The organism is Alteribacillus iranensis (genome assembly GCF_900113025.1).
Lineage (GTDB): Bacteria > Bacillota > Bacilli > Bacillales > Marinococcaceae > Alteribacillus_A > Alteribacillus_A iranensis.
This window is the reverse complement of the sequence record NZ_FONT01000004.1, coordinates 46849-104519: the sequence shown is the minus strand read 5'-3', so window position 1 is coordinate 104519 and position 57671 is coordinate 46849. Positions and strand designations below refer to the sequence as shown.

Below are 57671 nucleotides of genomic sequence, written 5' to 3'. Positions count from 1 at the left end.
TTGTGAAGAGTAATGGCGGAATGATGAGAGCTTCTACAGCAAAAGAACGCCCCGAAGAGATGATAGAATCAGGACCTGCGGGTGGGGTCGCAGCAGGTAGCTTTATGTATAACATGCTTGGGTTAGAAAATATGATTATTACTGATGTTGGCGGTACTAGTTTTGAAGCAAGTCTGGTTGAAAAGGGACAAGGATTGATCACAGATGAATATGAGCTCGAATGGGAAATGCCAATCATAACACCTATGCTTGATATTCGAAGTATTGGTGCTGGTGGTGGATCCATTGCTTGGATTGATGATGGTGGTTCCTTACGGGTAGGTCCTAAAAGTGCAGGAGCTGATCCTGGTCCTGTTTGTTATGGAAAAGGCGGTACGCAGCCAACAGTGACTGATGCAAATCTAGTACTTGGCCGTTTAAACTCTACATTGAGCGGAAAGTTTGAACTCGATAAAGAAGCAGCGATCCAGGCCATAAAAACAGTCGCAGAACCACTTGGCTTATCTGTCATTGATTGTGCGGAAGGTATTGTTGAGATAGCATGCGAAAACATGGCAGATGCTATTCGAATGGTTTCCACTGACCGAGGACGTGACCCGCGTGACCAGACGTACGTGTCATTTGGGGGAGCGGGTGGATTGCACGCTTTTGGTGTAGCCCAATCAGCAGGAATTAACCGCATCCTTATCCCTTCCTTTGTAGGAGTAGATTGTGCGACTGGAGCTACTACGATGGATGTACGTCATGATGTGGAAAGTGCTTTTTATCAACCAGTTAACGGAATTAACACAAACAAATTAACAGAGGCCTTTACGAAATTAGAGGAAGAGTGTGCGGAATTACTTGAAAATGATGGAATCTCCTCAGAAGACATGACGTTTGAGCGTGTTGCGTTAATGCGTTACATTGGACAATCCTATGAAGTTGCTACGCCAGTCCCTGATGGACCTATAAACGAGGATACACTTCCAGAGATAACGGAAGCCTTCAATAGAGAACACAAACGTGAATACGGAGTTTCAAATGAATCGTTCCCTACAGCGGTTGTTACTTTGCGTGTAACCGGACACGGGAAGACGGAGAAACCAAAAGATAATGACTTTCAAACAGCAATGGGACCGAATAGTCAAGAGGGTATATCTAGTGTAAAGGAAAGAAGAGACGTTTACTTTAGGGGAGAAAAGCATACGGTGGAAGTTCACGATGTGTCCCGATTTAGGGAAGAACAAGAAATTACAGGTCCGGCAATTATTGAACATCCAAACAGTGAGATTGTTGTTCCACCTGATGCATTTGCAAACATTGATCAGTATGGTTTTATAAATATTACTATTAATAAAACGATCAATGAACCAAATAAGGAGGTTTTGTCATGACCACCAATCATATCCCGAGTACACAACTTGATCCTATTACATTTGAGGTACTGAGACGTTCCTTTGAATATACGTGTGAAAGAATGAGTCTCGTGTTAAAAAAGGCATCATTCTCACCGATCATTTATGACATGGTTGATTTTTCCAACGCAATTTTTGACAATAATGTTGAGTTGATAGGTCAGACTGCGAACTGTCCTGTTCATATAGCGGCCATGCACTTTAGCGCACGAGCCTCCTTAGAAAAGTTTCCAGTAAATGAGTTGGGACCAGATGATGTTATTATGCTCAATGACCCGTATAACGGTGGGACCCACACGAACGATGTAACGATGACCATGCCTATATTTTATGACGGAGAATTGCTAGGTTTTGCAGTGAGTCGAGCCCATTGGACAGATGTGGGTGGTGGATTTGATACTCACGTGATTGGAGAAGGTCTCAGTCTATCTCCGTTAATGGTTTACAAGGGTGGAGAACCTAATACTGACTTAATCAATATTATAAAGAATAATTCACGTACCCCCCATTATGTGGAAGGGGATATTCAAGCACAAATGGGCGCCCTGCAAGCTGCTAAAAATGAATTAACGCGACTTGCTGATAAATATGGAATCGATGTGGTTAGACAAGGAATGCGTGAAACTCTGGATTACACACAAAAGATGACTAAAAATGCAATTAGTCAACTTCCCGACGGCGAATATGAAGCGAGCGATTACATTGAGAGCGATGGGTTCACTGATGACCCAGTAAGAATAAAAATAAAACTTACTGTTAACGGGGATAGGATTGGAGTAGATTTTACAGGGAGCAGTCCGGCTACGATTGGTCCAATTAATTCTCCCTATGCTAATACAGCATCAGCTGTTTACTATTCACTGAAATTTTTCCTTAATCCTGAGGCACCTGCAAACGCAGGAATGTACCGTCAGATTGATATAAATATTCCTGAAGGAACTTGGATGAATCCCACTTGGCCTTCTCCAGTTCTTGGATGTACTACGGCGTCATCTTCCAAGGTGACTTCGGCGATTTGGCTAGCTTTAGCAGAAGCTATTCCTGATGACATTGTAGCCCCAACATGTTCTGACGCAAATTGGTATACAGCAAGTGTTACTGATCCGGAAACAAATGAAACACACGTATTTTCAGATTTACCTGCTGGCGGATGGGGTGGAACACCCGCAAGCGATGGCATGCATGTAACCATGGATCCTCTTGGCAACTGTCAAAATTTACCTGCAGAAGTTGCGGAAGTTTTATTCCCGGTGCGACACAACGGCTTTGAAATGCGTACAGATTCTGCAGGAGCAGGACGCTTCCGCGGAGGAGTCGGGGTACGCACTGAAATTGAATTTCTTGGACGTGGCGAATTAATTTGGATGGAATCTTCACGAACACTAGAAGGTTCTCCAGGGGTGAATGGAGGCTTGCATTCCGCACAACAGCGTCAGTTACTCAAAAAGACAGATGGATCACTTAAGACCATTGGTGGTGTAGCAGAAGATGGCACTTGGTATCCGCAAATGTTAGGAGGCATTCGCTTTCAACCGGGTGAGTCCTTTGTTTTTGAGAGTACGGGAGGAGGAGGTTGGGGTAACCCCTTCGAACGTGACCCAGAACTTGTCGCCAAAGATGTTCGGGAAGATATTGTCTCCAAAGAAAAAGCAGCTCATCTCTATGGGGTTATTTTAACTGAGGATCTGGAAGTAGACATAGAGGCAACGAAAGAAAAACGTAAGGTCACTAGCAATGAATCTTAATCTTCTCAAATAGACTGAATGTTCAATAGAGTTATGGATGAAAGAATGAATGCAGCGGCATGCAGCTATGAATCTAATGAAAGGTTCGTAGCTGCATAGCTACATGTAATTCTTTTTTAAGAGATTGGAGGGAGAGCAAGTTGACTAAAGTTAAAACAGCGGACTTTTATAAGAACAAGAGCTTCTGGTTAGAGAACTGTCAGGACAATCTGACCCCACGTCCATCATTAGAGGAGTCGAAGGTTGTAGATATTGCCATCATGGGTGCAGGTTTTACAGGGTTATGGACGGCTTATTACTTAATTCGTCAAAATCCCTCTTTAAATATCGTCATTTTGGAAAAAGAGATTACTGGATATGGTGCTTCCGGGAGAAATGGTGGTTGGTGTTATCCTGTGTTCTCTGTCACCCCTTCGACTTTATTAGAAAGATATGGGAAGTCGATGGCACGTGAGTTACAGCTTGCTATGTTTGATTCTGTGACAGAAATAGGGAATGTTATTGAAAAAGAAAACATACAATGTGATTGGACAATAGGGGGAGGATTAAAAGTATCTCTTGGTCAACAAGGCATACCTTCGCTGGAAAATGAGCTCCTTACCTATAAGAAAATGGGAATTGACGCCCATTATCAATTATTGAATAAGTCTCAATTAGAAAAACGTGTTCGCATCCAAGGGGCAGAACGTGGTATTTATACGAAGCATTCGGCTGTATTAAACCCGGCTAAATTAGCGAGACAACTAGCCAATGTGCTGGAAGGGTACGGAGTCAAAATTTATGAACAGACAGAAGTACAGAAAATAAAGGAAGGCACTTCTAGAAAAGGATCGAGATTAATCACACAGAGTGGTTCAGTAACAGCCAATATCGCAAGTGTAATAGCTGGTGAGGCTTATGTTAGTCAATTAAAGGAATTTCAGAGAAAAGTCATTCCCATGTACTCATTAATTACTCTAACAGAGCCGTTGACAAAGCAACAATGGAGTGAAATTGGTTGGGAGAGCCGTGAGTCGATAGGATCCACTCGTTATTCTATAAACTATCTGCAACGGACAAGAGACGGCAGGATTCTTTTTGGTGGTCGCGGCCAACCTTATCGTTTTGGTTCTAAAATCAAAGATTCGTTTGATGTCCATGGACCAACTCATAAGACGTTACAACAAATGTTAAAAAAGTGGTTCCCATCCTTAAATAATATCGGTTTTACCCATTCTTGGGGTGGCCCTGTAGGGATAACTAGGGATTGGACACCGAATTTTCAATTTAATAAACACTCTCGAATAGCAAATGCTTGGGGTTATGTGGGACAAGGAGTTTCCACCACAAATTTAGCCGGTCGCATTCTACGTGACCTTATATATGAAAAAGAGAGTTCGTTGACAAAACTTCCAATGGTACAACATCAATCGAGGAATTGGGAAATGGAACCTTTGCGGTGGATAGGAGCTAGATTTGTACAGAACGGGTTAGAACGAGTGGATCGTAAATCTGAAAAAACGGGTTTCTCTCCAACAGGAAATACACTAGCAGAACGGATAGGTCTTCATTAAATATTTTTGATATTTTGTAAGAGCAATAGCTTAAACTATAAATTTAAGCTACTGCTCTTTTTTGTATAAAGAAAAACCATACGATCTTAATAGGTACATTAAGAGGTAGGTAATCAAATAAGTGACTTTTCTTCGAATGGAAATGTTGAAAACTCTATTGTGCCTTCTTTTGTTACTAATGTTGTTCTAACGCAACTCCATCCTTTCCACCTACCGCTTCTATATAACTCTCCACACACAAAACAATGTTTCCTCAATGACTCCATCAAAACCTCTCTCATCAAAAATATTCTCTTGGTAACAATATATGGATATTCACTACTAAAACCACAGCTATGATCAATAGCAGAATTTTAATTTTGATTTAATTCACTCTCATATGTTGTGGAGGTAAAAGAAGAACTTTGCCCAGCTTGCCCGATTCCTTGAAATATTTTTGTGCTTCTGCAGCTTGAGAAAGCGGGAAAGTGCGATCAACCATAGGAAGTATTTTCTTCTGCGAGATGGCAGTTAGCAAATCTTCAAATTCTTTGATGGTAGCTCTAGCACCGGGTGTAGAACCTATCAATGTTAGATACTTCAAATACAATGTTCGGAAATCTAGTTCGGCAGTAGATCCGCCAATCCCCCCACTCGGTATTAAAGCGACCTTCTCTTTTTAGAGCAGCCATTGATGTGGAAAATAGGGGCTGGCCGACAACATCAAGAACTGCATTTACAGGTCCGCCAGCTGCATCAAAAATATCTTCCAACAGGGTGTTAGATCGATAGCTAACAACATCGGTAGCTCCCAATTCAAGTAATGAATTTTTTTGAGACCAGTCTCCAACAACAGCAATCACTTTTGATCCATAGATTTTGGATGCAATTTGTACATTAAATGATTCAACCCCTCCTGTAGCTCCGGTAACTAGCACTGTTTCTCCTTCTTTTAAATTTGTGCGATTAACCTTATGCCACGAGGTTAATCCACTAACTGGAAATATCGAGCTTTCTAGATAATCTTCTAGAGGGAGAGGAAAACACAGTTCAGCAGGCCACGTCACGTATTGAGCATATCCGCCATCATACTCAGAGCCGATATAAGTGATATCTTCCTCGCCATTTTTCAATTCAGACCTAAATGGAAATAAAATAACCTTTTCATTGAGTCGGCTCGTGTTAATCTCTGAACCAACTTCTACTATATCTCCTGCAATATCAGAGCCCGGTATTCTGGGGAAAGAAATACCTTCTCTTCTCCAACCGGCCAACGTATTTGTATTTGTGTCTGTTCCATACGCTCCCTCACGCATATTAAGTTCGGAATTATTTGAGCGCAGGCAAACCATAATTAAAACTTCATAAGGCCCGGGAGTAGGGATTGGTAACTGGTCGACCACCAATTTGTCTACTCCGCCATATCCAGTAACTCTGACTGCCTCCATACTCATCCTTATCCTACTATCAAAATCAATTTCATTTACTAACTTTTTTAAGAAATTGTTTTACAAAAACATGAGAGAATTTATTACTGTAACAATCTAGTAAAATGTGTCACATCATTTATCCTCTCAAAGTGAATAACCTGTTCCACTATGTTATTTCTTTGTTTCTTATTGATATAGGGGTGTGTCAAAGCATGAAACTTATCGACGATGTCTACTAAGGTAAATGGTTGCTCAGGATCCCCTCTTGTTACATGAACCTCTTTTTCAAACACTTTATCATTTGCCATCCTGATAGAAAGCCTAGCAGGCCTTTTATCTGGAAATAACTTCTCTAGTTCAGGATTGGACACGATTCGAACCTTTTTTGCTATGTTACGTACTTGCTTATCACCTAAATTGTTATCTGAAATGTGATAAGGCTTGAGTTCGCCATAACAAAGGGCAACAGCAACGGTGAAAGGAATACTATACTGTGCCGCTTCAGTTGTTTCAGGTGCAACATGGTCGAGTGTTACAGCCTTGTTAAATGTCTCAATTAAAACTTCCTCTATGTCTTCGATGGCAGGGTGATATTCCTTTTTTATCTCAATTGCCGCAGTAATTGATGAGTGTGACCATTTACAAGATGGATACTGTTTAAAGTAGATATCCTCTAGTTTATATTCCCTGCCGAGAGAATAGAGGACATGATTCGCATCAATATTGTATAGATGATCATCTTGTAAAATACCATCTGGTCCGCTGAAGCCGTCTTTAGCTAATAACGTGCTAAACAGCCCAGTAGTTGATCCCCACCCAACTGATTCTTTCGTCATGGCGCCTGCTTTAATGGACTTTTCGCACTGAGCTGTTGGTCTAAATGCATCACTTATTGCCAATGCATTTTTTAATTGATTTTTTTTCAACATCAACAGTTTTGAAGTACCTGCGGCTGCTCCAAAAATAGCCCACCCACCTGATCCATAAAAAAACTGTTCATGATTGGAATTCATCACAATTCCACTTCTTATACCTATTTCATACCCAGCTACCATCGCCGTGAGAAAGTCTTTACCCCTAATTATCCTATCTGTTGAGTCGACAACTGCAAGCAAAGAAGGTAGAACTACCGATGAGGGGTGACCAACTGCATTTCTGTGTCCATCATCAATATCCAAACTGCTAGCTAGAGTGCCGTTTGCAAACGCTGCTACAAGGGGAGAAAAAGTTTTTCCGTTCCCTATAACTGTACATTCACCATCCTCACCTAAAAACACACTCGACTGAAGGACAATCTCAGCTGATTTACTTTGGTATCCTGCGAAAGAAGAGCCTATAAAGTCTAGCAAGCAATGTTTGGTCATGTTAATAACAGTCGGCGACAAATTGTCATACTCCAAGTCTTCTATAAATTTATTAATTTCATCGATAATCATTTCCACCTCCGAGACGTTGTCGTTTTACTGATGATTTAAAATTTTTCATCATACTCCCCTTTATGTTCAAATAGCTTGGTTGAAGACTTCACATTCTCACTATAAAGAGAAATTACTATCGCAACAAAAATTAAAATGCTGCCTCCAAAGAATTGCCAACTCAAAGTCTCTCCTAAAAAAATCCAACCTAACACACCGCCCACCAGTACATTGAAGAAAGTGAACATCGATCCTGCTCCTGCGTTAACATGTTGCATTCCTTGATTCCATAAAAGAAATGCAACAGCTGTTGCAGCAAGCCCCAAGTATAGAATGGCTAACCAAACAGTAACATCTAAGAGGTAAATGATATCTTTATCGTTGAATTGCCAAATCATGGCAGGGGTCGTAAATACGATTCCAAATCCTGTTCCGTAGGTAGTTAATACTAGTGGGGAATAGCTCCCTTTTTTCACATAGACAATATAGAAAGCCCATGCAAGAGCCCCAAAAATGAGAGCGAGTACACCGAATAGCTGACCATGATAACCGCCCGAATCAACAGCTACTACAAGCGTTACTCCCACCATTGCCAAGCATAGCGCACATACGTTATTCTTTGTTAATCTCTCTTTCAAGACAAAAGATGCAAGTATAACAGTGAAAATAGGAGGGGTAGACGCAATAAGAGCCCCCAATTGCGAAGAAGACAGGGCCGTACCCACGAATGCTCCGCCATTTGATAGGAAATACCCTACAAATCCCAGAAAAGCCATGAATGGAATATCTTTTTTCGTTATTCTTTGTTGTTTTATAACGAAAGAAATAATAAACAGTAGAATGAAAGCAACTAAATAACGCAGCCACAGTACAAGGAATGGTGGAAGATAATCCATTACAAATTTTCCTACTACATACATCCCTCCCCAACAACTAGCAGCTAACGCTAAACATGCATAACCAATTATCATCTTATTAGACATATATTGACCTCTTATATTTATTATTAATTCTTAAGCCACATGTTGGAAGATGAAAATACCTGCTGCTATACTTCAACAATAGTACGTGTTGAGCAAAAATGCCTTAACAATGCCACACCTAAACACAACGCTTACATAATTATTTAGCTTGCTTTCTATTTTTCTTTTCACTACTTTCGTACGAAACAAAAGCTTGTCCATCACGAGCGGTGGAGAATTCTTTTCGTGTCTCCTTTAAAAGGGAGTAACTAATAAACAACATGATAATGGTAAATGGGGTAGCTACAACGATGGAAATCGTTCTAACTGCGTCTAATCCTCCAGCTAATAAGAAAACAGTTGCTGCTCCTGCAGTAATAATACCCCACGTAATTTTAACTCTATGTGACGGATCTAGTTCGCCATTACTACTTAACATGCCAAGTACAAAAGTGGCAGAATCCGCTGAAGTAATGAAAAAAGAAAAAATAAGCAATATAGCAAGAATGCTAAGTATAGATCCTAATGGAATATTACTAAAAAAAGAAAACAGAGCCCCTTCAAGGTTGGTGTTGATGCTATCTGCAAGACTCGCATTTCCTAAGTCGTGTATTAAATGTATTGTACTTCCTCCTAAAATGGCGAACCAAACAAATGAGATGAAAGATGGGATTAGTAACACTCCTAAAACAAACTCTCTAATTGTCCTGCCTCTGGATATCCGGGCAATAAATGCTCCTACAAATGGTGCCCATGTTGTCCACCATGCCCAGTAGAATACGGTCCAAGCACCAATCCATGCATTGTTATCACTATTGAAAGGCTCTAATCTTAAGCTCATTGGAACGAGGTCCCCTAGATAGTTTCCAGTTGAACTAATGAGCATCTCCAAAATTTGTTTTGTAGGTCCAATTATTAAGACAATTGCCATGATGGTGATCATCAGTAACATATTGAAGTTGGACAAGTATCTAATTCCACGGTCTATACCAGACCACGAGGAAATAATAAACAAAATCGTCGCCAGGCCTATGATAGATAACTGAAACAATAATGTGTTTGGTATCCCCCACTGTGCGTTAATTCCATTGGCAATTTGAAGTGCACTTAAACCAAAAGTACTCGCAACGCCTACTGCTGTAATGAAAACAGAAAGAATATCTATAGTTTTACCTATAGGCCCTTTTATTTTGTCACCTAATAAAGGATAGAGAGTAGAACTCATTGCAGCTGGCAGATTTTTTCTGAAATTGAAATAGGCTAGACCTAATGCAACTACTCCGTAAATGGCCCAAGGATGGAGTCCCCAATGAAAAAAAGTATACTTCATAGATAAACTGGCTGCATCAGAGGTAGAACCCTCACCAAGAGGAGGAGTAATGTAATGCGAGGTAGGTTCAGCAACACTCCAAAAAACGAGGCCGACCCCCATTGCCGCACTAAATAACATTGTTATCCAAGATAACGTGCCGTAAGTAGGTTTGTCTGTGTCTTTACCTAGTCTGATCGAACCGTATTTTGAAAACATTAAATATAAACAAATTAATACAAACAATGAACCAACTAAAAGATAAAACCAATTAAAATTGGTTACAGAAAAATCTAGAAAAGCTGTTGCTATCGAACCAAGCCTCTCATGAAACGTCACGCCCACTAAAACAAACAAAATACTTAATATCAACGAGAAGTAAAGAACAAAATTATTGCTCTTACCCAAAAAAATCCCCTCCAGTTAGTTCATAATATTTTATTAATTTAAAATTTAAAATTGATTATATAGTAATCATGATTAAATTTAAAGCCCCTTTTAAAACAAATAAGAAAAATCTTTTGAAAATTTCCTCTTGCACAATTAATATAATCATGATTATAATATAACCAAAGTCAATAAATGAATGCGATTAACTATTCGGGGAGGTGGTGAGTAACTGTAAATGAGTCTAGAACATGTAAAAAACTACTAGAGAATTAAAGAGACTTTGTATAGCCGATCTAAAGTTTATCTAAATAAAAAAATAGTGAGGGATGTTTAACAATGAGTACAGATAATAAAGAAGTAAATGTAACATGGTTATCTCAGGAAGAATGCATCGAGAGCGGTGCAAAAAATATGGATATGATTCTGGAGTACGTAGAGAAAGTGAATCTATGGCTGGCTGAAGGGAAAGTTGTTGAACCTGAACTACTACACTTACTTTGGGAAGAAGGAAATTACTCCGGAAAAAGAATAGGGGTGCATGCTGCGCTCATTCGTTCGGAGGAAATGAAAGTGGCTGCTGTTAAAGGAATACCAAGTAACCCTTTAAACCCAATTGAACGAAAAACGCCTCGATCAAATGGAATGATTATTCTATACAATGAAGACACTGGTTACCCTTTTGCTGTCATGGATGACACGATTGTAAGCGCTTTACGAACGGGAGCATCAAGTGCATTGGGGGCAAAATACTGTGCACGCCCTGACTCGGAGGTACTCGGATTAGTTGGTTGCGGTGTTATTCAAAATGCTCATATTGAAGCGACGAGCCGAGTAATGAAAAATATCAAGACAGTTCGACTATATGATGTTAGTAGAGAGAGAGCTGAAAATTTCGCAGAGAGATGGAAAGGACTAGGGTATAAATTCGAAATTTGTGATGATGTAGAGAAGGCAGTAGCACAGTCTGATATCGTTTATACGGCTACCAATGTAAATTTAGGGAACGAGTACATTCCAAAAGAATGGATAAAGAAAGGGTCCTTTCATTCGGGCGTTTCCATGTGGGATCACCAAGACGAAGCCATCCTCGAAGGCTTTAATAAGTATTGTATGGATTATAAACTTCGTTTGAATGATGAGAAGTACCCTCTGTCCGAGTTAACGAGGTCAGGTCAATTGAACTCGGAAGACATTATTGAATTAGGAAGCGTTATAGAAGGAAAATCGATTTGTCGTGAACATGAAGATGATAGTGTATTTTTTGTCACTCTAGGCATATGTGCTACAGATACAGCCAATAGCTATAAAATTTATCAAAATGCGACAGAAAGAGGACTAGGTACAAACGTCAAGCTATGGTCAGAGCCTGCTATGTTTTAATGTCATAAAGGAGGTGGTTTAGATGGCTGTTTTAACTTTTCGCAACGAGCCACAGATCAATTGGAGAGAGAAAGAAAATAAAGATCGAATACGGCATGCTTTAAATAACGTAAAGGAACAATTTTCGAGAGAATACCCTTTGTATGTTGGAACGCAAGAAATTTTCACTGACAAGAAACTACCTTCCTATAATCCTAGTGATCATGAAGAGATTATTGGGTTTGTCAGCCAAGCTAATACGGAGAGAGTAGAGGAGGCCATACTGGCTGCCAGGAAATCCTTCCTTACTTGGCAGTTGAAGTCTTTTGAAGAACGCGCATCCTATCTATTTAAAGCTGCAGAAGTGATGCGGTCCCAGAAGTTTGAGCTGATGGCTTGGCAAATATACGAAGCGGGAAAAAACTGGACAGAAGCAGAAGGGGAACTTAATGAAGCAATTGATTTTTTAGAAATGTACGGGCGGAAAGCAATCGAAATAGGTGAAGGGAAAGATCTAATAAGATTACCCGGGATAGATAACCGTTTAGAATATACACCACTTGGTGTAGGGGCAATCATTCCTCCCTGGAATTTTCCGTTAGCAATTGTCGTTGGCATGACAGTTTCAGCGATCGTCACAGGGAATACCGTATTATTAAAACCAGCATCTTTAACCCCAGTAATAGCAGTTAAATTTATGGAAATTATGAAAGCAGTTGATTTACCTGAAGGTGTCATTAATTTCGTTCCAGGACCATCGAGAGAAATTGGAGATTATATGGTTGCCCATAAAGATGTTAACTTTGTATCCTTCACTGGTTCTAAAGATGCGGGGTTGCACATCGATGAAGTCGCTCACACTCGTATACCCGGACAGAAGTGGATTAAACGAGTAGTCGCAGAGATGGGGGGGAAAAATGGTGTTGTGGTAGATAAATCTGCTGACCTCTCTTCCGCTGCAGAAGGGATTGTTTCCTCTGCTTTTGGTTATCAAGGACAAAAGTGTTCAGCAGGCTCAAGAGCAATTGTCCATGAAAGTATATACGAGCAACTAATTGATGAAGTTGTTGAAAGAGCAAGGTCACTCCGAATTGGCCCTGGATATGAAAATAATGAAGTAGGTCCAGTTATTGATGAAAAAGCCTTTGAGAAAATTACCGAATATATTCAAATAGGGAAGGAAGAAGCTACTCTAGTTTTTGGTGGGAAAAGTGACAAAGAGGCTGGTTATTTTATCGAACCTACTATTTTTAAAGACGTGAACAGTAACTCACGGATCATGAAAGAAGAGATATTTGGACCAGTTTTAGCAATTTGTAAAGTGACTGATATAAAAGAAGGAATTGAAATATATAACAATACTGAATTTGGTTTAACTGGAGCGATTTATACAAATAAACGAGATCAAATAGAATACGCCCGAAAGCACATGGACTGCGGTAATTTGTTCATTAACGGTAAATGCACAGGCGCTATGGTAGGTGTACAACCTTTTGGCGGATACTACATGTCGGGTACAGGGTCTAAAACGGGATGCCTAGAATACCTATTAAATTTTGTGAAAGCTAAAACTGTTTCGGAAAATTTGTAACTTTCAGTGAAGAGAAGTTCTTGAAGAGTACATTCTGGAGAATAATTAAAAGGATTTAACAAATGGATGAGGAGGGTTATTGATGAAAACAATAGAAGGGGGATGGCCGGCTGAGGCCAAATTCGAATCTACTTTTCCTGGCAAAGAGTATTATGACAAGCAGGTCTTTCAAAGAGAACTAGAAAAAATATGGTTTAAAACATGGCTTTGTGCAGGTCGAGAAGAGGAAATTCCAAATCATGGTGATTATTTGACAGTTCAGATTGCCCACGAAAATTTTGTGGTTATGCGAGAGAAAAACGGTAATGTAAATGCCTTTTATAATGTCTGTCGCCATCGAGGTTCTCGTTTATGCAAATCGGAAACAGGACATTTCAGCAGAGGACAAATCATATGCCCTTATCACAGTTGGATGTATAGTGGCGATACGGGGGAGTTGGTGAAAGCTCCGAACGTACCTGAAGATGATGAGGAATTTAGCTTAAGTGATCATCCATTGGTACAAGTGCGTGCAGAAACGTGGGACGGTTTTATCTGGATTAACGTGGACCCTAATGCACCATCCTTAAAGGAGAGCTTTCGATTACCAGAGTCTTGGTCCATCTATAAGAAGTACCAATTGGAAAACCTTAAAATAGGGAAAAAGAAAAGTTACTTGGTCCATGCGAATTGGAAATTGATTATGGAAAATGCGGAAGAGTGCTACCATTGTCCGAATATTCATCCAGAGTTAAGCCGTACAACTCCTCCAAACCAACCAAGAAATTGGGTCAGCGAAGACGTGCCAGAAACGAAAGTTATTAAGCATGTAGGGGCAATGGAGCTAAAGGCTGGATTTGATCGTGTAAATATTGATGGAAAAGCTTATAGGCCTACATTTACTGAATTAACAGAGGAAGATAAGCGGAAGATTGCCTACCTACACATTTTTCCTCATTCCTATATTTGTATGGCCTCCGATTATGTTTTTATTGCTGCTATGTGGCCTATTAGCCCTGAAAAAACAATGGTAAAAGGTTACTGGCTATTTGATCCGGAAGTATTGGCAAGTGAAGATGCCTATATCCAGGATGCTGTTGACTTTTGGGATATAACAAGCAAAGAAGATTGGGAAGCAAGCGAGCTTGTTCAACAAGGGAACCAATCACAAGTTTATAAAAGTGGTGGTGTTCTTACCCCATTAGACTGGCGGGTTGCAAATTTCAAGAAATATGTAGAAGGGGAAACCAAAAGCTAAATATTTCATAGGGTGTAGCGTTCCATAGAACGCTGCATCCGCAAGGCTACAGTTGAAACCTTTATAAGGTGGTGGTATGTATGATAGATAAAACGAACTACACAGAATTGACTAACAATGGATACCACTTTGTTGGTTATAGCACGTCAATTCCGGATGGAGAGATGCAAGAACTGACTGTTGGCAAGGAAGTAGTTTTAATTGCCCGTATTGACGGCAACCTATATGCAGTTGATGGGATCTGCAGTCATGCATATGCAGAATTGGTAGACGGAGAGCTTGACGAGCATTGTTTATATTGCCCACTCCATTTTGCTTGCTTTGACGTTAGAAACGGGGAAGTGTTGGAAGGGCCAGCCACAGAACCATTACCAGTATTTGACGTTACAGAAGAAAATGGGGAAATCTGGGTAAAAGTATGAATTTTTCCACCCATTCCATAAAAAATAGTTTTTAAAATACCATTCCTTACAAACAGCAGGAGGGAGTGCTAGCTAATTGAGAGAATCAAAACCGATTATTATAATAGGTGCTGGTCTGTCAGGGCTGCATGCAGCTGAGACTCTTCGACATGAGGGTTTCGATGGCAGAATCATTTTAATAGATCGAGAGAAGGAATACCCTTACGATAGACCCCCTCTATCAAAAGAACTTATGATGGGGACGATGTCATCTTCGGAGATATATTTGAGAACCATTAGTGAGTATGAGCGTTTAAAAATTGAATTAAGACTTGGCTTAAACATTGACGAAATTAACACAGAAAATAAGACATTAATAGCGGACGATGGTACTATCATCCACTGGGGAAAAATACTATTAGCGACGGGAACGAAACTAAGAGAGTTAAATATTCCAGGAAATAACTTGGAAGGCATTCATTATTTAAAAACATTAGCTGACGCTAAGAGCGTACGGCAGTCTTTGGATGATGTCAACCAAATAGTTATCATTGGGGCAGGGTTCATTGGTGCTGAACTGGCTTCCTCATTTAATAAATTGGGAAAGGAAGTTACGATTGTTGAAAAGTCGGAAACTCCGTTAGCGCATATATTTGGTGACGAGGTGGGCAAATACTTTTTTAATTTGCATACATCTCACGGAGTAAACGTGATTACCGGTGATTCTGTAGAGCGTTTTGAAGGAACGGATAGAGTGGAGAGGGTTGTAACTCGAGACGGTAAAAACATCTCCTGTCAAGCTGTTATTGTTGGGATCGGTGTGAAGCCAAACACGGAACTTTTACAGGAGAAAATTTCCTGTGAAAACGGGTATATCGTCAACGAATTTGGTGAAACATCATTACCTGATGTTTATGCTGCAGGCGACTGTGCCTCTTGGCCTTACCAAGGTAAGCATATCCGTGTTGAACATTGGGACCATGCAATGAATCACGGTAAGAATGTAGCAATAAATATGGTGCAAAATCAAACGGCTCCGTATCATAAAGTTCCTTACTTCTGGTCGGACCAATATGGTTATCGGTTCCAATACTTTGGTTACACCACTCTTCCTAAACCAACGGTGTGGAGAGGTGATGTTCAAAACCATCGTTTCTCCTGTTTTTACATCAATAACGAAGGAATAATTGAAGCTGCATTAATTGTAAACCAGCCAAAAGAAGCATTACCTGTACGCCGATTAATCGCAGAACAGAAGTCTGTTGATATGGAGCAATTAGCAAACCCACAGTCTTCCTTAAAAAAAGTGCATACGTGAGTACTTGACAGGCCTCGTTCTAATTTGTAATCATGATTGTATGCATCAACATATGAAGAGAGGTTACAAATACATGAGCGAGGCAGCTTTAACAAATAAGGAAAAACAAAAACTGAGAATGTGGCAGTATTTTGTGGACGCTACTATTGATATTATTGAGGAAAAAGGGATCGATAGTATAACGATACGAGAAATTGCAGATAAAGCAGGGTACAATAGCGCAACAATTTATAATTATTTTAAAGAATTGTCACACTTAATTTTCTTTGCTTCTTTAAAATATTTAAACAAGTATCTCGAGGAATTACCATCTTACATGGAAAAGGGCAAAAATCCGTTAGATAAATATATTATGAGTTGGGAGTGTTTTTGTAAACACTCTTTTAAAAACCCTCAAGTATATTATGCCATCTTTTTAGCCGATTTAGGAGACGATCCTGAAGAGTTCCTTGAAAATTATTATAGTATATACCAGTTGAATATTTTTAAAGATATGACTGAGGATATTAAGACATTCTTGACGGAATACTATCTCTCGAAAAGAAGTAGAATGGAACTGGATAACTCTGTAAACGAAAGGTTTCTTAAGAAGGAGGATCTTCAGGATATCAATGAAAAAACCATCTTAATTTGGCAGGGAATGGTAATTACGTTACTGAATAATCGACGCGAATATACTCCAAAAGAAGCTGCAGATAAAACAGTGAAGCATATTAAGGAAATTGTAAACTCTTATCGCCTAAAGTAGGATCATAAATAAACGGACTCTAGGGATAAACATAGAGAAATTTTATGTTTTCTTTTTCCTCGAACGTAAACCTCTTCCACTCAAGCCTTAGTTTGGACTAACCATAAAACAATGCACAATATAAAACACCTCCAAACGGGACAATTATTGAAGTACATTCTCGGAGGTGTTTTTGCATGGGCAAAAACGTTTGTTCAAAAGAAATGAAAATGGGCGGTTGTTCCAGACAAGCTGAGTGGAAAACTGACAAACTGGGAGGTCATGGAGAACGGGTTTCTCTCCAACAGGAAATACACTAGCGGAACGGATAGGTCTTCATTAATAAATCGTATTAAAATGCAAAAGCCGTAGCTGAGTAATAAGGGTCAGCTACGGCTTTCTGTAAGTTTGACGGTATTCGAATTTAAGTAGTTGCCTTGTTTTTTGAGTGAGATTCTCGTATTCCAGGTTGGCCGTTATCCACGGTGAAGCTAGCAAGCTTTTGAATCGGTGCTCCTTTTTCTGTGACGAAAGGAACGACAAGATAGTCTGTTTTCCATTGGTCCTCGGTTATCGTACACCGTACATATCCGCGATGGGCATTGTAAAGTTTAACGTGATCATTACTCAACCAAATCGATGTGTATCCATCTGTGTCTGAACCATCCATTCCCGAGGAGATGGAGCTGGTGACAAATTCGGCTCCAATATTGGGGGAATGAGGATCATTAAAATCTTCTTTTAGGTTAGCGGCAACATGTCGGTGGACGTCCCCGGACAAAATAATTGGATTTTGCACATTATGTTTCTTTATCGTTGAGAAGATGCGGTCACGGTTTGCGACAAAGCCATCCCACTGATCCATGCTGAACTCTTTTCCAGGTCCTGTATCTCGGTCAATTTGTGTCATAACCACTTGCTGGGCAAGTACATTCCAAGTAGTTTGGGAGTTTTTAAGGTTATCGTACAGCCACTGTTCCTGCTCTGCTCCCAGCATCGTTCGTTTAGGGTCTAAACGTATGTCGGTATCGGGCCCGGAAACAAAGACCTCTTCATAATCATCTCGATATTGTCTGGTGTCTAGTACATGGAAGTCTGCTAGATTTCCATAAGTCAGATTACGGTATAATTTCATATTGGGTCCTTCTGGAATAGAGGTGCTGCGAAGTGGAAGGTTCTCATAGTGCGCTTGATATGCGGCAGCACGCTGTTCCAGAAATTGTTTTTCGGTAGCTCCGTATTGAGAGTTTTCGTCAGCATAATTATTTTCTACTTCATGGTCATCCCAGGTGACTACCCACGGAAAAGCTGCATGGGAAGACTGCAGGTCAGGATCTGTTTTAAATAAAGCATACCGAAGTCTGTACTGACCCAGCGTAACGACTTTTGCGTTACGGGCACTGGAAAGTTCCACGGGACGTACAAGATTATTGGAATTAATGGCATATTCGTAAATATAGTCTCCTAAGAAGAGTACGAGATCTAACTCCTCCTCCGACATATGCTGATATGCTGTGTAATATCCGTGATACCATGCCTGACAGGATGCCAAAGCAATGGATAGAGAAGAAATTGGAGTACCTGTTGCTGGTGCGGTTTTCGTTCTTCCTATTAGACTAAATTCAGGGCCTGCTTTAAAGCGGTAATAGTAATGACGCCATGGCTCTAGTCCGCTCACTTCCACATGCACAGAATGACCTAGTTCAGGTAAAGCAAGGGCTGTTCCTCTCTGTACGACATGATGGAAATTTTGGTCTTTTGCCACTTCCCATTGAACTGGCACTTTCCGGTTCGGCATCCCACCACGTCCGTCTTCAGCTAGTGGTTCAGGTGCCAGCCTCGTCCATAAAACGACCCCATCAGGGAGAGGGTCACCAGAAGCTACACCTAATGTGAATGGATAATCACCGAATGGTGGCGTATCATTAGGGTTTGCTAAAATTTTCTCAGCAGGCATTAACCCCATAGCAATAAGAGAGGCGAGTGACATGCCGGATGCTTTAATAAAGTTTCGTCTGCTCCGAGATCGTTCGTTATCATTCATAAGAGGATCCCCTTTCGTAAGTATTTGTTAGTGCATTGTTATGTGAATTACGCGGCTTGGTCTGGGAGATGCGGGTCCACGTAATCAGGGTAATCTGTAATAATTCCGTCTACTCCAACATTCAACAAGAAATCAGCAGATAGTTCATCTCTGACCGTCCATGGGTATGTTTCCATGCCCTGATTATGAATGCGTTGTACCAAATCAGAATCAATCATAGATAGATTAGGATTAACGTAGTCTGCGTAGGATGAGAATGCAGCTAGCTGAACATTAGAAATTCCATTGGGGCTGTATCCCACTAAAACTCCGACAGGGATTGAAGGAAGAAGGGAATGGAAGGTCATCACCGAATCATGATCAAAGGATTGAACAATAATTTTGTTATTGTTTGGTTTATGCATATTACGATCGACCAGCTCGTCCGCTATCTTTTGTTCAATGCCCGGGTAAAGGGAAGGGGATTTAATTTCGATCAGAATACCAATTTTCCCTCTATATTCGTCTAGAACTTCTCCAAGTGTCGGTATTTTTTCACCGGCGAACGCTTCATTAAAATAACTGCCTGCATCAAGTTGCAGTAATTCTTCATATGTCATGTCTTTGACGGCACCAGTGCCATTCGTTGTTCGATCCACTGACGTGTCGTGAATAACAACTAATTCCCCATCTTTGCTCATTTGTACATCCAACTCGAGCATTTCTGCTTTCATATCTACCGATTTTTCAAAAGCTGCCATGGTGTTTTCCGGTGCATAACCAGAAGCCCCGCGGTGCGCAACCGTCGTCATTTGTTTCTGTTCTTTTTTTGTGACCTCTTCATTTGCCAAAGCTGTCCCATCCGGTAATAACGATGTAAAAGCGAATACCCCCACTGCTAAAGTTTGTAAAATACGCTTCAATGAACATCTCTCCTTTCGTTTTATCACTTACGACTATAAAGGAGAGAGGTAAAGGGAAAATAAACAAACATTAAACATCTTGTGTTCGCTATGTAAAGAAGATTAAAAATTAGGACAAAGGGACAAGAGACGGCAAGAGGAAAGAAGGGGATTTTTCTGAATAGAACGGATTAAATAAAAAATAGGCACAAAGGAAGTAGGAATATTTGGTTAGGAGTATGAAAAACATGAAAATAATAAATCTTTTAATTTATCGTATTAGGTGTTTCAAACGAGTATAATAATTACGGATATGACATAACCGAGAAGGCTAAACACGTTGAGAAGAAAAGTAAACATACTTATAAGAAAACAAAGGATGGATGATATATGAAACTAGCTACAATAAACGTCAACCAACAACCGAAAGCAGCAATTATTTTTAAAGAAGGCGCGGTCACGATCGAATCTATTAACAATAAAGAGGAGAAGGCCTGGAAGGAAGATGTATTTTCGATCATCACTCATCAGCAAATAGAAGAAATACAAACCTGGTATGAAGACAATAAAGATACGTATAGAGGGGAAATTGTTGACATATCAAAGGAGGATTATGAACCTCTGTACCGCCACCCAAGTAAAATTTGGGGAATTGGTTTAAATTATGTGGATCATGCCAGTGATTTAAGCGAAAAAGCCCCAAGCACAGAACCTGCTAGCTTTATGAAACCTGATACGACAATTATAGGCCCTCATGATACGATTGAAATCCCTGTGCAATCGGATCGGACCACAGCGGAAGCAGAACTAGGACTTGTGATAGGAAAAGAGTGTAAAAATGTATCCGAGGAAGAAGCGATCCATTACATAGCAGGCTACACTACCATTATTGATATGACAGCAGAAGATATATTACAAAAAAATCCGAGGTATTTAACCCGGTCCAAAAGCTTTGACACTTTCTTTAGTTTTGGCCCGCATCTTGTCACCCCGGATGAAGTAGAGGACGTGCATGATCTTCAGGTGGCCACGGTGATCAATGGGAATATTCACCGGAAAAATGTCGTATCTAATATGACATTTACCCCCTGGCATCTCGTTTCTTTTCACTCGCAAGTGATGACACTCCAACCAGGAGATATTATCTCGACTGGAACCCCAGGAGCTGTTCCTATCCAGGAGGGCGATATTGTGGAATGTCATATTGACGGCTTTGAGAAGTTGACGAATCCCGTGAAGGACTTAAAGAAATAAGAGTTGTGATACAAAGGGGAAGGAACCTCCATACATTTAGATGGAAAAAGAGATTCCCCATAACTAAAATGTGCCCTATAGAGTAGACATTTAAAAGAGACACTCTATAGGGTACTTTTATGTATTATTAAGAAAAATTGTATGTAGATAGGGAAATGAAAATATCACTTATCCTGAGAAAATTAATAGATTATTCATCCCAGAGGACAAGTAACATAGTAATGGAAAGGAAGTAAGTTAAGCGTATCGCATGTTATCCGTGATCAAAGTATAAAAGACTTTTCGATGTGGAGTGAACTTGATGTCTTGGCGAAAGATTAAAGAAATCCACCTATTATCAGACATAGCTGGAACTTCGCGATAAGTTAAATTACTTTCCTTTAAAAAAGAAGAAATCATCCTACTGGAAACAATCGTGACCCCCATCCCCAATACGACTGTCTGGATGATGGCTTCTAATGAATTGATTTCCATAGCTATTTTTAAACGTAAATGATGCTTTTTACACCAACGATCGATCATCTTTCTTGTCGAGCCGCTGGAATGGATGATAAAAGGATATAAGCTGATATCTTCTTTGGCTAAAAACTCCTTCTTGGCCAAGGGGTGATCTTCTTTCATTACGAGAACGAGAGGATCTCTCATAAGACGTGTCAAGTTAAGTTCGCTGTCTTCCAAGTCCTGTTCAGAAACGAGTGCCATATCCAGCTTCTTTTGTTTTATGTCCTGGACGATGGAAGGAGTGGACTTCACGGTGAGAGACAAATGGACCTGAGGGTATTGCTCGCTAAACGATTTGAGTATAGGAGGCAGTACATAATTTCCAGGGATGTGACTAGAACCAATCAACAATTCTCCCCTTTTATGCTTCTGAAAGTCTTTCATGACCCGCTCGGCTTCCTCCTGCAAACTTACAATTTCATGGGCATAATTGTACATCACCTTTCCAGCTGACGTTAAAATGATGTCATCCTCGTTTTTTTCATATAACGGCACACCGATCGATTCCTCCAGCTTTTTTAAATGGAAGGAGACGGTTGGCTGCTTCAGATTCATTCGTTCAGCCGTTTTTGTCATGCTCTTTGTCTCCGTAAAAAAACGAAAAATAAGTAATTGCTGCATGTTCATATCCTGATTCCCTTCCTCTATAGATAAAATCTATCATTACTTCAATTATACATTAATAAAATTGAAGGAATATTAACCATTTGTTAATGGGGGCTTAAAGTTTTCCTGCTAAGCTTGAATTAGAAATGAAAGAGAGTAAAGAAAGGAGCGGGAAATGAATATAAGCCTTTCCGGTATAAAGAAAAACTTTGGATCCCTGCAGGCATTACGTGATATTCACCTTCAAGTGAAAAGTGGAGAGTTTGTGACATTACTAGGCCCTTCTGGATGCGGAAAAACGACGTTGCTTCGCATTCTGGCAGGATTGGAAGAGGCGGATGAAGGCAACATTCGGTTTGATGATTCGATCATTTTTTCAGCTGAGGAAAAAAGAAATGTTTCGCCGCAAAAGAGGCAAATTGGAATGGTATTTCAAGATTTTGCATTGTGGCCCCATATGACTGTATTTGAAAATGTGGCATACGGCTTAAGAGCCCGGGGCATAAGGAAAGGATTAGGAGAGAGAGTAACACAAGCGTTGGGTGATGTCCAATTGGAAAAGCACGCTTCCCGCTATCCTCATCAACTCTCAGGGGGACAACAACAACGTGTCGCATTTGCAAGAGCAGTGGCTGCTAATCCTAAGCTCATTCTGCTTGATGAACCACTTAGCGCATTGGATGCGGCGTTGAGGGTTGAGATGAGGATTCTTCTTCAAAAGCTGGTGAAAAAGCATGGCTTAACCGCTGTATATGTGACCCATGATCAGCATGAGGCGATGTCATTGTCCGATCGGATCGTTGTGCTGAAAAGCGGAGAAATCTTACAAACGGGTGCCCCAGAAGAGATTTACCGAAAGCCGGTCGATGAAAATGTGGCTTCTTTTATCGGGCATGGAAGTTTGATTCCGGTTGCTTTCCGAAAAAAAGAAATGATTGTAGAAAACCAATACGTTGGACCTTGGGACGGGGTTGAGGAGAAAGAAGTAGACGCTGATACCAGTTTTCAAGCAATAATCCGCCCCGAACAAGTAGCAGTATATAATAACAGCGGTCCACATCGTCTTTTAGGTGTCGTACAAGCAGTTAGTTTTCTCGGCGAGAGATATGAACTTAACATTCAACTGAAAAACAGTGACTATACCTTAATGGCATACAGCGGTACAAAACATACCATTGGGGAGGATGTGTATTGTAGTTTGGATACTGGCAACATACACATACTTTCAGAAAAAGAGAGGAGTACTTATCATGAAACGGCTTAGATTTGCTGCATTATTTACTGCTTCAGCCTTGTTCATCGGAGGTTGTTCTACATCCGGTGAGGCAGATCAGCCCAAAGAGAGCACGGAAGGTAATACTCAGGAAACGACAACGGAAGCTTCCTCCGGGGGAGGGACAGAATCTGGTGAATTAGTGATTTATTCATCGGGTCCAGGGGGAATGGCGGAAGAACTTGCTGAACAATTTGAGGAGCAATCCGGAGTGGAGGTAGAATTATTTCAATCTACTACTGGAGATGTGCTGGGACGTCTTGAAGCAGAGCAGTCCAACCCCGTTGCTGATGTGGTCGTTCTTGCTTCCCTTCAGCCGGCAGTCGACTATATGGAAAATGGGCTCATTCGTCCGTATGAATCAGAATACGCCGATCAGCTTCATGATGGCTGGTATGATGAGGACTATCATTTCTACGGATTTTCCGCAGCAGCTTTAGGTCTAAGCTATAATACCGATCTCATTGAAGAACCTCCTCGGGAATGGGAAGATTTAACACATGAAGCGTATCAAGACCAAATCGCGATCCCAAGTCCATCGGAGTCCGGGACAGCACGCGATTTCGTAGCTGCTTATATCGCCCAGGAAGGGGAAGAAGAAGGATGGGCCTTTTTCGAAGAACTCCGCGACAACGGGTTATCGATGGAAGGGTCCAACAATCCTGCTTTAACGTCTGTTATTAATGGAGCGAACGGTGTGGTGATGGCTGGAGTGGACTACATGGTCTACAACAACATTGAAGGTGGAGAGCCGTTAGATATTGTTTTCCCTGAATCAGGAACGACGATTACACCTCGCCCTGCATTTATCCTGGAATCAGCGGAAAATGTAGAAGAAGCGGAAAAATATATTGATTTTATTCTATCCGATGAAGGGCAGGGCATTGTCGCTGATCATTACCTGCTGCCAGCAAGAGAAGACATCCCTCCACATGAAGACCGGGCGGCGTATGATGAAATTGCAGAATTGGATTTTGAGTGGGAGTATCTCTTTGAAAATGGAGAAGATATTCTTTCTGAGTTCACAGAAATGATGCGGTAACAATGAAATATTTTTCTTTGCAAACGTTGAATAAGTATGGGGCTTTTTTGGCCCTGGGTCTCCTGGTGCTGCTTCCGATCACACTTGTCTTGTTACGAGCGTTTATGCCGGAGGGCTCCTTTGAAGGGCTGGCTCCTCTGGCTGTTCTGGGGGAACCGTATTACCGGGAAGTATTATGGAATTCATTACTATTGGGAGGAGGAGTTGTCATTGGAGCATCCTTATTGGCGGCTCCTCTTGCTTTTTTGATGGCTCGGACCGATCTGAAAAGACATCGTTGGCTTGATGTTCTTATTATGGTGCCTTTCATGACACCGCCGTATATCGGGTCAATGGGCTGGATTTTGGCTATGCAGCCGAACGGTTATATTGAACAATTGCTGCCGTTTATGTCATCGGTCACCCCTCTATTTTTTACATATTATGGAATGGTGCTCGTCATGAGCCTTCATCTGTTTCCGTTTATCTACATTATTATGCGCAATACATTGTCGAACATTGGAGGCCGTCTGGAAGAGGCCGGAAGCGTCCACGGCGGTAAATTTTTCTATCGCATGTGACGTATCATTGTGCCTTTATTCGCATCCGGCTTCAGTATGGGAGCGCTGCTTGTCTTCGTCAAAACGATCGGTGAATTTGGAACGCCTGTCACACTAGGAAACCGGATTGGGTACTATGTATTAACTTCAGAAATCCACCGGCATGCAACCATTTGGCCCATTGATTATGGGACAGCGGCCATTTTGTCTACCATGCTGATTAGTGCAAGCATGCTGGTTTGGTTCTTACAGCAGTGGATGGCTGCTCGGCGTAACGACACGGTGGTCACTGGTAAAGGACAGTCAGTCAGTATTTACCGGTTAGGAAAGGCCAAAGTGTTGGCATGGGTGTATGTTCTCCTTGTCTTCGGGCTCGCGATCGGAGTCCCGTACTTATCTGTTGTGTCCACCGCTTTTCTCGATGTGCAAGGAGATGGACTTGCCTTACATAATTTTACTTTCGCTCACATGATCGAATTATTTACAGACAGCGGAGGAAGAGAGGCACTATTAAATAGTTTGGGGCTTGCGGGGATCGCGGCAACGGTCAGTGTCTGTATCGGTGTGTGGATCTCCATTACGGTAACCAGACAAAAAGCAATTTTAACAAAAGCGATTGATTTCTTAAGTCTTGCTCCGAATACATTGCCTGCGATCGTTTTTATTATCGGACTAATTTTATTATGGAATGCGAACTGGATGCCGATCCCGATTTACAATACATGGGGAATGCTCGTTTTAGCGTACGTCATTTTATATTTGCCCTTTACCGTACAGAATATTAAAGCCATTTACGGCCAGATGAGTCATTCTTTATTGCATGCGGCTCAAGTTAGTGGTGCCGGACGTTTTTATCAGTTCCGAACGATTTTGCTTCCGCTTATCCTTCCAGGAGTTTTAGCGGGATGGATGATGACTTTTATTATATCGATGAGAGAGCTCGTTGGCTCGTTAATTCTCCGGCCCCCGAATATGCATACGACGGCGACCTTTATCTATTCAGAATTTGAACAAGGGTCCACGTCGCTCGGAATGGCGATGGCATTAGTAGCTGTTGTATTAACAACCATGATGCTCGTATTTGTTGAACACATGCAAAACCGTTGGAAAGCAAAACACTCTTCATGACCAATTGATCATTTCATAAGGTAACGTTTTTCAAGAAAAGGAGGTGGACGAGCGATTTTTCTCGCTGAAATGTAGCGGGAGATCTCTGCTTATTGAGGAATGAAGATAAAATTTCTTGGCGGAGCGGGAGAAAGTAACCGCTCCTGCTTTTTATTAGAGACGGATCAGGCACGTATTTTAATTGACTGCGGAATCAACAAAGAGGCAGATACGGAATTCTACCAATATCCACTCGACCTTAAGGAGATCGCAGCCGACATCGATGCTGTTTTTCTTACACACTGCCATATCGATCATTGCGGTGCCATCCCTTACCTTATAGAGCACGGATTTCAAGGATTGATTTATACATCGTCTCCCACGAAATGTCTGGTGCCGTCCTTCTGGCTCGAGTGGGAGAATACGTTAAAAAAGGAATTATCTCATTCTATTACAGAATATGATAAGAAAGTAGAATGGGTTGAACTTCCGATGAATAGCCACTCTACTTGGCATGATTTACCCCATTTGAACCTATCCTTTCAATACGGAAGAGCAGGACATACATTAGGGTCCCTATGGTTTATGTTTTCTGCGGTGAATCGGACCGTCTTTTTCTCAGGAGATTACCAAGTGGCTTCCCCGCAGTTAACATTTGATTACCCGCAGGCCGAATGCGTGGATGTCGCAGTAATGGACGGAGCTTATGGAAGGCGATTAAGAGACCCTTTCTTGTTTGTGAAACTAGGAATGGATGCATTAACAACCGGTAGGAAACTAGGAATTATCACACAACCTCACGGAAAAGGGCTCTCTATGTTGGTGGAATTAGAAAAAAAATCCGTGTTTGCCGGCAGGGACATTTATTTATCTCCAGCATATAAAGAAGCGATGAGTCAGTACCTGAATGAGGGAGAGTGGTGGAAGAAAGAAGTGCAAAATGTAGGAGAATTATTATGGAAACGGCATGTCAGCCAGTGGGAAGACACACCAATCATCGCTGCAACAGAGAAAGAATTCGTTGAAATGAAAAGAATGTATGATGCTCAGTTAACAAGAAGGATCTTATTTCTTCCATTTTATCCGGTGCACCCATTTTATGAAGAAACGCTCTCTGTGGTCGAGCACCTGCAACCTTCTCTCACCTGCGTCGTTCATGCAAACAGAAAAATTAGCCGCTCCCTTGTCAGGCAGATGGAAAGAGATAATCAAAGAGCAATCGCACCAGTTGCTGGGGACCAGGTAGAAGTTGTCTCAAAACAAGTTAATAATAATTACAAGTAACCATACATACAAAAGGCAACACTCATAAGATAGAACCACGTTTTAGAACCACCACTAGAGGTCCTTGACAGGAATTCGGATTACTCCTACTTAGCTGGGCTTGAAGCAGAACTAGGTCTAGTGATAGGTAAAGAGCGTGAAAATGTATCCGCGGAAGATTTTTAAAAAATTGTTAAAAGGAAAACGGCCTTTTCTCTTCCTATCGAGAAAAGGCCGTTTCATTTATCATTTTCCTCCATTTATTCGTGTCGCAATATAATCTGATTGCCGGAAGGGTCTTCGGTTACATATTCCCCATTTTCCTCTTTCACAGATGCTCCTACATCTTCTAACTGTACCAGTCTTTTATCTCTTGTTTCTTCATCCGGAAACACCACTGAAAATGATTGGAGTCCCACGCTTTCTGGTGATGAAGCATGAGCACCAATTCCTTGCCACGTATTCAAAGCTACATGGTGATGGTACTTCCCGTCTGACACGAAAATGGTCTGTTCGTTGTGGCGGTTTACCAATTCAAAACCTAGCCCTTTTGTGTAAAACCTCTCCGCGGCTTCTATACGGGCGACATGCAAGTGGATATGTCCCATGATAGTGCCGGCAGGAAGACCTTTCCACGGCTTCGGCTCTCCCTTAGGCAGGAGATCTGTCGTTTTTATGGGATCGCTGGTCATAGCTACTTCTCCATTTTTCCAATCCCATTGAGAAGGGTCGCGGTCTGCGTAGATTTCGATTCCATTCCCATCTGGGTCCCATATATAAAGAGCCTCACTTACCAAGTGATCCTCCGCAAGAAAAGAAACTTCCTTGTTGACAAAATGCTGGACAACTTCAGTCAAATCAGACCTTTTCGGTACGAGCAAGGCGAAATGATATAAGCCCGTTCTGTTTTTTTCTTTTGGCACAACATGGTCTGGCTGTTCTAGAGTGACTAATACGGAAGAGCCATCTGCCGTTAAGGCAGCTGTTTTATCTGTTTGATGGTGGACTTTTAAGCCAACCACTTCCGTGTAAAAAGCCACAGCGCGATTCAAGTCTTCTATCTTTAACGTCACATCACTTACATAGGTAATTGGATGCTGGTGGAAATTCATATCTTCATCTCCCTAACTTCATCATTGGTCGCTTCCAACTATAGTAACGTCCGCGATCTTTGTAAGTCAATTTAAGAGAAATTTTATAATATGGCACGGCCTTGGGTTTTCCAAAAATTCAATGATATGATGGTGATACACGTAAGTAATGATTATGTAAGGGGGGATAAAAAATGAGGGAGATACCGTACATTGTATCAACAGAATGGCTGGACAATCATCTGGATGATCCGCATGTAAGAGTATTGGATGCGACCACTTATTTAAAACACCCTGAAAAAGACGGATACTATGAGTTATGGTCAGGAAAAGAGGCCTATGACAAGGAGCACATTCCTGGCGCCGTTTTCGCTGACTTATACGAAGAGTTATCTGATCCCCAATCGGAATTTGCTTTTACACTGCCTTCTCGTGAAGAATTTGTAAAGAAAATGAGCGATTTTGGAGTTGGGGAAGGGACGTACGTTGTCATATATGATCGGGAAGCCGTTGTGGGTGCACCGGTGGTCGCCTCCCATTGGGCTACTCGATTGGCGTGGCAACTGCGATATGAAGGATTTAATAATGTGGCTGTTCTTGATGGCGGCTTCCCCAAGTGGGTAGAGGAAGGGCGCCCTGTTACGGCAGAACCAGGCTCTTATCCAAAAGGAAATTTCATCGGGGAGAGAGAATCAACATTGTTCTCCACAAAAGAAGACGTATTGAAAGCGATTGATGATGAAAATACTGTAATTATTGATAGCTTAACGGAAGAGCATTTTCACGGAGAAGTCAACACGTATGGGAGGCTGGGGCATATCCCCAATAGTGTGAACGTGTTTTTTGGATCACATTCTGATCCAATCACGAGAGAGTTATATAACGAGGAGCAATTGCGAAAAAACTTTGAAGAAAGTGGAGCCCTGGATCCAAACAAAAAAGTCATTGTCTATTGTGGGAGCGCGATTGCTGCAACTTGGAATGCCACTTTGTTAAACAAGCTCGGACAGCACCATGTGTCTGTCTATGATGGTTCGTTGACAGAATGGGCAAGCGATCCATCCTTGCCAATGGAGACGAAATAATTTACGTAACCTCTCTGCGTGTCGCCGACAAAACAAAGAAGACCGTCCCACTGCAAGGGGCAGTCTTCTGTAAGGTGCGGATAACGGGAGCAGTCTATGATGAAGTGAATTTCCCGCCGTTAATATGAATCGCTTGTCCTGTCATATAAGATGATTCATCGGAAGCGAGGAAGACATACGCTCCTGCATGTTCGACAGGTTGACCAGGACGGCCGAGCGGTGTGTCCGTACCAAATTGTTCGACTCCTTCCGCCGGGAAGGAAGCTGGGATGAGCGGTGTCCACACGGGACCAGGAGCTACCATATTAATACGGATTCCTTTTTCAGCAAGCGGTTCTGTTAAGCTGCGTGTAAATGCGACGATAGCACCCTTGGTCGCTGAATAATCAATTAAGCTCGGATTCCCTTGGTATGCATTGATAGACGCTGTGTTAATAATAGAACTGCCTTCCTTTAAGTGAGGAATGGCTGCTTTTGTGACGTGAAAATAAGAATAGAAGTTCGTTTGAAAGGTTTCCTCCAGTTGCTCCGCTGAAATCTCAGATATATCGTCCACAACGTATTGGATAGCTGCATTGTTCACGACAATATCTAATTTGCCAAATTTATCCATTGTCTTTTTTACAATTTCTTTGCAAAATGCTTCTTTTTTCAAATCGCCGGAGAGAAGTAAGCATGATACCCCTTCGGACTCCACGATTTCTTTCGTTTTCTTCGCATCTTCATCTTCTTCTAAATAAGCAATCGCCACATGAGCTCCTTCTTTTGCATACATCATCGCTACCGCGCGACCGATACCGCTGTCTCCACCAGTAATAAGGGCAACTCGTCCTTTTAATTTATCGTTTCCTTTGTAATCCTCTGGCTGAACCGGCAGCGGGTTCATTTCTGTCTCTCTGCCTGGCTGTCTATCCTGTGTCTGTGGAGGCTGTCCATCGGTTTGTCTATTTCTAATATCCATTTCTCTCTTCCTCCTTTAGGTGTAACTTCACGATGTGTCATTGTATTAGTTCCACCTTCTTGAGATCTATAAACGAAGAAAAAACATATAGTACTATCCTCAGAAATTTCGGCAAAATAGAAAATTAGAGGTTTAGATGATAAATTTAAGAGGGAAGGAAGAGGAGAGGAGGTTTTGTGGAATGGAAAAAATGACATCAAAATTAGCAATTATCTTTCTGTTTACTGGTCTTCTTTTGACAGGGTTTGAGAACCAGACAGAGGCAAGTGGAGGAATGTTGAAGGTAGAAGATCGCGGCCCGACCGTAGAGGAATTACAACATACGTTGATTCAAATGGGTTATTTACATACGGATGCAACGGGTTACTATGGAACGGCTACAGAGGAAGCCGTAAAACAATTTCAAAGTGATTTTGGACTTGAAGCAGATGGAGTAAGCGGTCCAAATACGCTGCATGAAATGGAAAATGTAAGAAAAATAGCACAAGCCGTACATGGAGAAGCTCGGGGAGAATCGTTTGAAGGACAGGTTGCTGTTGCTTCAGTTATTCGTAATAGGATGTTGTCTCCTGAATTCCCGGCAAGTGTGGACGAGGTCATTAAGCAGAAAAATGCTTTCACAGCCGTCCGGGATGGGCAATATTACTTAGAACCTAATGCAACTTCCTATAAAGCGGTGAAAGAAGCATGGCAAGGATGGGACCCATCTGGTGGTTCTCATTATTATTACAACCCGGAGATCGCTACTTCTGAGTGGATTTTTACAAGAACGGTTAATCTTGAAATTGGTAATCATGTTTTTGCGAATTAGCGCACAAAATAGCCAGGTACTAGAGATAGTACCTGGCTATTTTTCATATATTAAGAGATTCGTTTCACTTCATTTTTCAGCAAAATCACACGTGGATAAGGGAATTCCTCCTCTTCGCCTGCGAATGGATAATTGGTGTACTCCACACAGACGGTGCGGTCATATTCCGCAATGACCCGGCACTCTTTGTCTTGATACTGGAGTAATTCTCCTTTTTCAAACCAAGCTTCTTCTTTATTGTTATTATTTTGCACGACGATGCCCCCTTCACCCAAGAGATCAGTATTAAAACAAGTGTATTTCCTTATTTTACGAGTTTGTGAAGGAAAGCGCAAGCGACTTGATTTTCCAATTTACTATAATCAGTTCATAAAATTAGTCAAAAAAGTCTAAACTATTTTAATATAATATCGTAGAGGTGTGGTATTCCCTTTGCTTTGGTGAGAAAATAAGTGTGCCAGAGTACAAACGTTTCGATTTAAAAGGAAAAGGGGAGTGAGACCATGCGCCCAGCTGTTGCTTATGGGATCACTGTCGGTGGTGCTGCGTTTTGGGGATTAACTGGCTTTTTTGTTCAATATTTATATGAGTTTGGTTTAGCACCGATAGAAGTCGTTACTATCAGAATGGTTCTCTCTGCGATCGTTATGTTCAGCATCGTTGGGGTCGTGCGTCCTTACTTATTAAAGATCCACTGGCGGGACCTTCCTTATTTTATCGGGTTAGGCGTTGTCAGTATCGCCTTTTTTAATTGGTGTTACTTCACAGTGATGGAGGAAGCAAATCTGTCCATTGCTGTCGTCTTACTATATACAAGCCCTGTCTTCGTTGCAATTCTTTCACGAATCTTTTTCAAAGAAAAATTAACAGGAAATAAAATCATCGCAATCATTCTTACTTTGTTAGGATGCAGTTTTGTAGCAGGATTGCTTCCAGGTGAGTCGATGAGTATTTCAGGAACTGTTTTGCTTATAGGAGCTGCATCAGGATTTTTCTGTTCGTTATACAGTGTGATTGGTAAATTTGTCAGTATGAAATATAGCTCGATCACGATAACAGCTTATGCAATGTTATGTGGAGGGCTATTTTTATTACCGGTTAGTGGAATAGAGAAGAACACGCAACCGCTTATGGAGCCTGTAATGTGGGGCTACGCGATGGGAAGTGTGCTCATTTCCACTATTTTGGCCTATATCATGTATACCGCAGGGCTTAGGTATATCGAATCCAGCCATGCTGCCATTTTGTCTACCGTTGAACCAATCGTTGCCATTGCAGTCGGGGTAACAGTGTTTCAAGACGTCTTAACAATTTGGCAGACAGTCGGTATTTTACTTGTATTCACTTCTATTCTATTATCTATTTTCTCCCGCAAGAGGAAGTTCAAGCATCAGAAAGAAAAAACCGTCCCAAAGCTTTCATAAAGCGATAGGACGGTTTGTTTTTGTAGAAAAGAGAGAAATTGTCGTAGTCGCTAGAAGGATTTGACGAAGAAAGGAAGAATATATCAGTGAACTACCCACCACTTAACTTCGTTTGAAGTGGGGACTTCTCGCTTCCACGAACAATGCTTGCAAGTAAGTCTGACACGTTCTCCACGAGCGTAACTTCGGGGCATTCCGACCCTAAGTAGTACGAAAATGTTTTTCAGTACCTTGGATATTTTACGTATGCGAGGGGCTTGGTTTTCGCTCTAATTTCCGCATACAACCTTATATATCCAGTTATCAAAGAACATTATAGGATAATTATATCACTAGCACTTTGTGTTGTGGGAAGTTTTGGCTAAAGCCAACCGAAATTCATCTCCCGCCTACTTATTGGGCTATGCCCTTCACATTCCTTGAGGATGGGAGACTTCTATCGGAAAGCCGTTAAACCGAAATCATATTGGTAGTGTCACCAAGCATGCTGCGGATGTCATCCGGATTGGCAATGACAGTCGGCTGGAAATCTATTAAGATAGCAGAGCGCTCTCCGCTTCCTTCTTCGTTTCCTTTCGTCACTTCCCCGACGTAATGAGCAACGAGCGGATCGTATACTCCATAGGATTCTAGCGCTTCTTCTAAGTAAAAAGTCGTCATGACTTCATTTTCCGCCATATCTTCAAGCATTTTCCCTCGGTGTTTTGGACTAGCGATAGCATTGATTCCTCCGTTAATATTCCGACGGCGAATTAAATGGGCAAATGTAAAAGGTTCTCCGTCCTGGTGTAAGTTATTAGGAGAAGAAACAGCAACATCCCCCTCTTCCTTCACATAAAGCTTCACAAAGTGTATCCCGGCATGGATAGGCATTAAGGCATCTTCTTTCATCCAAAACGTTTCTTTAAAATCGAAACGAATGATTTCTTCTAGAAGCCTGTTCGCTCTTGTTTCTTTTGTAAGGGCAGGGAAGCGGCGATATTCTCCTGTATACTCCGGGTTAAAAGACCCTTGAAAGTACTCATAGTAGTCTTGTCCATCAATAATTGTTTCAGGCAGCCATTCAACACGATGAGAACCAGGCATGATGACGGCTCTTGCATAGCGGCGGCGTCGGTTCAAATGAGGAGCATATTCATCGGGTGGTAGATCATCGAAAGCGTTCTGAAGCTGTTCCAAATCCTTCTCCACTCCTTCATATTGGATGAGTTCTCCTAAATGATAGTACGCAAAGCCTGTTTTCCGTAATTGGCTCACAACTTACAACCTCCAACTTTGTATGAAATTTCACGTTTCTCATTATAGCATTCTTTCAAAAACTGCTTTTCGATACTTTTTAGACAACAGTCTCTTTCTTATATGTTTGATTTAATTGAGATTTTCTAAAGTGGTGTATGTCGTTCTATGCCTGTTTTCCTGGCAAACGAATTCCTATATAATAAAAGAACATCAGTTCCATTTTTGCAAATGGGAAATGTCTTTGGGTGTTACGAGATTCAGCTTTTAGCATCTGGCCGCTCGAAGACCTCTGGATAATAGATCGTTTTTAAAGCTCGTTTTTAAAAACATATCGCTGATGTCTTTCTTATGGTTCATTTGTTGTCCAAATGGAAATGTCTATATGTTTTATCGTGGATAAGTGAAGGAGAGAAAATAACATGCCCGTTATTTTAGCAGAGAAACCGAGTCAGGCTCAAGCTTATGCGGAAGCCTTTCCAAAAGGGAAAAAGGGAGAGGGGTATATTGTTATTCCTGCTTGTTCGGTGTTCCCTCAAGGAGCCACGCTCACCTGGGCGATTGGTCATTTAGTAGAACTGCGAGCACCAGCTGAATATGATCCTGCCTGGAAACGGTGGAATTTACGTCAACTTCCGATGCTTCCTGACACATTTGAATTTAAAACAAGTTATAAAACGAGGAAACAATTTCAAGTGGTACGCCGTTTGTTAAAAGAAGCAGACGAGATTATTATTGCGACTGACTGTGACCGGGAAGGAGAAAATATTGCCCGCAGCATTATCCGACAAGCAGGAGCAAGTCACAAACCAACGAAGCGGCTTTGGATTAACAGTTTAGAAAAAGAAGAAGTGTACAAAGGATTTATGAAGCTTCAGGAAGGAAAATCCTATGAGCGTTTGTACGATGAAGCTCAAGCTCGCCAAGTATCGGATTGGCTTGTAGGAATGAATGCTAGCCGTCTTTATACGTTGCTGCTTCAGAAAAAAGGGATCGAGCATGTTTTTAGTGTTGGTCGTGTCCAAACGCCGACATTGCGATTAATCTATGAGCGGCAAAAAGAGATTGAGAATTTTGTCTCAGAGCCTTTTTTTGAACTCACAGCTACCTTTAAGACGGAAACAGGTACCTATACAGGGAAGGCAAAAGGCCATTTTAAGACAAAGGAAGAAGCGCAACAGCAATTCATCGAACGGAACATTGAGAAAAAGGATAACGGAGTGGTGACGAAAGTAAAAGTAACAAAGAAACGTGAAAAGCCACCGAAACTGCACTCTTTATCTACGCTGCAGTCGCTTGCGAATAAAAAATATAAATACAGTCCTTCAAAAACGTTAGAGGTTGTGCAATCATTGTACGACCAGCCTTTAAAACTTATCACCTATCCGAGAACAGATACGCAGTATATTACGAAAAATGAGTTTGCGTATGTGAAGAAAAATATTTCTCCCTACCAACATGTAACAGGAGATCATTTTGAGCCGGCGTCGTTTCATCCAAGTAAACGCTATGTTGATGACAACAAAGTAAAAGAACATTATGCCATCATACCGACGAAAAAAATACCTACAGTCGCCGATGTACAAAAACTACGGACCGACCAAAAAAACATTTATTTTGAAATCGTAAAAAGTGTTCTAGCTATGTTTCATTTCGATTACGAATATGAAGAAACCCTCGTAACAACCGATGTAAAGGGGCTTTCCTTTCATAGCAAAGGGAAAGTGGAAACGGCAAAAGGTTGGAAACAGTTATTCTCTCAGGCAAAGAAATCTCAAAAAGAAAAGCAGCAGCAGCTGCCATCTCTGCCACAGCTGAGAGAAGGGATGGAAGCGGCGGCCTTTCCTGAAGTAGTAGAGGACAAGACAAAGCCACCGAAGCCATATACAGAGGGACAGCTGATCAATATGATGAAAACATGCGGCCGTCTCATTGGAGATGATGAAGAAGCGAAAGCTACCTTAAAAGAAGTAGAAGGACTTGGAACAGAAGCGACACGCAGTGGTATCATTAACACACTTATTCGCCAAGAATATATTCAAGTAGAGAAAAATGTGGTACGCGTCACAAAGAAGGGAGAAATTCTTTGTCGAGCCGTCGAGGGAACACTCTTATCAAAGCCGGAAATGACAGCAAAATGGGAATTATTCCTTCGCAAAATTGGAGAAGGAGACGCTGAGAAAGACACCTTTATCCGAAACACCGCCGCGTTTATGAGTAAGTTGGTAGAAACAGTGCCAAAGGACATGGAACAATTGGAGATTTCCAGAGAAATGATCCCTGATATAAACAAGGGGCGAAAAGATAAATATGCAACCAAGCCTATTGTACGTTGTCCTGCTTGTAAGGAGGGCGTGATTATCCAACAGAAAACGTTTTATGGCTGCTCCCATTATAAGAAAGGCTGTACTTTAACATTTAATCGAAGAATCTTAGGAAAAAATATCACTCCTGCTCAAATTCGACTTCTTTGTGAGAAAGGAGAAACTCGAGTAATCAAAGGATTTAAAGGAAAGCGCCCATTCGACGCCAAGCTAGTATTGAGAAATGGGAAAGTAGAATTTTCCTTTTCTTGACCATCTTGGAATGAAGTTTCCTTCAATGAAGCAAGATAAGAAAAACATATGCTTAGGGGGGAACGTCATGAATTTCATGTGGGAGTCTGTCATTTTAGTATTAAGCGGTTTACTCCTCTTACGAATAGCCGGTCGTAAATCAATAAGCCAGATGACAGTAGCTCAAACTGTCATCATGATTTCGATCGGCTCCATTATTATCCAGCCCATCATCGAAAAGTCAGTCTGGAAAACGATTGTAGCTGCTGCCATTTTTATTGCGGCCTTGTTAGTGATGGAATATATCCAAGTGAAATCAAATGCCATAGAAAAAATGCTGACGGGAAAGTCAAAAGTAGTCATTCAGGACGGACAGATCCAATATGATCAATTAAAAAGCCTGCGTTTTACAGTGGATCAACTGGAGATGCGGTTGAGACAGCAAGGGGTCTCCAATCCCGCAGACTTAAAAACAGCGACTCTTGAGGCAAATGGAATGCTTGGCTATGAATACATGCCGAAAAAGAGACCAGCAACAGTGGGGGATATAGAAATGCTCTTGAATCAAACATTGCCAACAACGGAAGACCCGCAAAATTTATTTACTGAGGCGAAAACTCAAAAACACCCTGTCTTAAATAAAAAGCAGTATGAGTAAAGAAGTCAAACAGGGAAGGAATAAGAAGAAGGGAGCCAAAAAGCTCCCTTCTTCTTATTCCATTAGACGGTTACTGTTTGAGGGATATGATCATGAATAGGCGGCATAACGAGCCAGCCTTTGTCTTTGTTTAATCGAAGCAAACGTGTGCTGATTTGAGCTTTGTTGGTGTGGTACTGTCCAAACAGCATGCCGATGTCTTCCCGGGTACATTGTGCCATCGCTTGACTGCAAGCCACCAGGCTGGCCGCCACACTTTTACTAATAGCACCAGCAATTTCAGAATCATTAAATCGAGCGCCTACAGGAATACTTTCTAAATCAGAGTAAGGTTTCTCAGCAGGTGATGGCGGGAGACTTACACCGTGTTCTTTTAATAGTTGTTCCACTTCCGCTTCTTCCCTTTGTGCTTCTTGCATGATATCTTCAAGCACTTTAAACAAGTCTGCATCACCTGTATGATTCATAAGCGTTTGGCAGCTAGTGACCATGTCTTTCGTACCCATTAGATAACTCCATAGCGCAAATGCTTCCCCGTAATGCATCGAGTCTCCATAGGAGTTGCTGCTGAAAATTCCCATGACCATCCTCCTCAGTGAGATCATTGTCAGTCTCCTTCTGACTGATTGTTTTGCCCAAAAGACTGAATCGGGCATTTCTTATTGTGTGGCAGTCTCCTTGTAAATATCAAAGGAGAAGAATGGTATGCGACCCAATAAGACGTTCCGTTTGCAGCGAAATGTTGCGAGCTCCAAGTAAGTACTATATATTGGAATGGGTACCAGTTTATACACTTGTAAAAGGAGAGGTTGTAATCAGATGGAAAGTATCTTTTACCAGTCTCATGCAGGATCATGGGCATTTCTCATTCTCTTTTTCTTGATCAGCTACTTTTTTTCTAAGCAAAAAATCACGTTAATGCTCCAACGTTTGTTTGCCGTTATTATGATTGTGACAGGTATCGGTATGTGGATCTTATATGGTTTTCCTATGTTTTATTTAATAAAAGGGATTCTTGCTATTTTGCTGATTGGAATCATGGAAATGCTTGTAGGACGTAAGAAAAGACAACAGTCTCACGGAGGAATGTGGGCAGGTTTCATTATTCTTGCTTTGATCGTGCTTCTGATGGGTTATAATGTGATTGGATAAAGGAGAAGGGCTGGATCAAAAGGTCATAAAAAAGACCTTTTGCCAGCCCTTTTTTTATTGGAAAGACATAACATTTGAGAGCTGTCCAGTTTCAGTCGCTATCGGCTCAAGATCGCTTCAGATCCGCACTTGCCGCAGGCCACGGGACATGACGGTCTTAACCGAACATCCACAAATTTCGCTTTTCTTATTACGCTTGAGTTCGTTCATAATCGTCGCTTTTCCCGCCTGTTTTTTTCAGTAAGTATGTGGGACCGATTACCATGTTTTTATCCAACGCTTTACACATATCATAAATCGTAAGAGCGGTGGTGGAAGCGGCAGTGAGAGCTTCCATTTCAACACCGGTGTTACCCTTCACTTTCACTTCCGTAGTTATAAGAATGACATATTCCTCTTTCTCGGTGGAGAGGGACCATTCAAAATGAACATCTACTCCGTTTAAAGAGAGAGGATGACACATAGGTATCAAATCTGCTGTTTTTTTAGCTCCCATGATACCAGCCACTTGTGATACTGCAAACACATCTCCTTTTTTATTGGTACCTTCTTGGATCTGATCATATATTTCCTTATTCACTGTTACGCTGGATCGGGCAATGGCAACTCTCACACTTTCTTTTTTTTCAGAGATATCTACCATTCTGGCGCGGCCTTGCTCGTTAAAATGTGTAAAATTCCCCATAAATTTGACCATCCTTTACGCTTTTAGACTGAGTATACCATGGCTTTAGTGCGGCAAAAAGACAAGTTGTATGAGAAAGAGAACGGCGAAAACATAAACAAGCGGATGAACGGTTTTCGCTTTGCCTTTTACGACCTTCATAATGGGATAAGAAATGAAACCAAAGGCAATACCTGTCGCAATACTCGAAGTAAGCGGCATGCTTAAAATAATGAGAAAAGCGGGAAACGCTTCATCAAACTCTTGCCATTTCACGTGAGCTACCGAGCCTAGCATAAAACTCCCGACGATGATCAGAACAGGAGAGGTGATTGCCGGCAAACCTGAAATGGCACTGATAGCTGGACCGAAGAAAATAGTTAGCGTAAATAATATGGAAACCGTGACGGTTGTTAAACCTGTTCTTCCTCCGGCAGCTACCCCTGAGGACGACTCCACATACGCACTGGTCGGGCTGGTTCCAAAAATGGATCCTATGGTTTTAGCTATCGCGTCTGATAAAAGAGCTTGTCGCACTCTCGGCATTTTATTATTTTTAACGAATCCAGCTTGCTCCGCAACACCGATCATTGTACCTGTCGTATCAAATATAGTTACGAGAAGAAACGAAAACACAACGGCATACAGACTATATGTGAAAACGTTAGTAAAGGCTTCTAAAGGTGAGCCGAATACAAACCATTCGATTTCTGGAGGAGCAGAAGCTAGTCCTTCTGTGAACGTTAGATGACCAGTAAAAAAAGCAATCACGGCTGTCGTAATCATTCCTAAAAATAAAGCGCTGTTTATATTCATAGCCATAAAAATGATGGTGATCGCGAGTCCTATTAATGTGAGAACAACGGGAGGACTCTGTAAATCCCCTAGAGCTACTAGGTTATCAGGGTGGGAAACAATTAGTCCGCTCATACGTAAACCAATGAATGCAATAAATAAACCGATCCCTGCTGTGATCCCATGTTTCAAATTGGAAGGGATGGCTTCGATCAGCTTTTCGCGGAATGGAGTGAGGGAAAGAATGATAAATATAATCCCTGAGACGAACACAGCTCCAAATGCGATTTCATACCCAATTTGATCATTGGCTCCGACGACAGAATAAGCAAAGTAAGCGTTAAGCCCCATCCCGGGAGCGATCGCAATAGGATAATTAGCGAAGAGAGCCATCCACAACGTACCAACAACAGTAGCTATAATCGTGGCTATGAAGACTTGATCGAAAGGGACCCCCGCATCAGAGAGAATAATCGGGTTCACGACAATAATATAAGCCATCGTTAAAAAAGTCGTAAATCCTGCGAGTATTTCTGTTTTTACATTCGTATTGTTTTCTTGGAGTCTAAACCATTTCTGAAACATATATACCACCTTAAAAACGAACTATTTTTAATCCGTTAACTATAATATTCGTTTTTAGGCGTGAAGGCAAGGGGGAAATCTACTTTTCCTCTGGAGCAGCGAGAAAAAAGACAATAATAATGGGGAGCAAGTATCCTATAATGGCTTGAATCGTTGCGATCGGCTGGGCATAGCCGATGGGGGTAAGATCTCCATATCCGACAGCGGCCATTGTAATAATGCTGAAGTATACCATTTTCCATATAACAGCAATAACAGATATCTCTTCGTGTTGGCCATAATGATCGATCACATAACCGGCATCCGTTATTTCGAGCCAAAGGTATAGGCAGGCAAAACTCACGGCCGTATTTGTAATGAAAAGGCCGAGAACAAGAATTTTCTTTACATAACTATGCAATAGCATCAACCCCAGTTGGTGCTTCAAAATTGTTTCGTGCCTGTATAGTCACCGAAAATGGTTTCTTTACATTCTCGTCCTATATTATGTGTCAAGGTATAAAAGAAGAAGAGAACGAAAAGCAATTCACTTTTAGAAAAGAAGTATTGTGGTAAAATTAGGATAATAACGGATAGGTATTCTAATACATCATGAAAATGAAACGTAGACTGAAGAGTTCTCAAGTGTACGAGAGGAGAAAGTTATGACCAGTGGCAGTGTGGACGTTAACTCCTTTATATTATTAGCGGCCTTGTTGTTAATTGTTGGAGTAACAGTAACTAAATTTTCGTCGCGGCTTGGCATGCCTTCCCTCGTTCTGTTCATCCTCATTGGTATGCTTTTTGGAAGTGACGGCCTAGGAATTATTTATTTTCACGATGCCGAACAAGCACAGCTCATAGGTATTTTAGCGCTCGTTGTTATTCTGTTTGAAGGGGGAACTCATACTACCTGGAAGACAGTGAAGCCAATCGTAAAGCCGGCAGTCTCGCTAGCTACGGTGGGAGTATTAATCACATCGTTAATTGTTGGTTTCGCCGCTAAGTATGTCATGGGTTTTTCATGGCTAGAAGCACTCTTATTAGGGTCTATTGTGGGGTCTACTGATGCCGCAGCTGTTTTTGCCTCATTAAAAGAACGAAACATCAACACGAAAATGGCGGCAACGTTAGAAGCGGAATCCGGTTCGAACGACCCAATGGCGATGTTGCTTACCATCATTTTCATTGAGATTTTAGTAACAGAAGAACCTAACTACTATGTGTTGGCAACTTCATTTTTTTGGCAAATGGGAGTGGGGTTACTATTAGGTATTGGATTTGGTAAATTGGCTACGAAGGCCATTAACAAAATTAATTTGGATTCCAGTGGTCTCTATCCTATTTTTGCCTTATCCTTTGCACTTCTTACATATTCAGTAACTTCTCTATTCCAGGCGAGTGGTCTGTTGGCTGTATATATAGCGGCTATTATTATCGGGAATTCGGAAATCACGTACCGCCACTCCATTTTTCGTTTTAATGAGGGCTTCGCTTGGATGGCACAAATTTTAATGTTTATTATTCTTGGCTTACTTGCGTTCCCTGAAAACATCCTTTCTCTGGATGTTATTATCAATGGACTTTTATTATCAGCAGTTCTTATGCTAGTTGCTCGGCCAGTAGCTACCTTTCTATCTACAGCAGGGATGAAGTATTCTTTGAAGGAAAAAACTTTCTTATCATGGGCGGGGCTGCGTGGAGCGGTACCCATTGTATTAGCCACGTTCCCTATTGTTGCGGGGATTGACAGCGGACAGCTGATTTTTAATGTTGTATTTTTTATTGTATTAACCTCTGCATTAATTCAAGGTTCTACCATTTCGCGGGTCGCAAAGTGGTTAGGTTTGTCTGGCCCGAAGAAAGACACGCCTCACCACTCTTTAGAGTTAATTTCGATTGGAAAAGCAAACGCGGAAATTATAGAGTTTCAAGCAGATGAAGAGACACCAATAGTCGGCCGTACTCTTCAGGATATTGAATTTCCGAAGTCTGCTCTCGTTAGTGCGATCGTAAGGGATGGAGAACTTGTCACGCCGTATGGGGAGACGGTAATACAAACAGATGATTTTTTATATATCTTAGTTTCTCGTAAAGAAAAACAGCAATTGCGCTCTTTTTTGAAACCGGAACAAGGGAGTTAAAGCGCAGTAAGGAGACGGCGAGATAGTGACAGGTATATCTCGCTTTTCCTATTGTATAGGAAATAAAAGAAATTCGCTTATAGATAACTTTTGTGAAAGGGTTAGCTGCGCCTAGCTCCAGCGCCAGACGCTCTGGAGGCCCACACGACATGGGTCAGATCGGCGCTGTCTCAGGACGAGACGGTTTTAGCCGATCTTCCATATAGTGCAGACAATGAAAGGAAGAGCACCTTTCTTTGCTGCCCCTCCAGAACCTGTCGCATCTGAGCAGGGCGCTTGCGCTTTTCTTAATGGAAATAGATTGGAAGGCGGGTTTTCATGTCAGTTTTTATTAATGTTCTCATACCGATTATTCTCATTTTTCTATCTGGTTTTTTTCTTCAAAAAAGCCAGCTGCTCGAAGTGCGTTCAGTCTCGGCAGTAGCTTTGTATATTTTAACGCCAGCACTAGTATTTCGTACATTTTATACAACAGAAGCAAACATGGATCTGCTGCTGATTTTGACTTTTGCTATTTTGTTTTTATTCATTATGCTGATCATTAATAAACTATTATCATATATTGGGAAGTGGGATACGGCGAGAGAAAGTGGGATGACGTTAGCTACCACATTCATGAACTCGGGAAACTATGGCGCTCCGTTAATTTTATTCGCTTTTGGTGAAGAAGCTTTTGCGTATTCCATCATTTTTATGGTCATTCAGTCCTTATTAATGAGTACAGCAGGAGTGTATTTAGCGAATCGGAGCAGCTTAACACCGGCGGATGCCTTTCGAGTTGTATTAAAAATGCCTGTTTTCTACGCTTTGATAGCAGGGGTATCTATGCAAGCTGTTGGAATTCCAATTAGAAATAGTTATTTGGATGCTGTTAACATGATTGCTGATGCCGCCATCCCTGTTGTTATGATAGTTCTTGGTATGCAACTGGCTAAGATATCCATTGGTTCTATTGATTGGGGTATGGTAGGTTTAGGTACGACTGTTCGGTTAGTTCTCTCCCCGGTGATCGCTTATTTCTTAACGATCTTACTACAGACGAATGACGTATTAAGCACGGTGATTATCGTATCTTCTGCTATGCCGACAGCTGCTACGATCTCGATGATTGCTGTCCAATTTAACGCCAGTCCACAGCTAGTTTCGAGTATTACCTTAGTTACTACTATTTGTAGTGTCCCGACATTATGGATATTACTTACAATATTAGGTGTTTGAGGGGGAGTGAAGTGTCATGAATTAGTCATGCTTAAAGGGAAAGTTGGTTAAGAGGAAGAGTTACAATGGGGGCAAAACATAAGGAGGGCTGGAGAATGAGTAAAAGCTTAAATTTCATACTTATCGTGATGGGTGCTTTGATGATTTTCTTGTTGAGCGCTTGTGGAGAGTCCGGTGATAATAACCAAGCCGCAGAGGACTCTGAGAATTCGGAAGATGTTTCTCTAGAGCCTATTGAGGTTGAAATAGACATGGTGGAACAAGCTGATCCTGAAGAGGAAATTACAATAAGCACGGCAGTGACACAATCGGGAGAACCGGTTACTGACGCCAGTGAGGTTCTTTTCGAGATATGGAAAGATGGAGGAAAAGAAGACAGTGAGGAAATTTTAGCGGAAGAACCAGCAGGGGACATATATGAAATTCGTTATTCTTTCCCTGAAGAGGGAGTATATTACGTAACAGCTCATGTCACGGCTAGGAATATGCACAGCATGCCAACGGAAGAAATAATAGTGGGGGATCCGGAGGTTGCAGAGAGTGAAGAAGAAAACCATCCCGGTCATGAAGACGCCCATACCGATTCAGTTGTAGAAGCAAGTCTGCAGTCATCCGAGCCTATGGCAGTTGGAGAAGAACAGGAGTTATCTTATGAGGTGATGTATGAAAGTACTCCTTTACAAGGTGCTGATGTCCAATTTGAGGTATGGAGAGACGGGGAAGAGGAGCGTAGCTGGGTAAAGGCTGAAGAGAAAGAAAACAGCATTTATACAGGTACACACACCTTCGAAGAGGCAGGCGATTACCACGTTATCGTCCACATTAAAAACGATGGAGGTTTACATGAACATGTGGAGAAGGAAGTTAGCGTAGAATAAGGAAGAAAATCAACGATAGGAAGATACCCCTATTTATAACATATTCAAGGTGCGGAAAGCTGCCAGAATGAGAAAGCTCTCCTGAGAACGGTTCAAGGGAAGTGGGTGAGAGTCCGTCCTTCTTTAGGCAGCTTTTTGTATGGATATCACTTGGATAATATGCCTTTTGCTCATGCTAAGTGGGAGTAGTTCAACATACGTCCAGAGCTGTTAGTTCTTTTGTTGACAAAGCCAACCAGGTGTTTTAAAATTTAGACAATAAGATAATAGAAGTAACCACTAGGGGTGCCTTCAGATAGGCTGAGATTAAAATGTGCTTTTAAAACCCTTGAACCTGAACTGGATGATACCAGCGTAGGAAAGTGGAACGTGAAGAGAGTTAATCTAAGAACGTAACCAGACCACTTTCCTTATTGGGGGAAGTGGTTTTTTATGTGAGAGGGTGGTATGGATGGGAAAGCCATTGTTACATGTCATATCGACAGGACGCCAATCGATAGATACGCTCGTTGATATTAATAAACAAATTCATCCTTTCACCGATTATCTTCACATACGGGAGAAAAATTGGACAACTAAACAAATAGAAAACGTAGTATCCCTCATGATTCAAGAAGGAGTACCAAGAGAAAAGATTATCGTGAATGGACATCCATCCATCGCAAAGGCTTATTCACTGGCGGGCATCCATTACCCGGAAGCCGTTCCGATAGACGTACGTAAACAACGTTTGCTTGTGGGGAGTTCTGTTCATAGTGAGCCAACAGCCAGAGAGAGAGTAGCTGATGGTGTTGATTATCTGTTTTTTGGTCATATTTTCGCTACAAAGAGTAAGGAGGGCATCATGCCTCGGGGACTGACAGCTCTTCGGCGGATGGCTTATGCCGTAGATTGTCCGATTATAGCGATAGGCGGGATTCACCCTGAAAATGTACAAGCGTGTTTAGCATACCAAGCGCAGGGAGTTGCTGTTATGTCTGGGATTTATGAAAAAGAGAATCCCCTGGAGAGAGTAAAAGACTACGACCGAGCATTAAGGGAGGGGATTTGATTGGATAACTATTATGACGTCATTATTGTCGGCGGGGGAGTGAATGGGTGCTCTACAGCATTTCAATTATCTAAAAGAGGATACAAAACAATCGTCATGGAAAAAGGACGGGTTGCGCAGGAGGCTTCTCAGGCGGCAGCGGGGATGTTAGGGGCACAAGTAGAGGTTAGTGAACGAGGTCCTTTTTTTGATTTTGCCCGTCAAAGCCGGTCCATGTTTCCCGAATTGGTACCTGAATTGGAGTCATTGTCTGGTGTGTCTGTCTCATTTGTAAATAACGGGATGATTAAGACGGCATGGACGAAAAGGGAAAAAGAGCAATTATTAGGAAGAATGGAATTTCAGAGGCACGCCGGAGAACCCGTGGAATGGTGGGAAAAAGATCAACTGCAGAGCCATGAACCTGCTGTAAGCCAGCAAGTGGAAGGGGCTCTTTACATTCCCGGTGATGGCCAGGTAAAAGCCAAAGAATGGACGATGGCTTACGCTAGAGCTGCTGAAAATTTAGGCGCGGAAATAAGAGAATTCACAGAAATCACTTCTCTATTAGACCATGGTGGAAAAGTAGAGGGGGTAAAGAGTTCAGCAGGCACTTTTTATGCAGATCATGTCGTTATTGCGGGAGGGGCTTGGTCTGGAAACATAAAAGGAGTGCCAGGCCTAAAGATGATTCCTGTCAAAGGCGAAATTTTATCTGTCCGTCCTCGCAGACCGGTGATCACGAGAACCATCCATACGTCAGACTTTTATATTGTTCCAAAGTTAGGCGGATCTGTGATTATCGGAGCAACAGAGCGCGTGGGCTCTGTAGATAAAAGGGTATCAGCTGGAGCTGTACAAGAGCTGCTGCAGAAAGCATGTAATCTTATCCCGACTTTGGAAGACGCTGAATTCGAAAGAGCCTGGACCGGTGTTCGTCCGCAAACGGCGGATGGAAAACCTTATTTAGGGACTAGTCACATAGAGGGACTATGGATAGCTGCCGGTCATTACAGGAACGGTATTCTTCTTTCCGCTCTAACTGGTAAATTTTTAGCAGATTTAATTGGAGGACGAACGGTAGATTCAGAATGGGAACTCGAATTTTCCCCGCAACGTTCATTAAAAGCAGAGGAGGATCTCATTGAAAGTAATCATTAATGGTACAGAGAAACAACTACCGGAGAACATTGAGACTATAGAAGCATTGCTTCATCACTTACAATTACAGGAGAAAAAAGCAGTGGTTGAACGCAATGGCGATATTCTGGTGAAAGAAAAACATGAAAACGAGCCAGTGTTGGATGGAGATACTATTGAAATCGTTCATTTTGTAGGAGGAGGGTGAATTATATGTTACAAATTGGTCCCTATACATTTCGTTCTAGATTGTTTTTAGGAACGGGAAAATACAGGACGGCCGAGGTACAAGAGAAGGCTGTACAAGCTTCCGAAACAGAAGTGCTAACCTTCGCCGTACGCCGTATGAATATATTTGATGAAAGTCAGCCGGATCCTTTCGAAAAGATGGATCTCTCTAACTATAAGCTGCTTCCTAATACAGCTGGAGCAAAAACGGCAGAAGAAGCGGTTCGTATTGCCAAGATGGCAAACGCGGCTGGCATGTGTGACATGGTAAAAGTGGAGGTAATTGGATGTGATAAGACCTTACTTCCAGACCCGGTGGAGACGCTGCGGGCTTCCGAACAGCTTCTAAGTGAAGGATTTACAGTACTAACGTATACTTCTGATGACGTGGTTCTTGCGCGCAAACTCCAAGAACTTGGAATACATGCTATCATGCCTGGGGCTGCCCCCATTGGTACTGGGCTCGGAATCATCAATCCGTATAATCTTTCTCACATCATTGAACAAGCACAAGTTCCTGTTATAGTTGATGCTGGGATTGGAAGTCCTAAAGATGCTGTATATGCTATGGAATTAGGGGCAGATGGTATTTTGTTAAATACAGCTGTTTCTGATGCCAATGATCCACCTAAAATGGCTGAAGCAATGAAACTAGCAGTACAAGCAGGACAGTTAGGTTTTGAAGCAGGGCGAATAGAAAAGAAATTTTATGCAAAAGCTAGCAGTCCGACGGAAGGATTGAGTAAGGTTTGATGGAAGATGATCGCTACTCTCGGCAGGTGTTATTTCCAGGCATCGGGAAAGAAGGACAAAAACGGCTTCGTGAAAAGCATGTTGTGGTAGTTGGAGCAGGTGCGCTGGGAAGTGCAGCGGCTGAAACATTTGTCCGTGCGGGTGTAGGGAAAATTACCATTATTGACCGTGATTTTGTAGAATGGAGCAATCTTCATCGTCAACAACTATATACAGAGCGTGATGCGGAGGAAAAACTACCAAAAGCAGAAGCTGCAAAAAGACATCTGGAAACCATTAATTCCCATACGGAAATAGATGCAATAACTGGGGAAGCGGATGCGGGTGTTTTTGAGAACGTTCTTCCCGCTTCTCTATTTATTGACGCCCTGGATAATTTCGATACACGTATGTTGATCAATGATTTCTGTCAGAAGCATGAGCTTCCATGGATACATGGTGCTTGTGTGGGGAGTTATGGTATTACATTTACCGTCTTACCCGGAGAGACACCATGTCTGCACTGCCTCATGGAGACAATCCCATTAGATGGGGAAACATGTGACACTGCAGGAATCATTGCTCCTACGGTACAAATGGTTAGTTCTCATCAGACAGCAGAGGCATTGAAAATCCTGACCGGTAATTTCGATGCGCTTCGTCACAAGCTAATTTCTTTTGATTTATGGACCAATGAATCGTCAGCAATCAATGTCCGTTCATTAAAAAAAGAGGACTGTCTGTCCTGTGGGGCGGCACCAACCTATCCGTATCTTGCTTACGAAAATAGAACGAAAACAGAAGTATTGTGTGGAAGAGATGCTGTGCAGGTACGACCGGCTAAGAAACAAGTCTTATCGTTACCTGAGTTGAAAAATAGATATTCAAACGCAGTGAAACAGGAAAACAATTTCTTACTCGTCTTACACTTAGAGGATAAGCGTTTTGTTATATTTAAAGACGGTAGAACGATTATCCATGGAGAGAATGATAAGACAAAAGCGCGGGCCCTATATCAAAAATATATCGGTGGTTAATGTTTCACGACTTTTTGAAGTGGAACAAATATACCAAATGAGGACTCCTGAAGCGTAATTCAGGGGTCCTTTTAAAGTATGTTAAAATATAAAAGCAGTATGTTAATAAACGAAGTTAGGGAGTGTCCTCGTTTTGAAAATAGCAATCGTGACTGAAACCTTCCTTCCCTCCACTGATGGTATTGTGACGAGATTGACAGCTTGCATAGATTGGCTGTTAGACGAGGGGCATGAGGTTCGGGTTATTGCGCCGGACCTGGGTGTGTATGAATATAACGGAATAGAAGTGAAAGGGGTACCTGCCAGGACTCTTCCATTTTATCGGTCAAAAAAATTTGCCCTGCCTAATCGACGAGTCATCAAATATATTCGTGAATTCCACCCAGATGTGGTTCATGTAGTGAACCCGGCTTTAATCGGCTTTTCAGGAGTACAAGCTGCGAAAAAGCTAGAACTACCATTGATTGCTTCATACCATACCAATGTTGCACAGTACATGGATTATTATCGGCTTTCTCCTTTTAAAGGCCTCATATGGTGGTATTTTCGAAAACTACATAATCAAGCAGATATCAATGTCTGTACCTCCAAGACCGTACAAAATGAATTGGTGGAAAAAAGGTTTAAAAACGTTCATGTGTGGAAGCGCGGCGTGGACACAGAGATGTTCCGCCCGGGGAACTACAATCCACACATGAGAGAGAGATTAACAGCAGGAAAAACAGATCGTAAACTTTTGTTATTCGTTGGCCGCCTTGCCGCCGAAAAAGAAATTGAAAAAGTGAGAGATGTGTTGGAGAGTTCGGATGAATTTTCTCTTGCGATCGTTGGGGACGGACCTCACCGAAGAACGTTAGAAAGACATTTTGATGGGACAGACACTGTGTTTACAGGATTTATGCATGGGAAGGAATTAGCTGAAGCTTATGCTGCTGCAGATGTTTTCGTCTTTCCTTCGACCACAGAAACACTAGGATTAGTTATTGGGGAAGCAATGGCGTCCGGTCTTCCGCTGGTGGCAGCTAAAAGTGGACCCACGTGTGAGCAAATTGAGGATGGTCGGACGGGACTTCTTTATGATTCAGAGAAAGAAGGAGACTTTACAGCAACAGTAAAAAAGTTTGAAGATGACACACTTCGAAAACGATTGTCTGTTAATGCAAGAGAAGATATTGCGAGCTTAGGGTGGTCGGAAGCAGCCAGTCAACTGCTCGGTTGGTATGAACAGGTAACAGGAGCGATAGAAGAAAAAGAAGAACCAGAAGAACAGCAAAAGTTAACTTGAGTTGGGATAGCAATGGATAACAGAAGGAATGCCATGAAAAGAGATAAGAAGAGAAGAGGTCCCTTTCAATTTATGCAATTCAGTGTGATCGGCGCGGCCAATGCTGGTATTGATATCGGTACATTGAATCTTTTATTATTGTTATTTCCAACGGAAGATCGGATGGTTTTAGCCGCTTTTAACACCATTGCCTATTCTCTCGCTGTAGCAAACAGCTATTTTTGGAATGCTTATATTACTTTTCGTCATGCTTCAGAGAAGAGCAACAGACAACGGATTGCCTTTATCCTTCAAGGACTTGTCAGCCTGGGCATTAATAACCTGGTATTTCTCGGTCTTTCCGAGTTGTTTCAAATGATAGGGGTACCACGATGGATACGTTATAACCTTGCTAAAGGAACCGCAATGTTCCTTTCGTTTACAGCGAGCTTTTTTATGATAAAATACTTTGTTTTTAAAAAGAAAGCGTAATAAGCGTAATTGGTTGAAAGGATCAAAAGGGGCGACCCCAAAATTGGGATGGCCCTTTTCTTAAGCTTTCTCTGTGTGACTTGATAGTTTTCTATGGCGAGACCGTCTATATGTTGATAGAAGTCCGTGTAAAGGAGAGCAAAGAAAGCTCACTATAAATAGGAGACCAGAGGCAAATGCCATAGAGCCGGAAATAGAGGTATCTATCCATGCAGCGATAAAGTACCCGGCAATGGCCGAGATTACACCGAAGCCACCGCTTAGGATCAACATATACGATAATCTATCGGTCCATAGATAAGCGGAAGCAGCTGGAGTAATTAACATGGCAACTACCATAATGGCACCGACTGCATCAAAAGAAGCAACCGTGGTGATAGAGACGAGCCCCATAAATAAATAATGCATCAATAAGACGGGAATGCCTAAGCTAGCGGCCAGGGCAGGATCAAAGGATGTAATTTTCCATTCTTTGTAGAATGCTACGATGAAAAATAAGACAACAAACAGGGTTGCACCAAGTAGTGCAGTTGCTTGTGGTATCTGTCCTATAAGTGGAAGAGTAATGGTGTTCCACGGAATGAAAGTGATCTCACCCATTAAAGCGTGCTGTACATCTAGATGAGCATTTCCGACCGAGGTTGCAATTAAAATCACTCCGATGGCAAATAATGTGGTAAATACGATTCCCATAGACGCGTGTAATTGGATGTCGAGAGAATGGAGCCATTGCACTAAAAAAGCAGTTAACAAGCCAGCAATAATAGCTCCAATCAACATAGGAGCCCCGCTCAGTTTCTCTGTAATTAAAAATGCGAGGACAATACCCAACAATACAGTATGGCTGATAGCATCTGCCATCATCGCCATTTTTCTGAGAATAAGAAATACGCCTATGAAGCCGCAAGAAAGTCCTACGAGTGAAGCTGTTATAATAATCCATGCAGAATATGTCATATTATTTGGCTCCTTTGGCTTCAGGATGAGTGTTTACTTTCCGAACATGGACTTCCTTTTGATGGAGCTTATATTGGATATACCTGACTAGAATGCCTCGTTCCTTTCCAAAAATAAGCGAGATCGTAAAAAAGCTGGCGGCGGTTACGACAATAAAAGGTCCGGTTGGCCAGCCGCTTCCTAACGCGCTTATAAACGTGCCGATACCTCCGGAAGCCCCTCCGAAAACCGCTGCTAACACTAACATCCATCTAAAGGAGTGAGTCCAATAGCGGGCACTTACGGCGGGGATGATTAAGAGGGCCGCGATTAAAATAACTCCTACTGCTTGAATACCAATTACGATAGTAGTCACTAGTACAGCAGTATACAGAATGTTCATAAATGTTAACGACAGCCCTGTGCCTTTCGCAAAGGAAGCATCAAAGAGATACAACTTCCATTCTTTGAATCCTAAACATACAACGAGAATAACGAGACAAGCCAGCCCTAACATAGTAAATACATCGAATCTCACCATGGAAGCCGCCTGGCCGAAAATAAAACTATCCAGTCCGCTTTGATTCCCGCCGGCGGTTCGATTGGCAATGGTCAGTAGCATAATGCCCAATCCGTAAAAAATAGAAAGCACCATTCCCATCGCTGTATCTTCTGTGATGCGGGTGGATGATTGCACCCATTGAATAAATAACGATCCCGCTAAAGCACTTCCGGCTGCACCTAATATTAAAATCAATAGATTCTTTTCGCCAATCAGTAAAAACGAAATTACGACCCCGGGAAGAGAAGCGTGAGCTAACGCATCACTCATAAGACTCTGCTTCTTCCAATAAGCAATCGAACCTACGAGCCCCGCGGCAATCCCCAGGATAATGGTACTCGCCAACACCCACTGTGTATTACTACTCAATAGAATGGACCACATGTTGACTCCCCTCTTTTACCCATTGAATACTGCCTCCGTATGTTTTCGCAAGGTTTTCTTTCGTAAACACATGATTGGTGTTGCCATGCGCGATGACTTTACCATTTAGAAAGAGAACGTGGTCAAAGTAATCAGTGACGGTCTGTAAGTCATGATGGACTACCATAACTGTTTTGCCTTTCATTTTTAGCTCTTTTAATATCGTCATAATTGCTTGCTCTGTGGCCGCGTCCACTCCTGCAAGCGGTTCATCCATGAAATAAATGTCGGCATCTTGCACTAAAGCTCGTGCAAGAAAAACACGCTGCTGTTGACCGCCGGATAATTGACTGATTTGCCGATTTGCAAATTCCTCCATCCCCATCTTTTTCAATGCTTCCCAAGCTCTTTGTTTATGCTCCTTAGACGGCCTCTTCAACCAGCCGATTTGTCCATACAAACCCATGGTGACTACATCTAAAGCATTTGTAGGAAAATCCCAATCGACAGAGCCGCGTTGTGGAACGTAGCCAATTCTTTTCTTTATTTTTTTAAAAGGTTGGTTAAAAAAAGTAACAGAACCAGTTAAAGCGGGATGAAGACAAAGCATGGTCTTAAGTAGTGTAGATTTACCTGCTCCGTTAGGACCAACAATCCCAGTTAAAGAACCGGGCTGTACTTGGAAAGTTACGCCTTCCAAGACTGTGTTTTTTCGGTAAGATGCTGACACATTCTCCACATGAATGGCTGCGTCTTTCATCTTAATTCTCACCTCCGCTTAGAGCTTCATAAATTGTGTTTACATTGTGACGATACATCCCAATGTACGTCCCTTCCTCTGTTCCTTCTTCTCCCATGGCGTCAGAATAAAGTTCACCACCTAATTCAACATCCAATCCTTTACTAGCCGCTCCTTCAATCACCGCTTGAATCGAGCTGTCATTAATACTACTTTCAATAAAAATAGCAGGCACTTTATGTTTCTCGATCACAGCTATGGTGTCATTAATGTCGGATACGCCAATCTCACTATCTGTGCTTAATCCTTGGAGTCCAATAACTTGAATATCATGCATATTTCCAAAATATCCAAAAGCATCGTGCGCCGTGACAAGAATTCTCTTATTTTTGGGGAGGGCTGCTAACTTTGTTGAGTCCTGTTTTACCTCTTCTAATTTTGCAAAGTACGCAGCCTTGTTTTCTTGAAAGTAATCTGCGTGTTCCGGCGCGTATTCTGATAAACTTGCGACAGCCGCATCTAAAGCATTCATCCATAAATCAAGATCAAACCAAATGTGGGGATCCACATTTCCTTCTTCGTCCTCTAACAGATTCTCTTCTTCTATAGTTTCCCCTATCGCAAGCACCGGCCTCGATTTTCCAATTTCCTCAAAGATGTCTACCATATTGGCTTCCAAGCCTAAACCGTTATAAAAAATGATATCAGCATTTTCAAAAGTGGATATGTCGCTTTGGGTAGCTTGATATAAATGTGGATCTACGGAAGGGCCCATTAAGCTTTCGACCTCTACACGATCTCCTCCAATGACTTGAAGTGGTTCTCCAATTTGTGCGATGGTCGTCACGATTTGAATGGGGTCGTCTTCATCCTCTTGGCTAACTGCACTTTTTTCTTCATTACAGGCAGACATAATGAAAAGTGGCAAACAGATAAAAAGACAGATTGAAAAAATTTTTTTCATCTTTTTGACTCCTCTCGAAATAAATCTTTGGGCAGGTATGGTTGTTAACTATAACCACAAAGTTTTCCTTAGGGCAAAAAGTTAAGAAAAAGGAAAGCCAGTTTTAGACTGGCGCTAATAAGTTTACCTAAGGAAAGAATAAAGGAGAAAAGAAATGATGTCAATCAGGAAATATTCAAACCTTTTGAGTTATAGTAACCTATGAGTGTCTTATCAAATATGTGTTATTGAAACAAAAAAATTTCGTGACGACTGGAAGAAAGATAATAGAACGACCAATTAGTAAAGAGGGAGTGAGGGAGAAGAACGGGAATATCCGAAGCAAAAATTATAAAAATAAGCGTAACAGGCCCATTGCAGGCACGGTTACGCTTATGCTTCAGAACAACAGGGAAAAGAGTTACAAAATAGGAGATAGCAAGTGAGAGACGGATTCCTTAAAACGAATCCATAGCGAGCGCTGTTTATAAATTTTAGGTGTGAGCTCCCAGGACTTTTCCATGTCTTGATAGAAGATGCTTCTCATCTTCTCGGCAGTAGGTCGATGATAAAGAAAAGCATTCACTTCAAAATTTAGTTTAAAACTTCTCACGTCAATGTTAGCTGTCCCAATGGAACCGACCCGGCCATCTACAACAATCATTTTAGCGTGGATAAAGCCGTTATCATAAATATAGGCACGAGCTCCTGCTTTAAGTAATTCGCCGATATAAGAATATGTTGCCCAATAAACGAAAGGATGATCAGGTTTATTAGGAATCATAATTCTAACGTCTTTTCCAGACAAAGCAGCGATGCGTAGTGCGTCCATCAGACTTTGGTCCGGAATAAAGTATGGTGTTTGAATGTAGACAGATTCTTTTGCTGCGGTAATCATTTTTATATATCCATTCTTAATTTGTTCCCACTCCGAATCAGGGCCGCTGGAAACGATCTGGGCATTTAAATCACCAAGGGGCTCTATCGGTGGGAAAAGTCTATCTTCATAGTGGATATAATGATGACCGGTTGCTTGATTCCAATCTAAAATAAACCTGGTTTGGATCGCTTTCACAACTTGGCCTCTCATGCGTACATGCGTATCTCGCCAATAACCGAATTTAGGATCTAGTCCCAAGTATTCATCCCCAACATTAAAGCCGCCAAGATATCCAACAGAGCCATCAATGATGACGAGCTTCCGGTGATTGCGATAATTAAGCCGCAAATTAACGAACGGGAGTCGTCTAGGGAAAAATATTTCTACCTCTCCGCCCGCTTTGATTAAATTGTAAAACACTTTTTTACGGAGCTTACGCGACCCCATTTCGTCGTACAGCACACGAACAGTGACTCCTTCACGTGCTTTTTTTGTAAGAGCGTGAATGAGCTTTGATCCTAAGTGGTCATGGCGGAGAATGTAATATTGTATGTGAATATGATCGGTTGCAGATTCAATGTCCTTCAAAAGTTGATTGAATTTTTCTTTTCCGTCCGTGAAAATTTTTACCTCGTTTTTCTGAGTAAACACGGCGTCATTGTTGACTAACTGCATATAAATGAGGTCACGAAAGTCACGTGACTCTGCGTTTGGAAATTGAAAACGTCCCTCGCGAAGCCATTGAATTTGTTCTTGTATTAATGTTTCAATTCCAATTTTCTTTAAATCTTCCCAATCAAACAGTCGCTTTCTGCTCATGTTTTGACCAAATATGAGATACAAAATAAATCCTAAAAAAGGAATAAAAAATAATACCATTAACCAAGCCCAAGTAGAAGTTGCATCTCTGCGTTCGATAAATATAATAATGACGGCAAAGAAAATGTTTAGTAAAAATAATAAGCTTAACAATATAGAGTACACTGCCATTGTCGTTCCCCGCCTAACTGTTGATATTGAACGGAGTCTCTTCTGCTTATTCTATTATATCAAAGTAGAAGTATGCCGTCTCAGCTATGATCTTCCTTAGAAGGTCTGTGATTTATACGTTACAAGCAATACCCGTTTTTGTCTATTTTTATCAAAAAGAATGAGATAAAATAGTAAAAGTCAAACAATGTATACAACTAGTTAAATATATAGATTAGCAATAGGGGGAGCATTCTACCATGAAGAAGGATTGTATAGGAATCGATGCTGGGGGGACATTATCAAAGATAGTGTATGCGACGGAAGCAGAGTATGGTTATAAAGTGTTTCCTACAGGGAACATACAAGAAATAAACAAATGGATTAGTCAGCATTTCTCAGATCCGCATGTGCAAATTACAGGGGGAAAAGCGGGTTTTTTCACAGAGATGTTGGACTTCCAGACGAAAAAAGTAAATGAATTCGTAGCGACATGTGTTGGGGTGAAATGGCTGCTTGAACAAGAGCAAATGCTCGCGAAAACCGGCAAGCGGTTTATGGTAGCTAACGTCGGCACGGGCACTTCTATTCATTACGTAGATGGTGATTCTTATGAGCGAATTGGTGGAAGCGGTATAGGGGGAGGTACTTTATTAGGATTAACTTACCTTCTAACCGGGGAAGATGATTTTAAGAAGATATTAGAGTTAAGTAAAAAAGGAAATGGGAAGTCTTTAAATATAACGGTAGGTGACATATATTCCCATGAAACGCCACCGATTTCGGGTGATTTAACCGCTAGCAATTTCGGTAACGTGAGCCGAATGAAACATAATCACTTACCGAAGGAGGATTTCATTGCCGCTGTCGTAAGGATGATTGGGGAAACGATCACTACGATGAGTGTGCAGGCTGCAGATCGCTTACATACGGATTCCATTGTCTACATTGGTTCCACTTTTTCTGGAAATAATACTTTAAAAGAAATCATAAAAGGGTATACCGAACTGAGAGGGAAAAACGCTTATTTTCTTGAGCATGGGGAGTATAGTGGAGCGATTGGAGCGTTGATGAATCGATCCTCACAGGACTGATATGAAAAAGAGAAAATGTACCTACTCAATGTAACATAAATGTTTATCAGTCGGGAGGTGACGATAGTGGCTTTACATGAGTACAGAAAACTATTTTTAGAATCGATTTATTCTATTGAAAATATATCTACATACCTACAGCCAAGAATCCCACTTTTGAGCGAATTGCAGTTAACAATAAGGCAGGAGAGCATTATGCTTCTGTATATCCGGCATGAGGATATGAATTTGAGCGGGATGGCAGAGAAACTTGGGATTTCTAAAAGCGCGGTTAGCCAGGCAATGAGAAACCTAGAAAAAGAAGATTTGTTACACCGCTCCATAAACGAAAACAACCGCCGTGAAATCACATTATCTCTGGGAGAGAATGGAAAAATACTAAAGCAGCAATTTGAAGACTTTGAAGACGAGATATTAGAAAAGTATATTTCCAATCTAGATCTTGATGAAATGAAACAAGTGAGAAACATTTTGCTAAAACTAGAAGAAATGATTAGAAACGACGAGGAAAGAGATCATAAGTAAAAAAAGGGAGCTGTTACGTGCTGCAGCTTCCTTTGTAGTACCGTCGGCTCGAGGTCGCTTCAACCCGTCCTGCGGCGGCAAAACCTCCTCGACGGGTTTCCAGCGCTTGTCGCCGATAGACGGGCGCCTTGCGCTTTTCTTATCTGTCCAGCTACAGGCGCCATCGGCTCGAGTTCGC

At 41.6% G+C, this 57671-nt stretch carries 54 protein-coding genes and 1 riboswitch (1 of these 55 running past the window's edge); of the genes, 33 read left to right on the top strand and 21 right to left on the bottom strand.

All coding sequences use genetic code 11. From position 1 onward, the window contains the following. From BM095_RS10320 to BM095_RS10310, 3 genes are all read left to right on the top strand, one after another. Positions 1-1376: the 3' portion of a hydantoinase/oxoprolinase family protein gene (locus tag BM095_RS10320; RefSeq protein ID WP_091661263.1), read on the top strand. It extends 709 nt beyond the left edge of the window; the window shows 1376 of its 2085 coding nt (coding positions 710-2085); the start codon falls outside the window, past its left edge; the stop codon is at positions 1374-1376. Next, positions 1373-3142 (top strand): hydantoinase B/oxoprolinase family protein, encoded by a 1770-nt coding sequence (locus tag BM095_RS10315; protein WP_091661260.1) that lies wholly within the window; start codon positions 1373-1375, stop codon positions 3140-3142. Before BM095_RS10320 ends, BM095_RS10315 begins: the two co-directional genes overlap by 4 nt. A 140-nt stretch (positions 3143-3282) precedes the next feature. Next, a complete protein-coding gene (locus tag BM095_RS10310) occupies positions 3283-4695 on the top strand; it encodes an NAD(P)/FAD-dependent oxidoreductase (protein ID WP_091661258.1) in 1413 nt (470 codons plus the stop codon). A 364-nt stretch (positions 4696-5059) separates the two neighbouring features. On the opposite strand, the gene BM095_RS16880 is transcribed toward BM095_RS10310, so the two are convergent. The 5 genes from BM095_RS16880 to BM095_RS10290 form a co-directional block, all read right to left on the bottom strand. Then, positions 5060-5263 carry a zinc-binding dehydrogenase gene (locus tag BM095_RS16880; RefSeq protein ID WP_322787609.1) on the bottom strand — a complete coding sequence of 68 codons (204 nt, stop codon included), beginning with the start codon at positions 5261-5263 and terminating at the stop codon, positions 5060-5062. Continuing rightward, a complete protein-coding gene (locus BM095_RS10305) occupies positions 5238-6122 on the bottom strand; it encodes a zinc-binding dehydrogenase (protein ID WP_322787608.1) in 885 nt (294 codons plus the stop codon). Before BM095_RS10305 ends, BM095_RS16880 begins: the two co-directional genes overlap by 26 nt. Before the next feature lie 83 nt (positions 6123-6205). Then, entirely contained in the window at positions 6206-7540 is a 1335-nt protein-coding gene (locus tag BM095_RS10300) for an MmgE/PrpD family protein (RefSeq protein ID WP_091661255.1), read from the bottom strand. A gap of 35 nt (positions 7541-7575) precedes the next feature. Beyond that, positions 7576-8502 carry a DMT family transporter gene (locus BM095_RS10295; protein WP_091661252.1) on the bottom strand — a complete coding sequence of 309 codons (927 nt, stop codon included), beginning with the start codon at positions 8500-8502 and terminating at the stop codon, positions 7576-7578. Between the two features lie 139 nt (positions 8503-8641). Further along, positions 8642-10198 carry a BCCT family transporter gene (locus tag BM095_RS10290; RefSeq protein ID WP_091661249.1) on the bottom strand — a complete coding sequence of 519 codons (1557 nt, stop codon included), beginning with the start codon at positions 10196-10198 and terminating at the stop codon, positions 8642-8644. A gap of 318 nt (positions 10199-10516) precedes the next feature. Here BM095_RS10290 and BM095_RS10285 point away from each other — a divergent pair, with 318 nt between their 5' ends. The 6 genes from BM095_RS10285 (at position 10517) to BM095_RS10260 (ending at position 16834) form a co-directional block, all read left to right on the top strand. Continuing rightward, positions 10517-11560 (top strand): ornithine cyclodeaminase family protein, encoded by a 1044-nt coding sequence (locus tag BM095_RS10285; protein WP_091661246.1) that lies wholly within the window; start codon positions 10517-10519, stop codon positions 11558-11560. A 22-nt stretch (positions 11561-11582) separates the two neighbouring features. Then, a complete protein-coding gene (pruA, locus tag BM095_RS10280; protein WP_091661244.1) occupies positions 11583-13130 on the top strand; it encodes an L-glutamate gamma-semialdehyde dehydrogenase in 1548 nt (515 codons plus the stop codon). 82 nt (positions 13131-13212) lie between these two features. After that, entirely contained in the window at positions 13213-14367 is a 1155-nt protein-coding gene (locus BM095_RS10275) for an aromatic ring-hydroxylating oxygenase subunit alpha (protein WP_091661241.1), read from the top strand. An 80-nt stretch (positions 14368-14447) separates the two neighbouring features. Continuing rightward, entirely contained in the window at positions 14448-14789 is a 342-nt protein-coding gene (locus BM095_RS10270) for a Rieske (2Fe-2S) protein (RefSeq protein ID WP_091661238.1), read from the top strand. A 76-nt stretch (positions 14790-14865) separates the two neighbouring features. Beyond that, positions 14866-16086: an NAD(P)/FAD-dependent oxidoreductase gene (locus tag BM095_RS10265; protein ID WP_091661235.1), complete on the top strand. Its 1221-nt coding sequence runs from the start codon at positions 14866-14868 to the stop codon at positions 16084-16086. Between the two features lie 73 nt (positions 16087-16159). Next, positions 16160-16834, top strand: a complete 675-nt coding sequence (locus tag BM095_RS10260) for a TetR/AcrR family transcriptional regulator (protein ID WP_245757871.1) — start codon at positions 16160-16162, stop codon at positions 16832-16834. A gap of 403 nt (positions 16835-17237) precedes the next feature. Here the strand turns inward: BM095_RS10260 and BM095_RS10255 are convergent, their stop codons facing one another. Both BM095_RS10255 and BM095_RS10250 read right to left on the bottom strand, forming a co-directional pair. Next, positions 17238-18857, bottom strand: coding sequence for an alkaline phosphatase D family protein (locus BM095_RS10255; protein ID WP_177194785.1), 1620 nt, complete (start codon positions 18855-18857; stop codon positions 17238-17240). 47 nt (positions 18858-18904) lie between these two features. Next, entirely contained in the window at positions 18905-19759 is an 855-nt protein-coding gene (locus BM095_RS10250) for a glycerophosphodiester phosphodiesterase (RefSeq protein ID WP_245757870.1), read from the bottom strand. Positions 19760-20128: 369 nt separating this feature from the next. Between BM095_RS10250 and BM095_RS10245 the strand changes: the two genes are divergently transcribed. Next, on the top strand, positions 20129-20992 hold the full coding sequence (locus BM095_RS10245) for a fumarylacetoacetate hydrolase family protein (protein ID WP_091661232.1): 864 nt from the start codon (positions 20129-20131) through the stop codon (positions 20990-20992). A 237-nt stretch (positions 20993-21229) separates the two neighbouring features. On the opposite strand, the gene BM095_RS10240 is transcribed toward BM095_RS10245, so the two are convergent. Continuing rightward, positions 21230-22114, bottom strand: a complete 885-nt coding sequence (locus tag BM095_RS10240) for a LysR family transcriptional regulator (protein ID WP_281243894.1) — start codon at positions 22112-22114, stop codon at positions 21230-21232. 160 nt (positions 22115-22274) lie between these two features. Here BM095_RS10240 and BM095_RS10235 point away from each other — a divergent pair, with 160 nt between their 5' ends. From BM095_RS10235 to BM095_RS10220, 5 genes are all read left to right on the top strand, one after another. Beyond that, complete coding sequence (locus BM095_RS10235; protein WP_091661226.1) at positions 22275-23363, top strand: ABC transporter ATP-binding protein; 1089 nt, start codon at positions 22275-22277, stop codon at positions 23361-23363. Continuing rightward, positions 23350-24414: an ABC transporter substrate-binding protein gene (locus BM095_RS10230; protein WP_177194784.1), complete on the top strand. Its 1065-nt coding sequence runs from the start codon at positions 23350-23352 to the stop codon at positions 24412-24414. The genes BM095_RS10235 and BM095_RS10230 overlap by 14 nt, the downstream gene beginning before the upstream one ends. Before the next feature lie 2 nt (positions 24415-24416). Further along, entirely contained in the window at positions 24417-24974 is a 558-nt protein-coding gene (locus BM095_RS16875; RefSeq protein WP_322787607.1) for an ABC transporter permease, read from the top strand. Between the two features lie 9 nt (positions 24975-24983). Then, complete coding sequence (locus tag BM095_RS10225) at positions 24984-26081, top strand: ABC transporter permease (protein ID WP_322787606.1); 1098 nt, start codon at positions 24984-24986, stop codon at positions 26079-26081. A 99-nt stretch (positions 26082-26180) separates the two neighbouring features. Next, positions 26181-27344 carry an MBL fold metallo-hydrolase gene (locus BM095_RS10220; protein WP_091661221.1) on the top strand — a complete coding sequence of 388 codons (1164 nt, stop codon included), beginning with the start codon at positions 26181-26183 and terminating at the stop codon, positions 27342-27344. A 239-nt stretch (positions 27345-27583) separates the two neighbouring features. Here BM095_RS10220 and BM095_RS10215 read toward each other — a convergent pair whose 3' ends face one another. Continuing rightward, the gene (locus BM095_RS10215; RefSeq protein WP_091661218.1) at positions 27584-28435 is read right to left on the bottom strand and encodes a VOC family protein; all 852 of its coding nucleotides are present in this window, start codon (positions 28433-28435) and stop codon (positions 27584-27586) included. Between the two features lie 173 nt (positions 28436-28608). Between BM095_RS10215 and BM095_RS10210 the strand changes: the two genes are divergently transcribed. Next, positions 28609-29499, top strand: coding sequence for a sulfurtransferase (locus BM095_RS10210; protein ID WP_091661216.1), 891 nt, complete (start codon positions 28609-28611; stop codon positions 29497-29499). A 94-nt stretch (positions 29500-29593) separates the two neighbouring features. Here BM095_RS10210 and BM095_RS10205 read toward each other — a convergent pair whose 3' ends face one another. Further along, positions 29594-30460, bottom strand: a complete 867-nt coding sequence (locus BM095_RS10205; protein WP_091661213.1) for an SDR family oxidoreductase — start codon at positions 30458-30460, stop codon at positions 29594-29596. A 181-nt stretch (positions 30461-30641) separates the two neighbouring features. Here BM095_RS10205 and BM095_RS10200 point away from each other — a divergent pair, with 181 nt between their 5' ends. Then, positions 30642-31271 (top strand): cell wall hydrolase, encoded by a 630-nt coding sequence (locus BM095_RS10200; protein ID WP_091661210.1) that lies wholly within the window; start codon positions 30642-30644, stop codon positions 31269-31271. A 50-nt stretch (positions 31272-31321) separates the two neighbouring features. Here BM095_RS10200 and BM095_RS10195 read toward each other — a convergent pair whose 3' ends face one another. Further along, on the bottom strand, positions 31322-31525 hold the full coding sequence (locus BM095_RS10195) for a hypothetical protein (RefSeq protein WP_091661209.1): 204 nt from the start codon (positions 31523-31525) through the stop codon (positions 31322-31324). A 249-nt stretch (positions 31526-31774) separates the two neighbouring features. On the opposite strand from BM095_RS10195, the gene BM095_RS10190 reads away from it, so the two are divergent. Further along, on the top strand, positions 31775-32695 hold the full coding sequence (locus BM095_RS10190; protein WP_091661207.1) for a DMT family transporter: 921 nt from the start codon (positions 31775-31777) through the stop codon (positions 32693-32695). A 450-nt stretch (positions 32696-33145) separates the two neighbouring features. Here the strand turns inward: BM095_RS10190 and BM095_RS10185 are convergent, their stop codons facing one another. Next, on the bottom strand, positions 33146-33952 hold the full coding sequence (locus BM095_RS10185; RefSeq protein ID WP_091661204.1) for a 2OG-Fe dioxygenase family protein: 807 nt from the start codon (positions 33950-33952) through the stop codon (positions 33146-33148). Between the two features lie 401 nt (positions 33953-34353). On the opposite strand from BM095_RS10185, the gene BM095_RS10180 reads away from it, so the two are divergent. Further along, positions 34354-36507 carry a type IA DNA topoisomerase gene (locus BM095_RS10180; protein WP_091661201.1) on the top strand — a complete coding sequence of 718 codons (2154 nt, stop codon included), beginning with the start codon at positions 34354-34356 and terminating at the stop codon, positions 36505-36507. A 67-nt stretch (positions 36508-36574) separates the two neighbouring features. Further along, positions 36575-37144 (top strand): DUF421 domain-containing protein, encoded by a 570-nt coding sequence (locus BM095_RS10175; RefSeq protein WP_091661198.1) that lies wholly within the window; start codon positions 36575-36577, stop codon positions 37142-37144. 62 nt (positions 37145-37206) lie between these two features. Here BM095_RS10175 and BM095_RS10170 read toward each other — a convergent pair whose 3' ends face one another. Then, the gene (locus BM095_RS10170; protein WP_091661196.1) at positions 37207-37725 is read right to left on the bottom strand and encodes a DUF3231 family protein; all 519 of its coding nucleotides are present in this window, start codon (positions 37723-37725) and stop codon (positions 37207-37209) included. Positions 37726-37963: 238 nt separating this feature from the next. On the opposite strand from BM095_RS10170, the gene BM095_RS10165 reads away from it, so the two are divergent. Beyond that, positions 37964-38296 (top strand): DUF1516 family protein, encoded by a 333-nt coding sequence (locus BM095_RS10165; RefSeq protein ID WP_091661193.1) that lies wholly within the window; start codon positions 37964-37966, stop codon positions 38294-38296. A 190-nt stretch (positions 38297-38486) separates the two neighbouring features. Here the strand turns inward: BM095_RS10165 and moaC are convergent, their stop codons facing one another. The 3 genes from moaC to BM095_RS10150 all read right to left on the bottom strand — a co-directional run bounded on the left by moaC (position 38487) and on the right by BM095_RS10150 (position 40740). Further along, positions 38487-38981 (bottom strand): cyclic pyranopterin monophosphate synthase MoaC, encoded by a 495-nt coding sequence (gene moaC / locus BM095_RS10160; protein ID WP_091661190.1) that lies wholly within the window; start codon positions 38979-38981, stop codon positions 38487-38489. Positions 38982-39026: 45 nt separating this feature from the next. Beyond that, a complete protein-coding gene (locus BM095_RS10155; protein WP_091661188.1) occupies positions 39027-40340 on the bottom strand; it encodes an NCS2 family permease in 1314 nt (437 codons plus the stop codon). 79 nt (positions 40341-40419) lie between these two features. Then, positions 40420-40740: an ion channel gene (locus tag BM095_RS10150; RefSeq protein WP_177194783.1), complete on the bottom strand. Its 321-nt coding sequence runs from the start codon at positions 40738-40740 to the stop codon at positions 40420-40422. A 244-nt stretch (positions 40741-40984) separates the two neighbouring features. Here BM095_RS10150 and BM095_RS10145 point away from each other — a divergent pair, with 244 nt between their 5' ends. The 10 genes from BM095_RS10145 to BM095_RS10100 all read left to right on the top strand — a co-directional run bounded on the left by BM095_RS10145 (position 40985) and on the right by BM095_RS10100 (position 50482). Further along, positions 40985-42463, top strand: a complete 1479-nt coding sequence (locus tag BM095_RS10145; protein WP_091661183.1) for a potassium/proton antiporter — start codon at positions 40985-40987, stop codon at positions 42461-42463. Positions 42464-42781: 318 nt separating this feature from the next. Continuing rightward, the gene (locus BM095_RS10140; protein WP_091661181.1) at positions 42782-43681 is read left to right on the top strand and encodes an AEC family transporter; all 900 of its coding nucleotides are present in this window, start codon (positions 42782-42784) and stop codon (positions 43679-43681) included. A 95-nt stretch (positions 43682-43776) separates the two neighbouring features. Continuing rightward, on the top strand, positions 43777-44559 hold the full coding sequence (locus BM095_RS10135; RefSeq protein ID WP_177194782.1) for a FixH family protein: 783 nt from the start codon (positions 43777-43779) through the stop codon (positions 44557-44559). Between the two features lie 271 nt (positions 44560-44830). Then, positions 44831-44937: riboswitch (TPP riboswitch) on the top strand. Between the two features lie 73 nt (positions 44938-45010). Continuing rightward, entirely contained in the window at positions 45011-45610 is a 600-nt protein-coding gene (locus BM095_RS10130) for a thiamine phosphate synthase (RefSeq protein ID WP_091661175.1), read from the top strand. Continuing rightward, complete coding sequence (gene thiO / locus BM095_RS10125) at positions 45611-46750, top strand: glycine oxidase ThiO (RefSeq protein ID WP_091661172.1); 1140 nt, start codon at positions 45611-45613, stop codon at positions 46748-46750. Beyond that, on the top strand, positions 46734-46937 hold the full coding sequence (gene thiS, locus BM095_RS10120; protein ID WP_091661170.1) for a sulfur carrier protein ThiS: 204 nt from the start codon (positions 46734-46736) through the stop codon (positions 46935-46937). The genes thiO and thiS overlap by 17 nt, the downstream gene beginning before the upstream one ends. 5 nt (positions 46938-46942) lie before the next feature. Continuing rightward, positions 46943-47710, top strand: a complete 768-nt coding sequence (locus BM095_RS10115) for a thiazole synthase (RefSeq protein WP_091661167.1) — start codon at positions 46943-46945, stop codon at positions 47708-47710. Continuing rightward, on the top strand, positions 47710-48726 hold the full coding sequence (locus BM095_RS10110) for a ThiF family adenylyltransferase (RefSeq protein WP_091661165.1): 1017 nt from the start codon (positions 47710-47712) through the stop codon (positions 48724-48726). The genes BM095_RS10115 and BM095_RS10110 overlap by 1 nt, the downstream gene beginning before the upstream one ends. A gap of 133 nt (positions 48727-48859) precedes the next feature. After that, positions 48860-50011: a glycosyltransferase family 4 protein gene (locus BM095_RS10105; protein WP_091661162.1), complete on the top strand. Its 1152-nt coding sequence runs from the start codon at positions 48860-48862 to the stop codon at positions 50009-50011. 33 nt (positions 50012-50044) lie between these two features. Beyond that, the gene (locus tag BM095_RS10100) at positions 50045-50482 is read left to right on the top strand and encodes a GtrA family protein (protein ID WP_091661159.1); all 438 of its coding nucleotides are present in this window, start codon (positions 50045-50047) and stop codon (positions 50480-50482) included. A 60-nt stretch (positions 50483-50542) separates the two neighbouring features. Here the strand turns inward: BM095_RS10100 and BM095_RS10095 are convergent, their stop codons facing one another. From BM095_RS10095 to cls, 5 genes are all read right to left on the bottom strand, one after another. Beyond that, positions 50543-51439 carry a metal ABC transporter permease gene (locus BM095_RS10095; RefSeq protein WP_091661156.1) on the bottom strand — a complete coding sequence of 299 codons (897 nt, stop codon included), beginning with the start codon at positions 51437-51439 and terminating at the stop codon, positions 50543-50545. 1 nt (position 51440) lies between these two features. Next, complete coding sequence (locus BM095_RS10090) at positions 51441-52364, bottom strand: metal ABC transporter permease (RefSeq protein ID WP_091661154.1); 924 nt, start codon at positions 52362-52364, stop codon at positions 51441-51443. Beyond that, complete coding sequence (locus tag BM095_RS10085) at positions 52342-53103, bottom strand: metal ABC transporter ATP-binding protein (RefSeq protein WP_091661151.1); 762 nt, start codon at positions 53101-53103, stop codon at positions 52342-52344. Before BM095_RS10085 ends, BM095_RS10090 begins: the two co-directional genes overlap by 23 nt. A gap of 1 nt (position 53104) precedes the next feature. Beyond that, positions 53105-54046: a metal ABC transporter solute-binding protein, Zn/Mn family gene (locus BM095_RS10080; protein ID WP_091661148.1), complete on the bottom strand. Its 942-nt coding sequence runs from the start codon at positions 54044-54046 to the stop codon at positions 53105-53107. A gap of 400 nt (positions 54047-54446) precedes the next feature. Then, the gene (gene cls / locus BM095_RS10075) at positions 54447-55895 is read right to left on the bottom strand and encodes a cardiolipin synthase (RefSeq protein WP_091661146.1); all 1449 of its coding nucleotides are present in this window, start codon (positions 55893-55895) and stop codon (positions 54447-54449) included. Positions 55896-56134: 239 nt separating this feature from the next. Between cls and coaW the strand changes: the two genes are divergently transcribed. After that, a complete protein-coding gene (coaW, locus tag BM095_RS10070; RefSeq protein ID WP_091661143.1) occupies positions 56135-56968 on the top strand; it encodes a type II pantothenate kinase in 834 nt (277 codons plus the stop codon). A gap of 66 nt (positions 56969-57034) precedes the next feature. Continuing rightward, positions 57035-57493: a MarR family transcriptional regulator gene (locus tag BM095_RS10065; protein ID WP_177194781.1), complete on the top strand. Its 459-nt coding sequence runs from the start codon at positions 57035-57037 to the stop codon at positions 57491-57493. The last annotated feature ends 178 nt before the right edge of the window (positions 57494-57671 follow it).

Coding starts and splice junctions, on each gene's coding strand:
- BM095_RS10295 (WP_091661252.1), bottom strand. CDS start 8,502: ATGTCTAATAAGATGATAATTGGTTATGCATGTTTAGCGTTAGCTGCT.
- BM095_RS10140 (WP_091661181.1), top strand. CDS start 42,782: ATGTCAGTTTTTATTAATGTTCTCATACCGATTATTCTCATTTTTCTA.
- BM095_RS10175 (WP_091661198.1), top strand. CDS start 36,575: ATGAATTTCATGTGGGAGTCTGTCATTTTAGTATTAAGCGGTTTACTC.
- BM095_RS10145 (WP_091661183.1), top strand. CDS start 40,985: ATGACCAGTGGCAGTGTGGACGTTAACTCCTTTATATTATTAGCGGCC.
- pruA (WP_091661244.1), top strand. CDS start 11,583: ATGGCTGTTTTAACTTTTCGCAACGAGCCACAGATCAATTGGAGAGAG.
- BM095_RS10255 (WP_177194785.1), bottom strand. CDS start 18,857: ATGAATGATAACGAACGATCTCGGAGCAGACGAAACTTTATTAAAGCA.
- BM095_RS10100 (WP_091661159.1), top strand. CDS start 50,045: ATGAAAAGAGATAAGAAGAGAAGAGGTCCCTTTCAATTTATGCAATTC.
- BM095_RS10275 (WP_091661241.1), top strand. CDS start 13,213: ATGAAAACAATAGAAGGGGGATGGCCGGCTGAGGCCAAATTCGAATCT.
- BM095_RS10115 (WP_091661167.1), top strand. CDS start 46,943: ATGTTACAAATTGGTCCCTATACATTTCGTTCTAGATTGTTTTTAGGA.
- BM095_RS10130 (WP_091661175.1), top strand. CDS start 45,011: ATGGGAAAGCCATTGTTACATGTCATATCGACAGGACGCCAATCGATA.
- BM095_RS10315 (WP_091661260.1), top strand. CDS start 1,373: ATGACCACCAATCATATCCCGAGTACACAACTTGATCCTATTACATTT.
- BM095_RS10305 (WP_322787608.1), bottom strand. CDS start 6,122: ATGGAGGCAGTCAGAGTTACTGGATATGGCGGAGTAGACAAATTGGTG.
- BM095_RS10215 (WP_091661218.1), bottom strand. CDS start 28,435: ATGAATTTCCACCAGCATCCAATTACCTATGTAAGTGATGTGACGTTA.
- BM095_RS10300 (WP_091661255.1), bottom strand. CDS start 7,540: ATGATTATCGATGAAATTAATAAATTTATAGAAGACTTGGAGTATGAC.
- moaC (WP_091661190.1), bottom strand. CDS start 38,981: ATGGGGAATTTTACACATTTTAACGAGCAAGGCCGCGCCAGAATGGTA.
- BM095_RS10085 (WP_091661151.1), bottom strand. CDS start 53,103: ATGAAAGACGCAGCCATTCATGTGGAGAATGTGTCAGCATCTTACCGA.
- BM095_RS10095 (WP_091661156.1), bottom strand. CDS start 51,439: ATGACATATTCTGCATGGATTATTATAACAGCTTCACTCGTAGGACTT.
- BM095_RS10155 (WP_091661188.1), bottom strand. CDS start 40,340: ATGTTTCAGAAATGGTTTAGACTCCAAGAAAACAATACGAATGTAAAA.
- BM095_RS10270 (WP_091661238.1), top strand. CDS start 14,448: ATGATAGATAAAACGAACTACACAGAATTGACTAACAATGGATACCAC.
- BM095_RS10180 (WP_091661201.1), top strand. CDS start 34,354: ATGCCCGTTATTTTAGCAGAGAAACCGAGTCAGGCTCAAGCTTATGCG.
- BM095_RS10165 (WP_091661193.1), top strand. CDS start 37,964: ATGGAAAGTATCTTTTACCAGTCTCATGCAGGATCATGGGCATTTCTC.
- BM095_RS10235 (WP_091661226.1), top strand. CDS start 22,275: ATGAATATAAGCCTTTCCGGTATAAAGAAAAACTTTGGATCCCTGCAG.
- BM095_RS10190 (WP_091661207.1), top strand. CDS start 31,775: ATGCGCCCAGCTGTTGCTTATGGGATCACTGTCGGTGGTGCTGCGTTT.
- BM095_RS10245 (WP_091661232.1), top strand. CDS start 20,129: ATGAAACTAGCTACAATAAACGTCAACCAACAACCGAAAGCAGCAATT.
- BM095_RS10285 (WP_091661246.1), top strand. CDS start 10,517: ATGAGTACAGATAATAAAGAAGTAAATGTAACATGGTTATCTCAGGAA.
- BM095_RS10110 (WP_091661165.1), top strand. CDS start 47,710: ATGGAAGATGATCGCTACTCTCGGCAGGTGTTATTTCCAGGCATCGGG.
- coaW (WP_091661143.1), top strand. CDS start 56,135: ATGAAGAAGGATTGTATAGGAATCGATGCTGGGGGGACATTATCAAAG.
- BM095_RS16875 (WP_322787607.1), top strand. CDS start 24,417: ATGAAATATTTTTCTTTGCAAACGTTGAATAAGTATGGGGCTTTTTTG.
- BM095_RS10080 (WP_091661148.1), bottom strand. CDS start 54,046: ATGAAAAAAATTTTTTCAATCTGTCTTTTTATCTGTTTGCCACTTTTC.
- BM095_RS10090 (WP_091661154.1), bottom strand. CDS start 52,364: ATGTGGTCCATTCTATTGAGTAGTAATACACAGTGGGTGTTGGCGAGT.
- BM095_RS10240 (WP_281243894.1), bottom strand. CDS start 22,114: ATGCAGCAATTACTTATTTTTCGTTTTTTTACGGAGACAAAGAGCATG.
- BM095_RS10220 (WP_091661221.1), top strand. CDS start 26,181: ATGAAGATAAAATTTCTTGGCGGAGCGGGAGAAAGTAACCGCTCCTGC.
- BM095_RS10135 (WP_177194782.1), top strand. CDS start 43,777: ATGAGTAAAAGCTTAAATTTCATACTTATCGTGATGGGTGCTTTGATG.
- BM095_RS10210 (WP_091661216.1), top strand. CDS start 28,609: ATGAGGGAGATACCGTACATTGTATCAACAGAATGGCTGGACAATCAT.
- cls (WP_091661146.1), bottom strand. CDS start 55,895: ATGGCAGTGTACTCTATATTGTTAAGCTTATTATTTTTACTAAACATT.
- BM095_RS10205 (WP_091661213.1), bottom strand. CDS start 30,460: ATGGATATTAGAAATAGACAAACCGATGGACAGCCTCCACAGACACAG.
- BM095_RS10260 (WP_245757871.1), top strand. CDS start 16,160: ATGAGCGAGGCAGCTTTAACAAATAAGGAAAAACAAAAACTGAGAATG.
- BM095_RS10200 (WP_091661210.1), top strand. CDS start 30,642: ATGGAAAAAATGACATCAAAATTAGCAATTATCTTTCTGTTTACTGGT.
- BM095_RS10170 (WP_091661196.1), bottom strand. CDS start 37,725: ATGGGAATTTTCAGCAGCAACTCCTATGGAGACTCGATGCATTACGGG.
- BM095_RS10230 (WP_177194784.1), top strand. CDS start 23,350: ATGAAACGGCTTAGATTTGCTGCATTATTTACTGCTTCAGCCTTGTTC.